This is a genomic window from Nonomuraea sp. JJY05, assembly GCF_043496855.1.
Taxonomy (GTDB): domain Bacteria; phylum Actinomycetota; class Actinomycetes; order Streptosporangiales; family Streptosporangiaceae; genus Nonomuraea.
Genome location: NZ_JBIEIS010000051.1, coordinates 1 through 57,671 on the forward strand (window position 1 = coordinate 1; position 57,671 = coordinate 57,671).

Annotated in this window: 31 protein-coding genes and 2 pseudogenes (1 of these 33 running past the window's edge); 23 read left to right on the forward strand and 10 right to left on the reverse strand. The window is 70.4% G+C overall.

Annotated elements, in window-relative coordinates:
* Positions 1 to 119 precede the first annotated feature (119 nt).
* From ACFKCF_RS50760 to ACFKCF_RS50770, 3 genes are read right to left on the reverse strand one after another with little or no spacing between them, the layout of a single operon-like run.
* Positions 120 to 1,091, reverse strand: a complete 972-nt coding sequence (locus tag ACFKCF_RS50760; protein ID WP_394503157.1) for a zinc-dependent alcohol dehydrogenase family protein — start codon at positions 1,089 to 1,091, stop codon at positions 120 to 122.
* A 4-nt stretch (positions 1,092 to 1,095) separates the two neighbouring features.
* Positions 1,096 to 1,350, reverse strand: a complete 255-nt coding sequence (locus ACFKCF_RS50765; RefSeq protein WP_394503159.1) for a hypothetical protein — start codon at positions 1,348 to 1,350, stop codon at positions 1,096 to 1,098.
* Between the two features lie 16 nt (positions 1,351 to 1,366).
* Positions 1,367 to 1,768, reverse strand: a complete 402-nt coding sequence (locus ACFKCF_RS50770; RefSeq protein WP_394503161.1) for a hypothetical protein — start codon at positions 1,766 to 1,768, stop codon at positions 1,367 to 1,369.
* Positions 1,769 to 2,020: 252 nt separating this feature from the next.
* Here ACFKCF_RS50770 and ACFKCF_RS50775 point away from each other — a divergent pair, with 252 nt between their 5' ends.
* Positions 2,021 to 3,085, forward strand: a complete 1,065-nt coding sequence (locus ACFKCF_RS50775; RefSeq protein ID WP_394503163.1) for an integrase core domain-containing protein — start codon at positions 2,021 to 2,023, stop codon at positions 3,083 to 3,085.
* A gap of 118 nt (positions 3,086 to 3,203) precedes the next feature.
* Here the strand turns inward: ACFKCF_RS50775 and ACFKCF_RS50780 are convergent, their stop codons facing one another.
* Both ACFKCF_RS50780 and ACFKCF_RS50785 read right to left on the reverse strand, forming a co-directional pair.
* On the reverse strand, positions 3,204 to 5,147 hold the full coding sequence (locus ACFKCF_RS50780; RefSeq protein WP_394503165.1) for an NACHT domain-containing protein: 1,944 nt from the start codon (positions 5,145 to 5,147) through the stop codon (positions 3,204 to 3,206).
* A gap of 998 nt (positions 5,148 to 6,145) precedes the next feature.
* Positions 6,146 to 6,412 carry a hypothetical protein gene (locus tag ACFKCF_RS50785; protein ID WP_394503166.1) on the reverse strand — a complete coding sequence of 89 codons (267 nt, stop codon included), beginning with the start codon at positions 6,410 to 6,412 and terminating at the stop codon, positions 6,146 to 6,148.
* A 432-nt stretch (positions 6,413 to 6,844) separates the two neighbouring features.
* Here ACFKCF_RS50785 and ACFKCF_RS50790 point away from each other — a divergent pair.
* From ACFKCF_RS50790 to ACFKCF_RS50835, 10 genes and pseudogenes are all read left to right on the forward strand, one after another.
* Positions 6,845 to 7,006 (forward strand): annotated as a pseudogene (locus ACFKCF_RS50790) (hypothetical protein); the annotation flags it as partial.
* A complete protein-coding gene (locus ACFKCF_RS50795) occupies positions 7,007 to 8,656 on the forward strand; it encodes a thioesterase domain-containing protein (protein ID WP_394503243.1) in 1,650 nt (549 codons plus the stop codon). It begins immediately after the preceding pseudogene.
* Between the two features lie 360 nt (positions 8,657 to 9,016).
* On the forward strand, positions 9,017 to 10,009 hold the full coding sequence (locus tag ACFKCF_RS50800; protein ID WP_394503168.1) for a ParB/RepB/Spo0J family partition protein: 993 nt from the start codon (positions 9,017 to 9,019) through the stop codon (positions 10,007 to 10,009).
* A gap of 445 nt (positions 10,010 to 10,454) precedes the next feature.
* Positions 10,455 to 11,024 (forward strand): DUF1062 domain-containing protein, encoded by a 570-nt coding sequence (locus ACFKCF_RS50805; RefSeq protein ID WP_394503170.1) that lies wholly within the window; start codon positions 10,455 to 10,457, stop codon positions 11,022 to 11,024.
* Positions 11,011 to 11,877: a diiron oxygenase gene (locus ACFKCF_RS50810; protein ID WP_394503172.1), complete on the forward strand. Its 867-nt coding sequence runs from the start codon at positions 11,011 to 11,013 to the stop codon at positions 11,875 to 11,877. Before ACFKCF_RS50805 ends, ACFKCF_RS50810 begins: the two co-directional genes overlap by 14 nt.
* 11 nt (positions 11,878 to 11,888) lie before the next feature.
* Positions 11,889 to 12,713 carry an aminoacyl--tRNA ligase-related protein gene (locus ACFKCF_RS50815; RefSeq protein ID WP_394503174.1) on the forward strand — a complete coding sequence of 275 codons (825 nt, stop codon included), beginning with the start codon at positions 11,889 to 11,891 and terminating at the stop codon, positions 12,711 to 12,713.
* A gap of 11 nt (positions 12,714 to 12,724) precedes the next feature.
* Positions 12,725 to 12,973, forward strand: a complete 249-nt coding sequence (locus ACFKCF_RS50820) for an acyl carrier protein (protein ID WP_394503176.1) — start codon at positions 12,725 to 12,727, stop codon at positions 12,971 to 12,973.
* Between the two features lie 2 nt (positions 12,974 to 12,975).
* Positions 12,976 to 17,925, forward strand: coding sequence for an amino acid adenylation domain-containing protein (locus ACFKCF_RS50825; protein ID WP_394503178.1), 4,950 nt, complete (start codon positions 12,976 to 12,978; stop codon positions 17,923 to 17,925).
* A gap of 4 nt (positions 17,926 to 17,929) precedes the next feature.
* Positions 17,930 to 18,745 carry a hypothetical protein gene (locus ACFKCF_RS50830; RefSeq protein WP_394503180.1) on the forward strand — a complete coding sequence of 272 codons (816 nt, stop codon included), beginning with the start codon at positions 17,930 to 17,932 and terminating at the stop codon, positions 18,743 to 18,745.
* The gene (locus ACFKCF_RS50835) at positions 18,742 to 19,563 is read left to right on the forward strand and encodes a 4'-phosphopantetheinyl transferase family protein (RefSeq protein WP_394503182.1); all 822 of its coding nucleotides are present in this window, start codon (positions 18,742 to 18,744) and stop codon (positions 19,561 to 19,563) included. Before ACFKCF_RS50830 ends, ACFKCF_RS50835 begins: the two co-directional genes overlap by 4 nt.
* Here the strand turns inward: ACFKCF_RS50835 and ACFKCF_RS50840 are convergent.
* From ACFKCF_RS50840 to ACFKCF_RS50860, 5 genes are read right to left on the reverse strand one after another with little or no spacing between them, the layout of a single operon-like run.
* Complete coding sequence (locus ACFKCF_RS50840) at positions 19,545 to 20,930, reverse strand: aspartate aminotransferase family protein (RefSeq protein ID WP_394503183.1); 1,386 nt, start codon at positions 20,928 to 20,930, stop codon at positions 19,545 to 19,547. The genes ACFKCF_RS50835 and ACFKCF_RS50840 overlap by 19 nt on opposite strands.
* Positions 20,927 to 22,342 carry a methylaspartate mutase gene (locus tag ACFKCF_RS50845; protein ID WP_394503185.1) on the reverse strand — a complete coding sequence of 472 codons (1,416 nt, stop codon included), beginning with the start codon at positions 22,340 to 22,342 and terminating at the stop codon, positions 20,927 to 20,929. The genes ACFKCF_RS50840 and ACFKCF_RS50845 overlap by 4 nt, the downstream gene beginning before the upstream one ends.
* Positions 22,323 to 22,778 carry a cobalamin-dependent protein gene (locus tag ACFKCF_RS50850; protein WP_394503187.1) on the reverse strand — a complete coding sequence of 152 codons (456 nt, stop codon included), beginning with the start codon at positions 22,776 to 22,778 and terminating at the stop codon, positions 22,323 to 22,325. Before ACFKCF_RS50850 ends, ACFKCF_RS50845 begins: the two co-directional genes overlap by 20 nt.
* 25 nt (positions 22,779 to 22,803) lie before the next feature.
* Entirely contained in the window at positions 22,804 to 23,997 is a 1,194-nt protein-coding gene (locus ACFKCF_RS50855) for a stearoyl-CoA 9-desaturase (RefSeq protein ID WP_394503189.1), read from the reverse strand.
* 30 nt (positions 23,998 to 24,027) lie between these two features.
* A complete protein-coding gene (locus ACFKCF_RS50860) occupies positions 24,028 to 25,545 on the reverse strand; it encodes a pyridoxal phosphate-dependent decarboxylase family protein (RefSeq protein WP_394503191.1) in 1,518 nt (505 codons plus the stop codon).
* 415 nt (positions 25,546 to 25,960) lie between these two features.
* On the opposite strand from ACFKCF_RS50860, the gene ACFKCF_RS50865 reads away from it, so the two are divergent.
* The 12 genes and pseudogenes from ACFKCF_RS50865 to ACFKCF_RS50920 all read left to right on the forward strand — a co-directional run.
* On the forward strand, positions 25,961 to 27,178 hold the full coding sequence (locus tag ACFKCF_RS50865) for an ACP S-malonyltransferase (protein ID WP_394503193.1): 1,218 nt from the start codon (positions 25,961 to 25,963) through the stop codon (positions 27,176 to 27,178).
* Entirely contained in the window at positions 27,178 to 28,107 is a 930-nt protein-coding gene (locus ACFKCF_RS50870; protein ID WP_394503195.1) for a 3-hydroxyacyl-CoA dehydrogenase family protein, read from the forward strand. The genes ACFKCF_RS50865 and ACFKCF_RS50870 overlap by 1 nt, the downstream gene beginning before the upstream one ends.
* On the forward strand, positions 28,104 to 28,397 hold the full coding sequence (locus ACFKCF_RS50875; protein ID WP_394503197.1) for an acyl carrier protein: 294 nt from the start codon (positions 28,104 to 28,106) through the stop codon (positions 28,395 to 28,397). The genes ACFKCF_RS50870 and ACFKCF_RS50875 overlap by 4 nt, the downstream gene beginning before the upstream one ends.
* A gap of 20 nt (positions 28,398 to 28,417) precedes the next feature.
* Positions 28,418 to 29,596, forward strand: a complete 1,179-nt coding sequence (locus ACFKCF_RS50880; protein ID WP_394503199.1) for an acyl-CoA dehydrogenase family protein — start codon at positions 28,418 to 28,420, stop codon at positions 29,594 to 29,596.
* Between the two features lie 6 nt (positions 29,597 to 29,602).
* Positions 29,603 to 30,286, forward strand: a pseudogene (locus tag ACFKCF_RS50885) (AMP-binding protein); the annotation flags it as partial.
* A 10-nt stretch (positions 30,287 to 30,296) separates the two neighbouring features.
* On the forward strand, positions 30,297 to 31,559 hold the full coding sequence (locus ACFKCF_RS50890; RefSeq protein WP_394503245.1) for an amino acid adenylation domain-containing protein: 1,263 nt from the start codon (positions 30,297 to 30,299) through the stop codon (positions 31,557 to 31,559).
* Positions 31,556 to 37,651, forward strand: a complete 6,096-nt coding sequence (locus tag ACFKCF_RS50895) for an amino acid adenylation domain-containing protein (protein WP_394503201.1) — start codon at positions 31,556 to 31,558, stop codon at positions 37,649 to 37,651. Before ACFKCF_RS50890 ends, ACFKCF_RS50895 begins: the two co-directional genes overlap by 4 nt.
* A 19-nt stretch (positions 37,652 to 37,670) precedes the next feature.
* Positions 37,671 to 41,678 (forward strand): SDR family NAD(P)-dependent oxidoreductase, encoded by a 4,008-nt coding sequence (locus ACFKCF_RS50900; RefSeq protein WP_394503203.1) that lies wholly within the window; start codon positions 37,671 to 37,673, stop codon positions 41,676 to 41,678.
* Entirely contained in the window at positions 41,678 to 53,563 is an 11,886-nt protein-coding gene (locus ACFKCF_RS50905; RefSeq protein ID WP_394503205.1) for an amino acid adenylation domain-containing protein, read from the forward strand. Before ACFKCF_RS50900 ends, ACFKCF_RS50905 begins: the two co-directional genes overlap by 1 nt.
* Entirely contained in the window at positions 53,563 to 55,122 is a 1,560-nt protein-coding gene (locus ACFKCF_RS50910; protein WP_394503206.1) for a condensation domain-containing protein, read from the forward strand. Before ACFKCF_RS50905 ends, ACFKCF_RS50910 begins: the two co-directional genes overlap by 1 nt.
* Positions 55,123 to 55,197: 75 nt before the next feature.
* On the forward strand, positions 55,198 to 56,982 hold the full coding sequence (locus ACFKCF_RS50915) for an amino acid adenylation domain-containing protein (protein WP_394503208.1): 1,785 nt from the start codon (positions 55,198 to 55,200) through the stop codon (positions 56,980 to 56,982).
* Between the two features lie 3 nt (positions 56,983 to 56,985).
* Positions 56,986 to 57,671, forward strand: partial view of a cytochrome P450 gene (locus tag ACFKCF_RS50920; RefSeq protein WP_394503209.1) — the 5' portion only. 541 nt of this gene lie beyond the right edge of the window; only the first 686 of its 1,227 coding nucleotides appear in the window; it begins with the start codon at positions 56,986 to 56,988; its stop codon lies off the right edge, out of view.

A 57,671-nucleotide genomic window follows, 5' to 3' on the forward strand; every position in this document is an offset into this window, starting at 1 on the left:
ACCCGCATCGCCACCGCCCAGCTCAACGCCCAGGCCAAACCCTGGGTCTGGGGACGCCCACCACCGCCACCACGGCAGCTACGCCGACGGTTCACCTACACCCTTTGAGGAACGCAGCACTAGTCGCGCAGCACCAGCAGCGGCTTGCCCCCGTGACCGGGGGCCTCGGCGGCCGCCAGCGCCTCCGCGTAGGCGGCGAGCGGATACGGCCGCGCCTCCGGGATGCACATCACGCTCGAGTCGACCAGCTCGAACGTCCGCGCCAGCGCGGTCAGGATGTCGTCCGGCGTCGAAGTGGTGAACCAGCGGTAGAGCCAGAACCCGCGCACGGTCTTCGTCTCGTAGATCATCGACCGGGCGAACAGCGGGATCGTGAGCCGGTCGGCGTCGGTCTGCCGGTGGGTGGACAGCGCACCGTAGACGACCATCGTGCCGCCGGGCGCCAGCGCCCGCGAGACGTCGGCGCCGAGCTGCCCGCCGACGCAGTCCAGCGCCTTGGCGACGGGCCCGATGGCGGCCAGGCGCTCGCCGAGGTCCTCGTCCTCGGTGCAGATCACCTCCGTGCCCCCCAGGTCCAGGATCTCCTTGACGGCCGAGCGCCGCCGTACCACGTTGACCGTGCGGACGCCCAGGTGCGCGGCGAGCTGCACGACCAGCCGCCCGACGGTGGAGGTGGCGGCCGTCTGGACGATCCACTCGCCGGGCTGGACGTCCAGCTCGCGGCTGAGCAGCAGGTGCGCGGTGAGCGGGTTGGTGAGCAGCTGCGCGGCGGTGGAGTCGCTCAGGTGGCCGGGCACCGGCAGCGCCCGGCCCGCGTCCACGATCACGTAGTCCTGCCAGGTGCCCAGCACCCCGACCGTGATGACCCGCTGGCCCGCGTCGGTCACGCCGACGCACTCCTGACCCAGTACGGCGGGTAGCTCCGGCGCGATGCCGTACCGGCCCCGGATGATGTGCAGGTCGTTGGGGTTGACCGGGGCGGCGTGCACCCGGACCCGCACCTGGCCTGGTCCCGGCGACGGGATCGGGCGTTCCTCCAGCGCGACGACGTCCGACGGTTCGCCGATGGCGCGCGCGACCAGTGCCCGCATGTAGTCACCTCTGAATGAGCCGGGGGAGTGCCGCTATGTGCTCGGCAGGATAGTCGGGCACGGCCTCCGGCACCAGGCGCCGGGTCGTGATCTCCGCCTTCACCAGCGGGAGGTGCTCCACCTCGTACAGGCCGCGTGCCGGGTCGTCCACCTCGGGGCCGTGCCGCAGCGCGGGATCCAGGGCGGTTGAGACGTGCAGGTCCGCCAGCCGCGACGTATCCTCTGCGCCGCTGAAGATCATTACGGGGATACGAGACACGCTCTGATCTTGTTCTTTATCCTCCCGATTGTTGTAGTGCTGCGAGTGTGCGGCCGCGTTTGACGGTTTTGCCGACGTCGTAGCGGGTGGCGGGTCGGCGGTTGGGGATGCCGGGTGGGCGTCCGGGGCCGGGCCTGGAGGGTTTGGGTGCGCCGGCCGGTTGGGCGAGTGCGGGGCGCAGGTTCCGAAACCCGCGCCGGACCCGGGCGGGAGTGAGCTGACCCGGCCAGGCCGGTTTCTCCCACGGATGGCGCAGGTCCTCGGTCAGACGGCGACCCAGGCGCAGCTGGGTGTAAGCGATGAGCAGCAGCCAGGTCCAGTGGTCGGCGGCTCGGGTGGCGCGCAGCTTGGGGCGAGTCCAGCCGAGGGTCTGTTTCCAGAAGCGGTAGGTGTGTTCAAGCAGCTTTCTACAGTGCACCTATATAGCTGTTAGGGCCTGGAGCTGCGATGATTGGCATCGAAGGTTTGCTGGAGTTGGCGGCTGTCGTCCAGCGGCTCAAGGAGCAGAGCGCCCCGCGGGAAGGGGGTGCGGCATCACCGTCAGTCGGCGATCGGAGGGCGAGCCGGGCTCTCCACGACCCGGCCGACGTGTGGGTGCCGAATATTGCGTCACAGGGTTTGATCTGGGGTTTTGCTGTGTTCGATGGTTCGGCTCCGGCAGGATCGCAGGGTGGCTCTGCGGCTGCTGTACTTGATCGTCTTACGAGCATTTGGCTGGTTCGCGCTGCTTGCGCGATCACAGGCGTCCAAGGATGCGGAGATCTTGGTGTTGCGGCATCAGTTGGCTGTGCTCCGGCGCCAGGTGGCGGTTCCCCGGCCGTCGTGGGCGGACCGGGCCATCATTTCCGCGCTCGCGCGACTCCTGTCCCGACGTCGCCGATGTCACCTGTTCGTCACACCGCGGACGCTCTTGCGCTGGCACGCCGACCTGGTGAAGCGACGTTGGACCCACCCTAAGCACGGGCCGGGGCGGCCACCGATCCGACCTACCATCCGAACCCTGGTGCTGCGCCTGGCCGCCGAGAATCCGGACTGGGGATATCGGCGCATTGCCGGACAGATCGCCGGCCTGGGCCGGAAGGTGTCCCCGGCCACCGTGTGGGCGATCTTGAAGAAGGCCGGCTTCGATCCAGCTCCCCGGCGCGGTGGTCCGACCTGGGCGCAGTTCCTCAAGGCTCAGGCGTCCGGGATTCTTGCCTGTGACTTCTTTATCGTGGAGACGGTCATGCTCGCGCGGCTGTACTGCTTCACCGTGGTCGAGCACGCCACCCGGCGGGTGCACGTACTGGGGGTCACGGCGAACCCAACCGCCGGCTGGGTCGCCCAGCAAGCCCGCAACCTGATACTTGACCTGGGCGATCGGATCGGCGACTTCCGATTCCTGATCAGAGACCGGGACAGTAAGTTCACTGCCCTGTTCGATGAGGTGGTCAGGTCCGAGGGCATTCGTGTGGTGCTCACAGCACCTCGGGCTCCTCGGATGAACGCGGTCATGGAGCGGTGGGTGGGCAGCGTACGCCGCGAGTTACTCGACCGGATCCTCATCATGAACGAACGCCACCTGTGCAAAGTCCTCGCCGAGTACGAGACCTACTTCAATGGGCATCGTCCGCACCGGGCCTTGCAGCAGGCCAGCCCGCTACGGGCGCTACCCGACCCGGTCGGCGCCGACATCGAGGTCTCCCGGCGAGACCGGCTCGGCGGTCTCCTGCATGAGTACGCCCAGGTCGCATGAGGAGACACAGTATTCGGCACCCACAGGCATGATTTCGGCACCCACACGGCGGAAAGCCTGCGAAGGCGTGGCTGCTCGGGTCGCCTCATTCGCCAGGTGCTCGCTTTGGTGGAGCTGGTCAGGGGTGGGGGTGTCGGGCGAGGTAGTCCTGGAGTTCGCGGTGGCGAAACTGGTAGGCGATGCCGGCGATGCGGATCAGTCCGGTGTCGGTGTAGCACCAGTGCAGAAAACGGCTCAGCCTCCACGGCAGCAGCCGCGTCATGCTGAGCATTAGGAGCAGGTACCGCAGTCCGGCGTTTCCTGGACCGCCTATTGCCACCATGTAGAGCCCCAAGGCCAGCGCGGTGGGGCCGGCTGTCGCGGCGGCCTCGATCCCGTCTAGGCCGCCCGGGTTGAGCTCACTGGCGATGCCCGCTCCCAGCCCCACGGACAGTCCTAGCAGGAGCAGGAACGCTGATCCGCTGGCAAGGTCGTCGCGGACGATGTCACGGGGGGTGGCGACGGGCTTGTAGCCGGGGATCATCAGCGAGCCTGCCAGGCTCAGGAGTAATCCGATCAGGAGTCCTGCCGCAAGCCCGGTGGCGAGACCGGCCACTCCGTTCCCGGTCGTGGCTCCGCCCCAGAGCCCGAACAGGGGGCAGACCACGTATCCGGCCACGATTGCGGTGGGGGACTTCACCTGGGCCAGGTCGATGTGAGTGAGGCGGGGCCACACTTCCAACCAGGCGATGAGGCTGCTGCCACCCCCTAGGCCTATCGCGGCTATGGCACCGATCGTGATGCCGTCGTGGCCGATCGCCAGTGCGAACGCCGGCACCATGACCGCCGTGATGAGCGCGATGACACCGAGGCCGAGGACGCGTGAGCGGTTCCCCGCCAGCGGCCACAGTTCGTGCAGGACGAGGTCGGTGCTGGACAGGGTGCGGCCGTCCAACGGGGGCCGGGTCATATTGGCGTCCAGATAGCGGGCCAGGACCGCCAGCCAGTTGTGGACGTGGCCTGGCCGGTAGCGGCTCTTCGCGCCTGGCGGGGTGGCGGCCGCGATGGTGGCGGGAATGAACAGACTGAGCAGGTGATCGCGGATCTGATCAGGGTCTGTGGCGGTGTCGGCCTGGTCGGCGAGGTGCGTCAGTTCGGCGGGGTCGCGCAGGTAGGCCCCGGTGTCGGATCGTTGCTGGTAGGCGGTGACGGCCAGGGTGAGTCGCCAGGGTGTGGCCAGTGCCTCCGCCAGCGGGTGTCCGGGCTGGGTGAGCGCGTCCAGCACCGGCTGCCAGCGCGTTCGCTGATGCGTGCCGGCGACTGCCTCGATGAAGGTCCATGTCTGGTCCGCGGTGACAGCCGAGAGGGTGACGCGGGCCGCGTCGTGTGCCCAGGTGTCGCCGGCGATGAGCGCGTCGTAGGGGATTGACCGGCAAGTCAGTACCAGCCGGGCCTTCCCGCGCCCGCGCTGGTAGGCGTTCAGCGCCCGCAGTGCCTTGCCCGCGCGTGAGCCGTAGCCGGGCTCGGGTTCGGGGTCCATCTCGTCCAGGCCGTCGATGACTGGGAGCACCCGATCGGCCCGCAGCAGGGCCCGCGCGGTGGCCTTGGACAGGTCGAAGGTGCGTACCAGGTGCGCTGCCAGCCAGTCGTCCACGCTCGTCTGAGCGTCCCAGGCCGCGGCGGACACGCGGACTGGGATCGGATCGTCGGGTCTGCGGTCGTCGTCGGTGAGCAGGCCCAGTATCAGTTCGATCGCGAGCACCGTCTTGCCGGAGCCGGCGTCTCCGGTGATCACCAACCGCTGCGGCCTCAGCTTCCGGAAGTACCCCGCCACGTTCGCCACCGTCCCCTCGGACGCGGCTTCGCCGACGTTGTGGCCGGGTGCGGGAGTGAGGATGAAAGCCACATCGATCGTGCGGTCCTGCCGGCCTAGCAACTGCATCCGCTGTGCGGTCTCGGAGGTCACGACTGCTCTTTCGAGCCTCTGTGCCCACAGGTCCACATCGGTGTCGGTCACCTGCTTGGCCTGGATCGCCTGCCGTCCCGACCAGATCGACACCGCCAGCGACAGCGCTGACATCATGAAACTGGCAGGGTCGACGTCACCCCACCTCACATCCCTTAAACCCATCCAGGCGAATACGCCGGCCACCATGAACAGCAGCCCGCACGCCCACATCCACACCCGGCCAGACCTGCGATCCTCACCCATAAATGACCATCATCGGCATGGGGGCGCCCTCGCGCATCAAAGTCCGGCCAATCACCATCTGCCGTGCACATCTACGCGGTGCCAGGTCGCGGTCGTGCTCCCTTGGCACGTACGCCGTCAGCGGCGAGGTGGCGATGCCGTCAGGGTGGGGGCACGGTGCACGCCCAGCTCCAGCGGATCGGCAGCGTACACAGTCGGGGGAGGCGTCTGCGCGGGGGAGTGAGCGCCGACGCAATACCACGCTGGCCACGACGCTTCGTCCAGCAGCCCGGGCGACAGCTCCTCCAGGTGGAGAAGCTCTTGCTGGACCCGTTCGTGTGCGACGCCGATCGCCACCCTGACCACGGCCAGCAGCATCGCCCCCGTGGAGGGCTGATGCCGTCCAGCCGCACGCGCCGAGCACAGAGACCGCCATCTATATCAGTGTCAGGGTGCTCTGTGACCGGGGATTCAGTCTGTGGAGCCACGATGCAATGATCGCGTGAGAGGGGGTCGTGCTCGGCGCGTGCTCGTACGCCCCGTCACGCGTCGTCAGCACCAGGCATCGCCTGACACACAAAACGCACTGAGGCGGTACGAAAGATCACCGAACGGCGCGGCGCGACACTAAAAAATCTTGCTTCTAATCCGCCGGTCGCAGGTTCGAATCCTGCAAGGCGCGCTTTGATCATGTCCTGACCTGCGGTTTTGTGGGATCGGATGCGTACTAGAATTTTCGTCTAGCGCCTGCGTGCTCCATGCGTGCTCGCGCGCACCAACCCCGCACAAACCATGATCCATTCACTGTCTCCGACTGCTGCAGGAAGAGCAGCGGCCCCGTCCCGCCGGGGAAAGGCGGCGAGTGCGCGGCCGGATGCTTAATCCGACTGTCAGCTCCTCAGTGAGATGAGCTTCCCGGGCGCGTCCTGGTCTTCCTCGCCGAACAGCAAGGCTGCGGTCTTCTCAGTCGCGGCCGAGGCCACCTGCGGGTAGACGGAGGTGTAGGTGTCGGCGGTGAAGGCGCTGGAGGTATGTCCCAGCGTTTCTCGTGACGCGGAGCGAGAATCTCGACAACCTCGTCCCGATCGCTCATGGGTTGCGATCGCAAACGCGGCGAAGGTGCTGGCGATGGTGAGGTAGGCCAGGCGAAGGAGCACGGCCGACCATCCTGCAGCACTTGGTTCCGTCTCCTGAGCGGCCAGGGCTCGCGCCGCCACGCGAAGCCCTCGCGGAGTCATGACCTGGGCGGATGTAATAATCGGCAGGCGCACTGTTGCGACGGCTTCCTGCAGCCGGGCAGTACGTGCCCATTCGCTCCACCGACCCGCTCAGTGGGCTCGCGCGGCGCCGGCCGCGACCGTGAGGACGGGACAGCAGGATCATCCGATCGTCAGTGCCGCGAGAGCGATCAGGAGGGTGCAAGAGCCGACTTGACGGTGCCCGCTCTCTCGGGGATCAATGGGCAGGCACCATCGGCGAGGTGATGCTGGGGCGGACGGGCAGGACGTGCCCCGCCCCGTCCGGGCGCCCAACGAGCATAGGACACCCCCGATGGCTGGCGAAGCCGAGCACAAGGGAGTTCGTGTCTGATGGATTCGAGGATCGCGGAAGAGGTACGCGAACTGACGTCGAGCCTGCGCAGGCTGGGCGTGCGGCTCCGTGTCGAGGACGGGAGACTTCGGATGGAGGCTCGCCGGGGCGTCGTGGGGCCGGAGCTTCTGGCGCGGGTCGAAAGGCAGAAGGACGCCCTCATGCGAGTTCTGGCCGCTGAGGCCGACCAGGCTCGGACCTCCGGCGGGTCGGCTGGGCCGTGGCGTCTTCAGGACATCCTTGAAGGGGGAGAGTTCCGAAGCGTACGCCTGGAGTTCGGCGGGAACATCGCGTCGGCGGTCCATGAGTACTGCGAGGCGAACTCTCTCACGCCGCCGCTGTTCTACCTCGCCGCTTACGCCCTCGCCCTGCAGGACATCGGTGGCCGTCGCGAATCCGCAGTGGAGTTCACCGTCGGCACGCGGTCGGCTGCCGGATCGTCATGGAGCGACCCGGTGCTGGTCCAGGTGGCTCCTGACGATGAACAGACCATCCGGGACTACCTCGGACAGGTCCGTTCCCAGATCGCCTCCGCTCTGCGGGACGGTGGGTCCATCGGCGATGTGACCGCGCCGAACGCGGCGGGGACAGTGGACGTTCGCGGCGTCGCGGCAGTGGACGGATGCTTACGATACGCGGGCGGCGAAGAGGAGCCAGAGGCCGGCCCGGCGCAGAACCTTCCTGCGCCGGCCCGCCTCAGCAGCCGTGGCGCGATCACGCTGAGCGTGGCGGACGAGACCGGCCGGGTCAGGCTGGAGGTTGAGCGGGGCGGTGACGAGCGGACCGGGAAGCAGTTCTGCCGCGAGCTGGCGGAGCGGGTCAGCACGCTGGTTGTGCGGTTGCTCGGCGATCCCGGACGGACACGCGCGACGCTGACGTATGGGACGCTTGCCTCCGCCGGGAGGGGCGGATCGTCATCCGGGCTCGGCGGTGCCCGCTCCAAGACGCTGTCCGGGCAGGCGGCCGGTGCCCCCGCACGCGATGCGCACGATCTGTTCGGCGTCATCCTCCCGCTGAAAAGGAGCGGCACCGAGCCGCCGCTGTTCTGCGTTCATCCGGCGCTCGGGCTGAGTTGGTGCTATGCCATGTTGCTCGGGCATCTGCCCCAGGACCGCCCCGTGTACGGCCTGCAGACGGCGTCCCTGCGATCCCCCGGATACCTCGCATCGAGCATCGAGGAGATCGCCGACAGCTACCTTCGCGAGATCCGCGTAGTTCAACCGCATGGCCCCTATCACTTCCTGTCCTGGTCGTTCGGCGGCCTCATCGCGCACCGGCTGGCGGTCCTGATCCAGGAGGCGGGGGAGGAGGTGGCCCTTTTGTCCGTCATGGACGCGGCACCACTTCCGGCGCTTGCGGACGTCAGCGAGGAGGAGCTGTTCCGGGAGGCACTCAGCACTCTGCTGGGCAGCGACGAGGCGGCCGACCTGGCGATGGCCGAGCTGCCCGTGAATGCTGCGGCCGAAGACGTGAAGCGCCAGATCAAGGCCCGTAACCCCGGGTTCCCCGATCTCGCTCCCGCGACGATCGCAACCCTGGTGGCGTCCACGGTGAACCACTTCCGCCTGATGCTCGACCATGTGCCGGGCGCCTTCGACGGGAATCTGACATTCTTCGCCAGCGCGCCCAGGGAGGCCGGCCTGATCGCCGCCGATCCACGGCGCTGGGACGGCCACGTGCGAGGCGTCGATCGGATCCAGCTGGACTGCGATCACCTGGACATGGCCGGCCTCGAGGCCATGGCGAGCATCGGTGCGCACCTCAAGACCCGGATGAGGTCCTGGAACAGGGACGGGACCGGCCGGAGCTGATTTCGGCGTTCTCCCGGCCCGGCGGAGCTGGAGGATCTCTGGCCGGGCCGGCGTTTCAGGCCCGGCGCTCCTGTAGCGCCGCGAAGTTGTGCGGCCGATGAGTCACCCCCCGTCATGAACCGTCCGCCATGGGTTGCTCGCGACGTGGTGCCCGAGGCGACGCCGGGGGAGCGACATACCGGCGACATACCCTTCCCCATTACTCTCGACCAAGACCTGGCACATTTGTCGCAGTGCCCTCGGAAAGCGCATTCCGTAGATCGCAGTCGGAGTATCTCGTGAGGATTGCTTCTCGCCTGCCGTGGATCGGCGGCGGCGATGTGCGCATGAAGAAGACGCCATGATCAAACAATTATTTGCTTGACCATTGGGGGAAATCTGATGGGAGAAAGTGTTTCGGAACGGGTGCGGGGCGGTGTGGGTTATGTCGCCGAGAACAGTGTACGCGTGCCGCTCGAGGATTTGCTCGAGGCGGATTCACCGCGCCGCCAGGGCGTCGATCTCGAGCATGCCCGCACGCTCGCCGGGGTGGAGGAACCCTTGCCGCCCATTCTCGTGCATTTCGGCACCATGCGTGTCATCGACGGGATGCATCGCCTGACCGCCGCCCGAATGGTCGGCCGCTCGGACATCGAGGTGAAATTCTTCCACGGCGACCCCGATGAAGCATTCCGGTTCGGGGTCAAGGCCAATGTCTCCCACGGGTTGCCGCTGAGCCTGGCCGATCGGAAGGCGGCCGCGGCGCGGATCATCTTCTCGCATCCGCATCTGTCCGATCGGGCCATCGCGCTGTCGGCCGGCTTGGCGGCGGCGACCGTGGCATCCATGCGGAACCAGAGTGACGGGCCGGGCGGAACCGAGGCCAGGATCGGCGCGGACGGCAGGGTCCGGCCATTGAACGCCGCGAAGGGGCGGCTGGTCGCCAGCGAGGTGCTCGCCGAGCGCCCGGACGCGACGCTCCGCGAGATCGCCCAAGTGGCGGGGATCTCGATCGCGACCGCGCGGGACGTGCGCCGGCGCGTGCTCGCGGGCGACGATCCCGTGCCCGAGCGCCTGCGGTCCACCGAAGATGGCGCGTCTTCGCCCAGGGCGTCGGCTGATGGAGCCGGTAACGCAGGGGAGCGGGTCGACCTCACACGAGTGATCGACACTCTGCGGCGGGACCCGTCGCTCCGCTATTCGGAATCCGGTCGCGCGCTGATCAGGTGGCTGGACTCCAGAGCCGTGACGATCCGGCACTGGATGGAGCTCGCGGAGATCGTTCCGCCGCACTGCACGGTCTCCATCGCCAAGGTGGCGCGAGAGTGTGCTCGGACGTGGGCGGAGATCGCCGAGATGATCGAAGACGCGTGACACCGGCCGCTCCCGTCCCACCCAGCCATGTCTCGCCGGAGACGTGGCAGGCCCGAAGGCGGTGCGGGCCGGTGCGGCCGCGCCCCGGGCGATATTCAACTGCTCAAAGCAGCCGGTTGAACAACCTCGCGGGCGGGGATATTCGTGTGCCCGCCGAGTTCTGGCCCGGGTGAACACCGCCTGGGCATGATAATGGCGCGAGCCGAAATGAATCCGCGATTCCGTGCGCGTTCGACCTTGTGCTTGCCCGGGCTAACACCTTTGGTGCCGGATGTGTCAGTGTGCTGCCGCACGAAAGGAATTGTGCTCCAATCTCGTATCGAGGCCGGCCGCGACCGTCGTTGAATATCGCAGCGCGAAAGTCTCGGTGCGCCGGCCCGCTGGGAACTCCACGGCCGACGGTGGAGCGCACCGGGGATTTCATGACTGCGGATTGCGAGCCGGCGTGGGTCTGGTGGAATGGCTGATACGGGGCACAAGGCTGCCCGAGATGATGAAGCCGTGTGTCGACTGCAGTTCGAAGCTGCATCGCCCGTCGGGGAAGTTCCGGATGAACGCCAACGGCAAACTTCTGGACGTCTGGTTACTCGTGTTGTGCGCCCAGTGCGGCAGGACGTCGAAGGTCGCGATCCACGAACGTGTTCCTGTCGCCGTTCTCGGAAACGAGCGGATACGCCGTTACGAGGAGAACGACTCCGCATCCTTCGAGGCCGCGATGATGGACCAGAACATCGCCCGCCGCAACAATTACCGGCTCGACTGGGAGGGCGTGTGGCGGCTGGAGGCCCGGCCCGTCACGCCGTCCGGGGGGCGCGTCCGCGTGCGATTCGAGGTGCCGGCGCCGATACGGCCCGTGAAGATCCTCATGCGCGGGCTCGCGCTCAGCCGGGGCAAGGTGATCGAGGCCGTCGACGTCGGCCGGATCGCGATGTCGATCGATGTGAACGCCAAGGTGTGCCGGGACTTCGAGTTCCGCGTCGCGCCCGGAACGGGAGGCTCCGATGCCGACGCTTGAGTGGACGCAAGAATTTACCAAGGCCGTCGGTAGGCTCACCGAGGCTTCGGTTGAGGACTACTACAACCCTTATCGCACCTTTCAGTGGCCGCCGGAGATCAAGCCTGAATCGTTGTGGATGAGCAGGGAGCTCCTCTCGGTCCATGGCACCGCGATGGAAGCGGACATCCCACCGGACCAGCTGGTCGAGCTCTCCCGCTGGGAGAGCGTCAACCTCTACAGCCTGATCGCCCATGGGATCCGGGAGCTGCTCATCGAGGTGATGCGCCGCATGCACACCCCCGGCTACGAGATCCCCACGCCCTACTTCCACCACTTCATCGGCGAGGAGAACGAGCACATGTGGTTCTTCGCCGAATTCTGCCTCAGGTACGGGGGGCGCATATATCCGGACCGGCGCATGGTCTTCCCGGCTGCCGAGCGCGCACCGGAAGTGAACAACTTCATCGTCTTCAGCCAGATTCTGATCTTCGAGCAGATCGGTGACTTCTTCAACGCGAGGATGGCCGCGGACGCGAGCCTCCCGGACACCGTCCGTGAGGTGAATCGCATCCACCACCGCGATGAGTCCCGGCACATCGCCTTCGGCGGGCAACTGGTCTCGGCGCTCTTCAACCACGTCAAGGCCGGTCACTCGGCCGAGGCCGTGCGGGAAGTCGCCGGGTATCTGCGTCGCTACATCGACCTCATCATTTCGATGTTGTACAGCGTGGACGCCTACCGCGACGCCGGCTTCGACTCGCCGTCGCGGGTCCGCGCCGCCGTGCTGGCCGACCCCGCCCGGCAAGCCGTGCACGAACGCATCACCGAACGAACAGTCTCCTTCTACCGACGCATCGGCCTGTTCGACTGACAGGAGCACTCATGGCCATCTTCCTCGCGTCCGGGGTCGCGGTGCTCGAGCCCGCCGAGGCCGAGATCTTCGATGCTCTGGACGCCCGGTTCTCACGGATCGCCGGACAACTGGGCGCCCGGCCGGTTGTCAGCCCCGCGCTTCTCCCCGCCGGCCTGCTGGCCGAGCTCGACTTCTTCGCCAACTTCCCCCATCTCGCACTCCCGGTGGCCACGTACACGGAGGAGACGACCACCCGGCTGGCCGGACAGGAGCGCGGTGCGCCCGCGCCCGAGGACGCCTTGAGGCCGACAGACTGCCTCCTGCCGACGGCCACCTGCTACGGAATGCTCATGTCGCTCCGGCGTCAGCAGGCCCAGAGCCCACGGCTGCTCACCGCGATCGGTCGCTGCCATCGCAACGAAGAGATCTACGACGGGCTCCGCCGCCTCAGGACCTTCCACATGCGGGAGGTGCTCTACGTGGGCGACCAGGAGGGTGCGGTGGAGCACTTGCGGAAGGCGGAAGAGCAGGTCCGGGACCTGGCCGCCGGACTCGGGATCGAGCTCGACGCGCAACCTGCTACGGATCCCTTCTACCTGGGCGACGGCTCCCGCTCGCTGCTCAGCCGGCTGGACCCGGTCAAGTTCGAGTTCGTGGCCTCGGACGGCACCGCCATCGCCTCGGTCAACCGCCACCGCAACTTCTTCGGCGAGCGCTTGGGCATCGAGCACGGGGATGCTCCGGCCTACAGCAGTTGCCTCGCTTTCGGGGTGGAGAGGTGGATCCACACCTTGATCCGCACTCACGGCGGGGCCGAGCGTGCCCTCGACGTCGTCCACGGTTCGATCGGATAGGAGAGCAGGGCATGGACCTCAGGAGCGTCAGGGATGCCAGGATGGACGAGATCGTGGCCTGGATCCGAGCGAAGAACCCGGATCTGGAAGGCGCGGTCCTTCCCGACGCTGACCTGATCGAGACCCGGCTCCTCGAGTCGCTGGCGTTCCTCGAGTTCGTCGGCCTGCTGGAAGAGCTCTCCGGCGCGACGATCGACGTCGGCTCGCTGAGCATCGACGACTTCCGCACTCTGGACCGGATCGCGGAAAGGTTCCTGTAGCGATGGAGTCGCGGAGCGCGGCGGGGAGGTTGCTGGCGGCGCGGGTGGCCCGATCCGGCCCGGAGTCGGTCGTCGTGTGCGGCCGGGTGGTCGTATCACACCGGGAGCTACAGGCCAGGGCCGCCGCTGTGGGCGATGCGCTGGCGCGGTCCGGGGCCGGACGGGAGTCGATCGTCGCCGTGCTGGCGCCGCGAGGGATCGGCGCGGTGACCGCGATGCTGGGGGCCTGGCAGGCCGGTGCTGCCTATCTGCCCATCGACCCGGCATACCCGTCCGAGCGGATCGCGTGGATGATCGAGGACGCCCGGCCCTCGGTCGTGGTGCTGGGGGCGGATCCGCATGCGGCGGTTCCCCCAGCCCTGCCGACGGTCCACATCGATGCCGGGGGATCGGTGCTCGGCGGAACAGGCGCATCGGCCGCCGCAGGCGTTCGCGACGCACTTGACACCGTGACACCGGACGACGTCGCGTACGTGATCTACACATCAGGCTCGACCGGGCACCCCAAGGGCGTGATGATCAGCCATGGAGCGCTGGCCACCTTCCTGACCGCCATGGAGCGGTGCTTCCCGCTCACGCCGGCGGACCGGCTGGTGTCGGGCACGACCTTCGGCTTCGACATGTCGGTGCCGGAGTACCTCCTGCCGCTGCTGCGTGGCGCGCGCCTGATTGTCGCGACCGCGGACCAGGCTCTCTACCCGCCCGCTCTCGGCGAGCTGGTGGCCGGTTCCGGCGCCACGATCATGCAGGGGACCCCGACCTTGTGGCGCGAGCTGCTCGCGGCGTGCCCCGACGTGGTCGACGGTCTCGACGTCATCGTCGGCGGCGAAGCCCTTCCGGCCGTGCTCGGTGCCGAACTGGCCGCTCGCGCGCGGCGCGTGACCAATCTGTACGGTCCCACCGAGGTGACGGTGTGGGCCACGTCCGCGTCGGTCGGCCGCACGGGGACCGGCGTCGCGCCGATCGGTGTGCCCTTCCCGGACGTGGACGCGTACGTCTTGGACGAGCACCTGCGCGTGGTTCCCACCGGGACGGTCGGCGAGCTCTACCTGTCCGGTCCGCAGGTGGCGCGAGGCTACCTGAACCGCCCCGAACTGACGGCGCAGCGCTTCGTCACGGACCCGTTCGCCGCCGACGGACGCCGGATGTACCGGACGGGCGACCTGGCGCTCCGCAACGCCGATGGCGTTCTGGACTATCACGGCCGGACCGATGCGCAGGTCAAGATTCGCGGCTTCCGGGTGGAGCCGGGAGAGGTCGAGGCCGCGCTGGAGCGACTGCCCGGCGTGCGCCAGGCGGCGGTGGTGGCCCGGCCGGACGCTGAGGGAGTCCCACACCTGGTGGCTTACGTCGTGGGCGATGACCTGCGGACCTCCGCGCTGGCCAGAGGACTGACGGCCGCGGTCCCGCGGCACCTGGTGCCGGAGGCGTTCCAGATCGTCGATCGGCTGCCGCTGACGCCGAACGGCAAGGTGGATCGCCGGGCACTCCCGGACCTCGACAGCGGCGCGCCGGACGACCGCGGGCGCCGCGAGCCACGGAACTCCCTTGAAGAAGCGGTGTGCGGCCTCCTGGCCGAGGTGCTCGCGACCGGCGGCGTCGGGCTCGACGACGATTTCATCGCTCTCGGCGGCACCTCGCTCCACGCGGCTCGTCTCGTTGCTCGCCTCCGCGCCTCGCTGGGTGTCGACATCCTGGTCCGGCACGTTTTCGAAGCCGCTACCGTCGCGGAGCTCTGCGAGCTGATCGGGGACGCGGACGAAGCCATCGCGCAACGGGACCCGGGCGATCACGGCGGGCACGCGTCGCGCCCTTCGCACGCGCAACGACGTCTGTGGTACCTGAACCGGCTGAACGAGGCCGACCTCGGCTACAACCTCGCCTACGGTGCGCGGTTCACGGGTGCGCTCGACCCGGACGCGCTCCACGCCGCGCTCCTCGATGTCGTGGCTCGTCACGAATCCCTCCGGACGCGTTTCCTCCAGGATGAGGGGATCCTGCGGCGGCAGGTGCTGGACGCGGCGGACTGCCTGCCGTACCCGGTAGCCGAGCAGGTGAGCCCGGAGGACGTGCAGAGCTTGTTCGACGAGACCGCGGCGCACCGTTTCGACCTGGAGAGGGAGAGCCCGGTACGGTGCCGCCTCCTGCGGATGGGGACGCGGGACCACGCCCTGTTCGTGGTGGTCCACCACATCGCCTTCGACGGCTGGTCGCAGACCTTGTTCGTCGACGAGCTCGCCACGGCGTACGAGGCCCGGTGCGGCGGGGTGGAGCCGGGCTGGAAGCCCTTGCCTGCCGGCTACGCGGACTATGTCCGGTGGCAGGAGTCGATGCTCGGCGATCCCGCTGATCCCGACAGCCGATATGCCCGCGAAGTCGCCTACTGGCGCGAAGCCTTGGCGGGAATGCCCGGCGAGCTGGCTCTACCGGCCGACCGGGCACGGCCGGCTCGCCTGAGCGGGCGAGGCGGGAGAGTGCGACGCGAGCTCGACCCGCAGTCGCACCGTGCGCTGGCCGCCCTGGCCCGTGAGCACCGGGCCAGCGTGTTCATGGTCTTGCAGGCGGCCCTCGCCGCGCTGCTCACCAGGCTCGGAGCTGGAACCGCCATCCCCATCGGGTGCCCCGTGGCAGGCCGGACCGAGCACTCGTTCGATGCGGTGATCGGGATGTTCGTCAACACGCTCGTCCTGCCCACCCGGACGGACGGCGACCCGGCGTTCCACGCTCTCCTGAGCCGAGTCCGCACAAGCGGGCTGGAGGCCTACGCTCATCAGGAGCTGCCCTTCGACCTGCTGGTCGAGGCGGTCAATCCGCCGCGCAGCGCGGCACGCAACCCGCTGTTCCAGGTCATGCTGGCGCTGGAGACCGAGTCTGAGCCGCCGCTCAGACTGCCGGGACTGTCCGGCGAGCCGCTGCGCGCGGCCCTCGACTGCAGCCGCTTCGACCTGACGGTCATCGCCACCGAACGGCGTGACCTGGACGGGGAGCCCGCAGGCGTGACCCTGGCGCTTGAATACTCCGCGGACCTTTTCGACCGCGATACGGCGGAGCTGATCCTGCGCCGGTTCGCACGGCTGCTCCGGTCGGCCGTCGAAGCGCCCGGCCGGAGGTTGTCGGAGCTCGACCTCATGGACGAGGCCGAGTTGGGGCAGGTGCTGGGCACCTTCGCCCATGGTGACGAAAGGTCCACGGCGACCGAGGCCTCGGCCCTGGTGCAGTCAGCCGTGACGGCCAACGGGCCTCACCCCGCCGTGGTATGCGGCGAGGTCGTGCTCTCCTACGCGGAGTTCGGCGCGCGTGCCGGAGAGCTGGCGGAGGTCCTGCGGCGGCACGGCGCCGGACCGGAGACGCTCGTGGCGATCGTGATGCCGCGGGTCGCCGGGGCTGTCGTCGCGATGCTGGCAGCCTGGCAGGCGGGAGCCGCCTACGTGCCGGTCGATGCCGGCCATCCGGCCGAGCGCGTCGGATGGATGCTCAGGGACGCCCGGCCCGCCGTCGTGGTGGTGGAGGCGGGCAGCGCCCTCACGGCTCCGGCGGGCGTTCCTGTGGTGCGCGTCGACGAGAAGGGAAGGGTGGCCGAGGACGGTACCGCGTGCGGGCACGCCACTGCCACCGACGCCCGAACCCGATGGGGGCCGGACCGTGCTGCCTACGTGATCTACACCTCCGGGTCCACGGGGCGGCCGAAGGGCGTGATCGTCTCGCAGCGGGCTCTCGCCAATTACCTGCAATGGGCCGCCACCACGTATCCGAGCATGCGCGGCCGGGTGCCCGTCACCTTCTCCCTCGGTTTCGACGGCGCGGTCACCCAGCTCTGGGCACCGCTGACGGCCGGTGGAACCGTCGAACTCGTCGACGCCCCCTGGCTGGCCGAGAAACCCGAGCCGGCTACCGGGCGCCCGACCTTTCTGGAGATGACGCCCAGCCAATTCCCGTTCCTCGGCGATCCGGACGACCCGCGATGGCCGACGCGTGACCTTGTCCTCGGCGGCGAGGCCCTGCACGGCGCCACACTGGCCGGATGGCGGCGGGAGCATCCCCAGGTCGACCTGACCAACCTGTACGGACCGACCGAGGTCACCGTCGCCTGCACGTTTCACCGTATCGCCGCCGGGGAGCCGATCGGCGCCGGCGCGGTGCCGATCGGGCGCCCGGTGTGGAACGTCCGGTTGTACGTGCTTGACGATGCCCTGCGCCCGGTCCCGATCGGCGTCGTAGGAGAGCTGTACGCGGCCGGGGTCCAGCTCGCGCGCGGCTATCTGAACCGGCCCCGGCTGACCGCCGAGCGATTCGTCGCCGACCCCTTCGCCGCCGACGGGAGCAGGATGTACCGGACCGGCGACCTGGCACGGTGGACCACGGCGGGTGTGCTCGAGTACGTCGGCCGGGTGGACGATCAGGTGAAGATCCGCGGCTTCCGGGTGGAGCCAGGAGAGGTCGAGGCGGCGCTGGAGCGACTGCCCGAGGTACGTCAGGCAGCGGTCACGGCCCGGCCCGACGCCCTGGGACACCCGCGGCTGGTGGCGCACCTGGTCGGTGACACCGTGCCGCACACCGTGCTGGCACGAGCGCTCGGCACAACGCTTCCCCGGCACATGGTGCCCGAGGTGTTCGTGTTCACCGACCGCCTGCCACTGACGTCGAACGGCAAGGTGGACCGTCAGGCCTTACCCGGATCGGTCCCCGGGCCCGTGCCGCTGCCCGCACAGGGAGGCAGCTCGGAGCGGGAGCCGCGGTCGGCGGCCGAGAAGGCGGTGTGCGGCCTGTTCGCCGAGATACTCGGGGTGGAGCACGTGGGAATGGACGATGACTTCTTCGCCCTGGGCGGGCATTCGCTGAGTGCCGCGCGCCTGGTCGGTCGGATCAGGGCGCTGCTCGGCGCCCGGATCGCGCTGCAGGACCTGTTCGAGTTCCCTACCGCGGCGATGCTCGCCAAGCGCTGCGAGACCTGATCCCATGAGCGTTCCCACGAGACTCAGCACCGCTTCCGGGCTGCACCTCCAGCGCCTGCGGCCCGCACCCGAGGGCGGCGAGGCGCTCGTGGTCGTCGAGTTCCTCGGCGTGGAGGGTGGCGGCACCCTGGCCGGTGATCTGGCCGCCGGAACGGCGCATCTGGGCGTCTACCGTCTCGATCCGGTGTCCGGCATGGCGGGCTCGGCGGACCGCTCGCTGCCTGGTATCCAGGCCCTGGCCGGAGACTACGCCGCCACGCTGGCCTCGGCCGGCGCGGGCGTGTTCAAAGTCATCGGCTACTGCGGTGGCGCGGCGCTCACCACGGCGATCGTCTCCGAGCTGGCCAGGCTGGGTGCGGACGTCCGGTGGTGTGTCCTGCTCGCTCCCGGATTTCCCGGCGCGGCCGAGGTACAGGCGGAGTTCGACATGATGCTGGCGAACGTCGACGGCACCGAGGGCTTCGTCCTCCCCCTGGAGACCGCTTCCGCCGACGCGGTCCAGGCCGCCGCCATGGCTCGCCTCGACGCCGGCCTGGCCGACCTGGTCGGCGGCCTCGGCCTGGAAGGGGATGAGGCGGAGGTGTTCATGACGGACCTGTCCGACCGCTACCGCGCCTGGCTCGGCTTCCTTCTCATGTCGGCGAGCGCCGACCCGTCCACCGGCTCGCGCTGCCGCACCATCGAGATCTCACCGCCCGGCCATGTCGCCGGCGGGGGGCCCGAGCGGGAGCTCGTGCCGTGGCCGGGTGCCGCGGCGGGGCCGGACCTGCTCACCGACCCGCTGCTGGTCGGCTACCTCGCCCGGATGGCCGCGACATGAGCCACGGGCGGCCGGGGACCCGTCCCCGCATTCTTCCGCGTCTCGGCGAGAAGGGGCCGGTACCGGGCACGGCGAGACCTGACGCGGACTGCGAGGTCTGGTACGTCCGCGCCGCGGCCGTGCCGGAAGGACTGGCGGCGTTACTGGACGAGCGGGAGCTGCTGCGCAGGGGGCGGCTGCGCGGTGCCCGCGACCGGCGGCGCTTCCTCGCCGCGTGGGCGCTGACCCGGCTCGTGCTGGCTCGTCGATGGGACCATGATCCTTCGGGCCTGGCCTTCGACCGTACGTGCCGGCATTGCGGGGGCGATCACGGCAAGCCGAGAGTGGTGGATCCCGCCGAAGCGGACCTCGACTTCTCGGTCTCCCACGCGGGAGAGCTGGCCGTCCTGGCGGTGACCTCGCGGGGCGCCGTCGGCGTCGATGTCGAGGACGCCTCGCTCCGTGACGTCCCCGGTCATCACCTCGAGTCATCGCTGTCCGAGTTCGAGCTGCGGGACTTCCGCGCGCGAGGCGGTGGCTACGCCGACTTCGTGGTCCGGTGGACGAGGAAGGAAGCGGTGCTCAAAGCGGTCGGCAAGGGGCTCGCGGTCCATCCGGCCCACGTTGAGGTGACAGGTTCGAGCTCATCGCCGAGAGTGCTCAACCTCCCTGCCGCGCTCGGGGCACCGGACTCCTACTCGCTCATCGACGCTCCGCTGCCCGGCCCGTACCGAGGCTCGGTGGCGGTCGTCGGCCGGGCCGCGCCCCTGCTGGTCCGCGACGGCGCGGATTTGATCGGCGCCGTCGCGGACTGCGGGGATCATGCGCCTTCGGCGTAACGATCCGCGACCGCGAGTGCCTCGTCGAGCTTGGCCAGGCCCTCCAGGGCCTCGGCCTCGGTCGTGTTGCACGGCGGCACTACGTGGATGCGGTTGTGGCTCGTGACCGGCCACAGCCCGAGCCGGTGGCAGGCCGCCACCACCGCCCCCATGGGCGCTGCCGCGTCCCCCGACGAGGCGTAGGGCACCAGCATCTGACGGGTCTCGCGGTCGCGTACCAGCTCCACCGCCCAGAAGACGCCGAGCCCGCGGACTTCGCCGACAGCGGGATGACGCTCGGCGATCCGGCGCAGCTCCGGGCCGATCACGGCCTCACCGAGCCAGGCGGCGTGGTCGACGACGCCCTCCTCCTTCATCGCAGTGATCGTGGCGACTGCGGCGGCGCAGGCCAGCGGATGGCCGGAGTAGGTCAGCCCGCCCGGGAACGGCCGGGTCCGGAACGTGTCGTAGATCGCGTCCGAGACGACGACCCCGCCCAGCGGCACGTAGCCGGAGTTGACGCCCTTGGCGAAGGTGAGCAGGTCAGGCTCCACTCCCCAGTGGTCGACCGCGAACCATGCGCCAGTCCGCCCGAAGCCGGTCATGACCTCGTCGGCGATGAGCACGATGCCGTGCCGGTCGCACAGCTCCCGCACACCGGCCAGGTAGCCGGATGGCGGCACCAGGATTCCCGCGGTTCCGACGACCGGCTCGACGATGATCGCGGCGATGGTGGACGGCCCCTCGAAGCCGATGACCTCCGCCAGGTGCGCCAGCGCCCGCTCGCACTCCTCGGCCTCCGTCCGTGCGTGGAAGCTGGACCGGTAGAGATAGGGCCCGAAGTAGTGGACGACGTTGGCGTCGGCGTGTCCGGCGTGCTGGTTGGGCCACCTGCGCGGGTCGCCGGTGAGGGCGATCGCCGTGCTGGTCCCGCCGTGGTAGGAGCGGTAGGCCGCGAGGACCTTGGAACGGCCGGTGTGCAGGCGCGCCATCCGCACGGCGTTCTCGTTGGCCTCCGCGCCGCCGTTGGTGAAGAACACCCGGTTCAGGTCGCCCGGTGCCAGCTCGGTGGTGAGCCGCGCGGCCTCGTTGCGCTGATGGTTCGCCAGTGTCGAGGCCAGCATGCAGAGGCTGCCGGCCTGGGCCTGGACGGCCGCGACGACCTTCGGGTGCTGGTGCCCGACATTGAGGTTGATGAACTGCGAGGAGAAGTCGAGGTACCGCTTGCCCTCGTAGTCCCAGAAGTAGCGGCCCTCAGCCCTGGCGACCGCGATGGTGTCGGCTTCTCCCTGTGTCGACCAGGAGTGGATCAGGTACCGCCGGTCGGCATCGGAGACCGCCGCTCCGAAGGCGGGATCGCCCATCCCGGCGGATCCGGAGGCTGTCATGGTTGTGGCCTTTCGTCGGTTGCGGGCAAGACGGTCCTCTCCTTGTCGAGGAAGTAGTTGATGTCCCGGGTGATCTGCTCGATCAGGCCTGTTGCGCGGTGGGTGGCCCCCGTCCGGGCGGAGAGCTGGCGGGCGTGGCGTGACCGGGTGGTGCCCGAGAACGGCAGCGCGCCGAGGTGGGCGTAGCGGACCGCGCCGCCGCGATCCCGCGCGGGCAGCACGTCCGAGTGCGCGTGCACGCTGGCGCTGAACGGGATGTCGAGCCGCCCGGTCTGGAACGCCTCGACGATGCCGCCGAGCAGGTCCCCGGTGGCGAACAGCGGCTCCACGAGCTCGCCGACCTCCTGCAGGATCCAGGACTCCTCCTCGGCTATCCGGTCCTCGTCCACCCGAATGAAGTCGAGGAGGTCGCTGGTGCCCAGGATCGTGTTGAGGATGCCCTCGGCGTTGGCGGCGGCGTCCGGGATCCCGAAGCCCTCCTGGGCCGTCTTGCTGACCACCTTGCTCGCCCGGCCGAGCCGGGCCGTCAGACCGCCGTAGATGATCAGAAAGTTCGCGTACTGCGGGGTGCGTGGAAAGGGACCCATGAACTCGTGCAGGACCGGGAAGACCTCGACGTCCGCCCCGAGATAGCGCCGGCCCAGAACCCTGATGGCGCGCAGCGCGGCGATGTCCTGGTGCATCTCCCCGGACTGCGGATAGGCGGGAGAAACGCACCGGACGCCCTCCCGTGCCGCGGCCGCCGCCTCCAGCAGGGTGATCGCCAAGCTGATCGACGGCGGCATGAGGACGGCACTGAGCGTCCCGAACAGCTCACGGTCGATGAGCACGCCGTCCCCGGCGAGGGCGCCGCACACCGCGTCTATTCGCTGCCAGGAACCGAGCGTCGTCCTGAGCGGGACATCCTTGGAATAGGGCAGGTTGTAGCCGATACCGCCACCCTCGAACGACGTGATGCCGGAGGCCAGGCTGACGGCGAACAGGTCACGGGCGTCCGGTGAGCCGTGGCGTACCTGCAAGGGGTGCGGGACGTGGGCGCGGAGCTCGCGGCCACGCCGCCAGCCGTGCGCGACCAGCGGATAGCCGTTCAAGTCGCCAGGAGAGTCACGCATCAGGCGTCGCGCGGTGGCGTACTGCTGGAGCCGCGTGTGCGCATCCACGGTGACGGTGAGGACGTCGGCGCCTGTGGCAGCCAACTCTCCGAGCAGCCGCAGCATCTCCGGGTGGCCACCGACGCCGCAGCGGGGCTGGACCGCGGGGCGTCCAGTGGCGTCGGCCAGGCGCAGCACGTCGGCGATGTGCGGACCGGGCCTGCGCAGCTCCGCCGTGATCTGCTCCCACCGCGGCAGCGTGGCCGTGAGGAGGGGAGAGAGCCGCAGGTCGCCGAGAGGGCTAGCGGGTTCGCGCGTCATGGGCCGGGGCGGAGGGAGTTTCTCGCATCGAACGCAGCAGGTCCAGGAGCGGCACGATCTGCGAGGCGTCGGTCAGCAGGTGATCGACGCCGAGAGCGATGAGCCGTTCACGTTCCTGGGACGTGGTGTCGTGGCCGACCGACACATTGCCGCCGATGATCACCGGGCAACGCAGCCGCCCCGCCGCCCGCAGCGCCGGAAGTCCGGCGAGATCCTGGTGGGCATGCCCGTTGAGGCTGCCGATGAGGACGGCCTCCACGTGCGGATGCTGGTCGCAGGCGGCGGCGAAGGCGCTCAGCGGGGTGCACACACCCAGGTTGACCACGGTGAAACCCTGCTCGCGCAGGTGCATCGCGATCAACTGGTTCGCTACCGCGTGCGCGTCGCTCTCGGTCACGCCGAGAATGATCAGCCGCTCTCCGGCGTAGGGGGTCATGGATGCTCCCACGGTGGTCGTCGGGTCAGTCGTCGAAGGCGGCGAAGACGTCATGGTGCTCGGCCGCGGCTCGTTCTCGTGAGTACTCCCGCGGATCGGCCGCTCGCAGCGAGTCGAAGACCACGTCGATCGCGGGAACCAGACCCCAGACGTGCAGGTAGGGCGGATCGCCGGGTGCCAGCGCGGCGAGCCGGGCCTCCCGTTCGAAGATGTAGCCCGCCCAGCGCCGATCCATCGGATGCCGGTGGTGGTAGTCGTGGCAGACGGTGTCGCCGGTCAGCACCAGGTAACGAGCGGGGAAGTGGATCACTGCCAGGCGGGCCCACCAGCGCAGCCAGGCCACCGCCCGGCGACCGCCCGGCAGGAGGCGATCCGGAGCCGGCTCGCCGATGAAGATCGCGTTTGTCAGGCCGCTGAAGTAGGCGCGGCCGCGGCGGCCGGTCCGACCGGGCGGAGGGAACGTGTGCTTGACACACAACCGCAGGGTGTTGGACACCTGGAACAGGACGGTCACCGGTACGACCCAGGCGGCCAGCACGTACGGCCACAGCTGGAGCCAGGTCGCCAGAGCGGCGGCGGTGGCGTAGCTGGCGAAGGTCCACAGGCGCTCCTCGCGTGACATCCCATGCACGTGCGCACGGACCCGCGACGCCAGGAACCTGGCGTGGAACACGGGAGATGCCAGCAGCCGCAGCAGGCGGGACCACATCTCCCGGCGGGACATCCCCGGCGCGAGACTCAATCCGATCAGAAAGGCGCGAACCGTGGGGTCTCGGACGGTCATGTGGTGCAGCGCGTGATGGTCGGCGACATGCTCGGCGCGGTAGGTGTCGAAGCGCTGCACGATCAGTAATGCGGCGATCAAGCGCCCGAGCAGGTTGTCTGGGCCCCGGCGGCGCCACATGTTCCGATGCGCGCACTGATGGTAGATCATCATGCGCAGGTTGCGGAGTGCGTGCAGCGTGACTGCCCAGCCCGCCGGCAGTGCGGCCAGAGCCGGGCCGCCGGAGGCCAGCGCCAGGCACGAGATCGCCAGCCCGGCGGCGGCCGAGCAGCTCGCGGCGGCCAGATGACCGGTGGGAGTGAAGCGAAACGCTCGTTGCCCGGCGTGCGGCTTGCCGGTGAGCAGGGTCAGGGGGACGGAGAAGAGACCGGGCAGGCGGCGCATCGACTCGCGCACCTCGTCCACGGGGGTGGAGATGCGCAGACCCGATCCCACTGACCCGCGCGTCGTCGCTGATTCCAAGGTTCAGCCCTCCGCTTCGATCCTCCGGGCGGTCGCGAGGAACATCGCGAGAACCTCGTCGACCTGCTCGGGTGGTGTCTCGGGGTTCAGGAACAGCAGCTTGAGATAGACCCGCCGATCGCCCGCCTCGTCCGTCAGGTGCGTGCGGGCCAGCAGGGCGCGCCCCGTGGCCATCAGCTCGCGGCGGGCAGCCCCGTTGACCTCATCGGCTCGGCCGGGATCGCCGGTGAGGTACCGGAAGAGGACCGCGCCGAGAGGGGGGTGGGCGACGAGCTCCAGGCGCGGCTCTTCACGGATCCGGGCCGCCGCGTGGACGGCCAGGTCATGGCAGGCGTCGACCATCGCGCCCAGGCGCTCACGGCCGAGGCAGCGGAGCGCCACGAGAATCTTGAAGGCGTCCGAACGGCGCGTGGTCTGCAAGGACTCGTCCTGGAGGCCGTGATAGCCCTCCTCCGTGTCGTCCTCGGAGGTCAGGCACGTCGTGGGCGCCAGGCCGAAGGAGTCGCGCAGGTGGGTGCGGGACCTGACCAGGAGCATGGCCGAGGAGCTGGGCAGCCATCCGAACTTGTGCAGGTCCAAGGTGACCGAGTCGGCTTCCGAGAGGCCGTCCAGCAGGGGGCGCAGCCGATCGGAGAACAACGCGCCCGCCCCATAGGCGGCGTCGGCGTGCAGCCAGAGCCCGTGCTCGCGCGCCACCTCGGCAAGCTCGTGCAGCCGGTCGACCACGCCGAGGTCGGTCGAGCCGGCGAGAGCGACCAGGGCCACGGGCAGATCCGTGCCGGGCAGGCCCGACAACACCCGGCGAGCATCGTCCGCGCTGGTGCGGCCGCCGGCGTCGACGGCCACCGGGATCAGCTGCTCCTCACCGATTCCGAGAACGCGCAGGGCCCGGCCGATCGAGAAGTGGATGGCCTCCTGCGCCAGCACCACGGGGCGGCGGCGGAGACCGGCCACCCCTTCCCGGCCGGTGGGATGGCCGAGCCGGTGCGCCAGGACCGAGTCCCTGGCCATGGTCATCGCCATCAGGTTGGAGACGCTGCCGCCTGAGGTGAGGGTGCCGCCGCCGTCGGGGCCGTACCCGATGAGGGCGGCCAGCTCGGTCGTGACGAAGCGCTCGGCCTCGAGCGCGAACGGACCGCTCTCCCAGGCGTGCAGGGACTGGTTGAGGATCGCCACGACCAGCTCGGCCGCCGCCGCGACGGCCAGCGGGGGAGGCTGCATGCGGGCCAGAGCCGCGGGATGGGTGAGGTCGACCGATCCGGTGGCGAAGGCGCGGGTCAGGCCGGCGAGGACGTCGCGGGGCGCTCCGCCGGGCTCCGGGAGGAGCGGACCGGCCATCAGCTCCCGGGCCGACTCGGCCACGGCGCGGTGACCACCTGCCGGACCGGGGCCCGAGCGGCTGTGCCGTACCTCTGAGATCACGTCCAGGGCGAGCACGCACAGGATTCGGAGCTCTTCGAGTCCCTCGGGAGATCCGGCGAACGGGAGTGTCCGTGGCGGGGTTTCAGGTACGGCGGTCACGATGATCCTTCTCCTCCTCGTCCGCTTACCCCTGAGCCGTCCGAGGCTCGCTGCGCAACCTGCTGAATGACGCCCCGGTAAAGAAGCCGGCCGGTACGGGTGCGGGTGGGCCGGAATTAGCGGTGGGCGCAGAATACAGTGGGGCGAGCTTCGTTCTCAATGAACGGCGACGAGGTGAGCTTCGTGCAATTTGCCCGGGCGGCGGCTATCTGATAACGCGACTCGCCGGCCTCGTGGAGCCGGGCAGGGTCGCGACGGGTTCTCAAGGGGATGTGCATTGTGCCAGGTCAGGACCGATAGCCAGTGGCAATCTCCGATGTTCAACTGCTGAGAAGTCCGGTTGAACGCGAGTGCAGCCCATGGTTGACTCCGAACTCGATGATCGACCGAATGAAACTGATTCCGGAGGTGAGGAATGCCGATTCCGCGACCGGGTCTGGCTTTTCTATTCCCCGGAGTGGGCTCTCAGTATCCTGGAATGGCGGCTAAATGGGCGCGGCGTTATAGCATTTTCCGCGAGACTCTGAATGAGGCGTCCGACGAGCTCGGCGTCGACCTGTTCGGGCTGTGCGCGGACCCCGAGGCCGGCGACCGCCTCAACCGGCAGGTGGAATCACAGCTCGCCCTCCTGGCCATGGGCGTCGGGCTGTACCGGGTGTTCCGCGAGGAGATCGGCGTCCCCGCCACCCACCTGGCCGGTCACAGTCTGGGTGAGTACACCGCTCTGTGCTGTGCCGGCGCGATGTCGCTGGCCGACGCGTTACGGCTGGTCCGGCTGCGAGGCGAGGCGGTCAGCAGGATCGCCGAGGAGCTGGACGGCGGGATGATGTGGGTCCTCGACCTGGACGCGGACAGGGTGGAACGAATCTGCCGGCACTGGATCGAGGACGGTTCCGCGGTTTACCCGGCCATCGTCGACGGCCCCCGCCAGGTCGCGATCTCCGCCCCCGGCGCGGACCTGAAACGCGCCGCCGCCGAGTTCGAGGCGCGCGGCGCGCGGGTGTTCCCCCTGCGCGTCAGCGGGCCCTTCCACACTCCGTTGATGCGCGGAGCGGCCGAGGAGCTGAAGGAGGCGCTGGCCGGCGTGACGATCGCCAAGACCGCGGTGCCCGTGCTCTCGGGCGTGAACGCCCTGCCGCACCCCGGTGGCACCGCCGGTGCGGCGCTCCTCACCGACCAGCTCGTCAGCCCGGTGCGCTGGGACAAAGTGCAGAGCCGCCTGATCGCCGACGGTGTCGGCGCCGCTGTGGAGCTCGGCCCCGGCCGGGTCCTCAGCTTCATCGCGGCCAGGAACGGCGGACGGCTGCGAGTGCGGCCGGTCGACGACCACGCTGATTTCGACGCCGTCGGCGCCGCGCTCCGGCTCGGGCCGGACGACGCACCGCAGGTGCTCGACTCCTGCCTGCGCGTCGCCGTCAGCGCACCCGCACGACGCCACGGGCCGGACGTCGTACGACATTTCCGGCGTTTGGCGGACTGGCGGCATGCCTCGCCCGGGGTCCGGCCCGCTGGGGCGGAAGGCGCCCTGGCCTGCCTCGATGTGCTGAACGAGCTGCTGGTGGCCAAGGGGCTCGACGGCGCGGAACGGCGGAGTTCCATCGCCGCGGCCGCGGGTGGGCGGGTGTGGGCCTGATGGCGGGCACGTTGAAGACCGGCGCCGGGGCCGCGGGAGCGGAACGGGCGGACGGGACGTCGCCCGGGGAGACCCCTGACTCCTTCGGCCCGGTCGGCGTCGTCGGCGCGGGGGAGATCGGCGTCGGCGTGGCCGCCGACCTGGCGCTCCACGGGTTCCGCGTGGTGCTCACCGACGAGGACCGCGCCCGGCTCGCCGCGGCCGCCACGAAGGCGGCCGAGATCATCCGGATCGCCCCGATGCTGCGTCCGGGGTTCCCGGCCGCCCCGCCGGCCGCCGCCGAGGCGGTGACCTTCGTGACCGGCTCGGGGGAGCTGGCGGGATGCCGGTTCGTCATCGAGAACGTCACCGAGCGGCGGGAGGCCAAGCGTGCGGCGCACCGCGCGCTGGACGCCGTCCTCCCCGAGGACACCGTCGTCGCCGTGAACACCTCCAGTATCCCGATCGGCGAGATCGCGTCCGAGACCTCGCGCGCCGAACACATGATCGGCATGCACTTCATGAACCCTCCGTACCTGACGTCGGCCGTCGAGGTGATGCGTCCCGCGGCCGCCTCGGCACGGACCCTCGGGCGGGTGGAGACGCTCGCCCGGCTGCTGCGGAAGAAGACGATCGTCGTCGGGGACTTTCCCGGCTTCGTCAGCAACCGGATCTCGCACGTGTTCTTCAACGAGGCCGCCCGCGTCGTCGCCGAGCACGGGGTGCCGCCGGAGATCGTCGACCAGGTGTTCAGGGACTGCTTCGGACACCGTATGGGCCCGTTGCGCACAGCGGACCTGATCGGGCTGGACACGGTGGTCGACACCCTGGACCGGCTGCGCGAGGCCACCGGCGACCCGCGTTTCGACAGCTGCGCGCTGCTGCGGTCGATGGTGGGCGAAGGCCGGCTCGGCCGGAAGACCGCCTCCGGCTTCTACACCTACGAATGAGACTACGGAAGGACATCGAGATGGCGGAGCTCGCGCATGGGGCCGTCCAGCAAGTGGTGGCGGCCTTTCTCCGTAAGCACGATCCCATGGTCCGCCCCGCTCCCCACGACGAGCTGTTCGCGTCCGGGATGGTGAACTCGCTGCTCGCGATGGAGCTGGTGGGCTTCTTGGAGCGCCGGTACGGCATCAAGTTCACCGTGGACGATCTCGACCTGCGCAACTTCGCCTCACTCAGTCGCATCGCCGAAACCGTGCTCGCCAAGCAGGCAGCCTCGGCCGGTGCCGCCTGAGCCCGGTCGTCGTGAAGAGCATGCTCACAGAGGCCGAGGCCAGGCACCACAGCGGAGTGATCGCTTCGGCCGGCGCCGCCTGGGCTGCGGACAGCCCGGCGTGGGAGCGCGACGAGACGCTGCCCGAAGAGGTCGTCGCATGGTGCGCCGCGCAGGGACTGTTCGGGGCGATGATCCCCCGGGAGTACGGCGGGCTCGGCTGGAGCGCGATGGAGCTGGGCCTGTTGTACGAGGCGCTGGGCCGGGTGAGCGCGTCCCTGGCCTCCATGGTCAACGTGCACGGCATGGTGGCGCAGACGCTGGTCCGATGGGGGAGCGGCGGGCAGCGCGAGGAGTTGCTGCCCGAGCTGGCCGCGGGACGTAAGATCGCCGCGGTCTCCATGACCGAGCGGGGCGCGGGAAGTGACCTGAGCCTGATCGAGACGACCCTGACCGCCCGGGGCCCGGGATACGTACTGGACGGGACGAAGCTTTACACCACCTTCGGCCAGCGCGCCGATCTTTACCTGGTGTACGCGCGCACCGGCGCCGGTCCGGTCTGCTGCCTGCTCGACCGTACGAACCCCGGCCTCACGGTCTCACCGATCACCGGGCTGCTCGGGCTGAGGGCGGCCCGGCTGGCCAGGATCGAGATGCGCGGCTGCCTGATCGGGCCGGACGCCGTCGTGGGCCGGCCGGGCTTCGCTCAGTCGGTCCTGCTGCCGCACACCCTGGAGCACGGCCGGCACGCCGTGGCCTGGATGGCCGCCGGCATGCTCTCCTCGGCGCTCGCCTCGTGCTCGGCCGCGGTTCTGGACCGCCGGGCGTTCGGGCACGCGGTCATCGAGTACGGGCAGATCCAGAGCATCGTCACCGCCATGGGAGTCGACCTCGAAGCCGCGCGCGCCCTGTGCGTCCAGGCCTCGCGGGCGCTGGCGGAGGCCGATCCCGCGACCACCCGCAAGGTCCTGATGGCGAAATACTTCGCCTGCCACGCGCTGGAGCGCCACGCCGCCCAGGCCGTGCAGGCCATGGGTGCCCGCGGGGCGCTGGAGGACGACGGCGTGTCCCGCACCTACCGCGACGCCAAGGTGCTGAACATCATCGAGGGCACGCCGCAACTGCTGGAGAGGCTCCTCGCCCCGCACATCGCGCGGGAGGCGGCCGAGTCGTGGGGAGACGGGCGGCCGGGCACCGCCGCTTTCGGTGGGAAGGAGTAGAGGCTCATGGTTCCAGCTGTGCTCAGGGCAGCCGTGCGCGCGGTGGCCGAGCACTATGTCGACCGGACCCGTTCCTGCGTCGTCGACGTCGCGGGCCGATCGGTCGAGATCGGCATCGACCCTGACGAGACCTTCGACGCGCTGGTCGCCCGCCTTGCCGGCGGACCGCGGTCGCGTGTCCGGCCACCGAGCGGGAACAGGTCGCCGGGTGACCCGGCGGGCACCGACAGGGACGCGGTGCTGGGGAGGGTCGTCGCGGCGCTCCTGCACCAGGTCGCCGCCGACGGGTCGCGGCCCATCCGCACGTACGCGCTGCTCGGCGACGCCGAGCGCGACAGGATCCGCGACGAGTTCAACGCGACGGAGACGCCGTTCCCCGACGACCTGACGGTCTGTGATCTGCTGAGGGCCCGCGCGGAGGACTCCGCGGACCGCGTCGCCGTCAGCACGGACGCCGGGACGCTCACCTACAGGCGGCTCGCCGACAGATCGGAGCGCCTCAGCACGTTCCTGGCCCGTCGCGGCCACGGGGAGCACGGCCTCGTGGCCGTCCTGGCCCGCAGATCGCTGGATCTTCCCGTCGCGCTGTTCGGGATCCTGGGCGCCGGCCTGGCCTACCTGCCCCTGGACCCGGGCTCGCCTCCCGAACGGCTCCGAAGGATGATCGGCACGTGCGGGGTCACGACCGTCCTGGCAGACCCTGACTGCCCGGTCGCCGCCCGCCTGGCCTCGGGCGCGGGCACGCCGAGGATCTTCCCGCTCACCGCCCCGGAGCTCTACGCCGACACCGGCGGGGGGGGGGGGGGGGGGGGGCGGGGCCTGGCCGGCCGGGCCCGGCGACCTGTGCTACGTGATCCATACCTCGGGCTCCACGGGCGAGCCGAAGGGCGTGATGGTCGAGCACCGCTCGGTGATGAACCGCTTGGCGTGGATGCAACGGCGCTTCCCCCTGACGGGACAGGACGTCGTCCTCCAGAAGACGCCGACCATCTTCGACGTCTCGGTCTGGGAGCTGTTCTGGTGGTTGTTCGCCGGAGCGCGCATGCACCTGATGCGCCCGGGCGCGGAGCGGTTCCCCCTCGCCATCCAGGAGACCATCGCGAGGCAGGGGGTGACGGTCGTGCACTTCGTGCCCTCGATGCTCGACGTCTTCCTCGGCCACCTCCGGGCCGAGGACTCGCCGCACCGGCTCGCCGGGCTGCGCCTGCTCTTCTCGAGCGGGGAGGCGCTCCTGCCACCGACCGCGGCGGCCTTCGACCAGCTGGTCGGGCGCTACGGAACACGGCTGATCAACCTGTACGGACCCACGGAGACCACGGTGGACGTCACCGCGTTCGAATGCCCGCCAGGGCCGCCGCCGGATCGGATCCCGATCGGAAGGCCGATCGACAACACCCGGCTCCACGTGCTGCGCCACGGCCAGCCGGTCCCGATCGGGGTGTACGGAACGTTGTTCGTCGCCGGGGCCGGGGTGGCCCGCGGCTACCTCGGTGACCCGGTCAGGACCGCGCAGCGGTTCCTGCCAGAGCCGGGCCGCCCCGGACAGACCATGTACGACACCGGCGACATCTGCCGCTGGACGGCTGACGGTCAGGTCGAGTATCTCGGTCGCGACGACCTCCAGATCAAGATCCGCGGCATCAGGGTGGAGCTCGGTGAGGTCGAGCACGCGCTGCTCGACGTGCCCGAGGTGGCAGGGTGCGCGGTGTTCGCGGACGGCGCCGATCCCGTACGGGTCGTGCTGAGGGCGGTGGTCATCGAGGCCAGGGGAGAGACCGGGATCGGCCACCAGCCGCTGACGGGGGACCGGCTTCGCGCCGAAGCGGCGGCGCGATTGCCCGGCCATCTGATCCCCGCGACCTTCGACCTCGTCGAGACCTTGCCTCGCACCGCGAGTGGCAAGGTCGACCGGACGCTGCTGGCCCGTCCGGAATACCTCCAGACCCACGGGACACGGCTGTGAACTCCGTTCGTCATTCCTTTTCCGACCGATCCGTTGCCGTCGTCGGCATGGCGGGGCGTTTCCCCGGAGCGGCCGACCTCGGCGAGTTCTGGCAGAACATCGCCGACGGCCGCGACTGCCTGACCCGCCTTACCCGCGAACACCTTCACCGCTCCGGAGTCCCGGACACGTGGCTGGACGATCCGGCCTACGTGCCGGTCGCGTCCGTGCTCGAGGACGCCGACTGTTTCGACGCCGGCCTGTTCGGTTTCTCGCCGCGTGAGGCCGGGCTGCTCGACCCGCAGCATCGGCTGTTCCTTGAGCTCGCCTGGGCCGCGCTGGAGCACGCAGGAAGGCTGGGCCCACGCGGCGGGCAGGACAGGGTCGGCGTGTTCGGTGGGTCCGGCGGAACGTTGTCCGGCTACGGCCCGGTGATCATGTCCGGGAGTACACCGCGATATCCGGCTGTGACACAGGAGCATCTCGGCAATGAGAAGGACTTCCTGGCGAGCCGGATCTCGTACCAGCTCAACCTCACCGGGCCGAGCCTGACCGTCCAAGCCTCGTGCTCCACGGCGCTGACAGCGCTCCACCTCGCCTGCCGCAGTCTGATGGACGCCGAGTGCGACACGGCGCTCGTCGGCGCGGCGCAGATCCGGTGGCCGCAGCACGTGGGCTACTTCCACCGGGAAGGCGGCATGCAGTCGCTCACCGGCCGCGTCCGGCCGTTCGACGCCGCGAGCGACGGGACGGTCATCGGCAACGGCGGCGGGGTCGTGGTGCTCAGGCCGCTCGCCGATGCACTGCGTGACGGCGACACGGTCTACGCGGTCATCCGTGGCACCGCGATCAACAATGACGGCGCGGACAAGGTGGGCTACGCGACGCCGTCGATGTCAGGCATCCTCGGCGCGGCGCGGCGGGCCATGACGGTCGCCGGCGTCGCCCCGGAGAGCCTCGGCTACGTGGAAGCGCAGGGCTCCGCGACGGTCCTCAGCGACGCCACGGAAATCGCAGCGCTGCATCGGGCGCTCGGCGGCACACGCTGCGCGGTCGGCTCGGTCAAGGCCCTTGTCGGCAACCTGGACGTCGCGGCGGGCATGGCCGGCCTGATCAAGTCCGTGCTGGCCGTCCACCATGGGCTGATCCCGCCGAGCCCCTACTTCACGGCACCACATCCGCGCGTCAGCCTCGGCGAGGGCGGGCTGTTCGTGAATCGCCGGCCGCTGCCGTGGACGGACGCCGTCCGCCGGGCGGGCGTCACCTCCTTCTCGATCGGAGGTGCGAACGCCTTCGCCGTCGTCGAGTCGGCCCCGGAGCCGAGCCGGCGTTCCCAGCCGCTGCCCCATGAGGTGATCTCGCTCTCGGCGCGGACGGCGGGCGCCCTGCGGGAGCTGGCATCTCGCTGGCGCGACCGGCTGACAGCCGCCGAGCCCGACGAGTTCCCCGACCTCGCGTACACCGCCGCGGTCGGGCGCCGCCGACTCGCACATCGCCTTTCCGTGGTGGCCGCCTCCCCGGCCGAAGCGGGGGAACGGCTCAGCGAGTGGCTCGACAGCGGGACGCCCCGGGGCGAGACCGGTGCGGCCGCGATCGGGCCGCCCAAGCTCGCCCTGGCCTTCCCCGGAAGGGCCGACCGGCTCGGCGGCATGGCCGCGGAGCTCGCGGGCACGTTCCCGGCGTTCCAGGGCTACCTGGATCGCATGGCGCCGCTCTTCGCTGAGCTCACCGGGCTCTCGCCAGAGGAAGGGCTGGCCGCATCGGACCTGGGCGAACGCCCGGAGCTCCGGGAACCGGCACTCCTGCTGACCGAGCTGGGCCTGGCCGAGATGTGGGCGTCGTGGGGAGTGTGGCCGAGCGCGGTCATCGGCGACGGCCTCGGCGAGTACGCGGCCGCGGTGGTGGCCAGGGTCCTGACACCCGAAGACGCCCTGCGCCTGGTGGCGGCCCGCGGGCGGATCGTCAGCCGGTCGCCGCGCCTCGCGGAGGCGGCGGGGCCCCTGGCCGAGGCGGCCCGCGCGGTCGAGCACCACCCGCCCGGCCTGGCCATCGCCTCCACCGTCACCGGGACACTCGCCCGTCCGGACACCATCGAGCCCGGCCACTGGGCCCGGCACCTGACGGCTCCGGCGCGTCGCGGCGAAGGGATCTCGGCCCTCGCCGAGGCGGGTGTGACCGTGCTCGTCGAGTGCGGCCCTGGAACGACGCTCGGTGACGCGGCCGCCGTGGGAGCCCATGCCGGGCGGCTGACCTGGATCGCGGCCCTGCCCCGGAGCGTCCCGGCCTCAGCGGCGATCCAGGAGGCCCTCGCCCGCCTGGATCGGCTCGGGGCGGACGTCTGCTGGGAAGCGTTCTACGCCCCCCTCACCCGGCGAAGGATCGCCGCTCCTCTCTACCCCTTCGACAGGGCTCCCCATTGGTACGCCGAAGGCACGGTGCCATCACCTCGCGCGGCGACGCCCGGAGCGGATGACGAAGCCGCCGTCCGGACGCTCCCGGCACCGCAGGCCCGGGAGCGGGTACGGGACTTGCTGGCCGCCCGCCTGGCCCGCGAGGCCGAGCCCGGCGCGCGCCTGGTGTCGCTCGGACTGAGCTCGATGGCGGCGATCGAACTGCGCGCGACGCTCCAGGCCGAGCTGGGCGTCGACGTCTCGCTGGCCGGCCTGCTGAACGATCTCACTCCAGCGGCGCTGGAGAATCTGGTGGCGGACCAGTGCGCCGGCGTCACTTCCCGCGCCGTTGCCAGACGCGGGGACGGGGACGGGGGCGAGGAACTGCCCACCGGCGCGGAAGGACCGCTGAGCCCCGGCCAGCACGCGCTGTGGATCACCGCCCAGACCCATCCGGACGCTGCCGCCTACAACATCGCGTTCGCGGCACGCTATACCGGAGCCCTCGACCCCGCCGCGCTGCGTCGCGCGCTCGCTCTCCTGGTGGACCGGCATCCGTCGTTACGCACCACCTTCCACGACAGGGACGGTGAGGCCTTCCACCGGACGCACGCCAGGCTGGAACCGGAGGTTCACGAGATCGAGGCCGCGGGCTGGGACGAGGCACGGCTGTCGTCCGAGGCCGATGGGTGCTGCGCCCGGCCCTTCGACCTGGAGACCGGGCCGCTGGTCCGCATGATGCTCCTGACGACCGGACCGGACACCGGAGTGCTGCTGCTCGTCGTCCACCACCTCGTGGCCGACATGTGGTCCCTCGAAGTGATGATCGACGAGCTGAAGGCGCTCTACCTCGCCGGGACGGGCGGGCCACCGGCGCGCTTCGGCGACCGCTCCTGCACGTACGCGACCTACGTCCGCCGTCAGCACGCGTACCTCGGCAGCGATGAGGGGCGCAGGGCCCGCGCGTACTGGCACGGAAAACTGGCCGGTGCTCCCATGACGACGCGGTGGCCGGTCTTCGGCAGGCAGGCAGGTGAGGCCGCCGGCGGTGCCTCGTCGATCGCCTTCGCCCTGGGGCCCGAGCTGGCCGCGAGGATCAGGGGCCTGGCATGCGACGGGCACGCGACTCCGTTCACGGTCTGTCTCACCGGCTTCCAGGAGCTGCTGCGGCGCTACACCGGGCAGGACGATGTCCTGGTCGGCGTCCCGGTCTCCGGGCGCACGGACCCGGACCTGCGGGACTGCGTCGGCTACTTCGCCGATCCGGTGGTCCTCCGGGCAGACCTGCGCGGCCGGCCGAGCGTCCGCGACGTCGTGGCCCGCAACCAGCGCGCCGTCGCCGAAGCGCTGGAGCACCAGGATTACCCGTTCGAGGAGCTCGTCCGGGAGCTGGCACCCTCCAGGGAAGCGGGCAGGAACCCGATCTTCCAGAGCATGTTCGTGTACCACAAGGCCCGGCTCGCGCCGGAACTCGCGGCCATCCACGCCGGAGGCGACGGAGCGGCGCGTCGGCCGGTGCCCTGGGCCGGGCTGGAGCTCAGGCCCTTCCGCGTGGCACAGCAGGAAGATCAGCACGACCTCACCCTCGTGCTCGCCGAGGACGGCCAGGACGTCCTCGGCACTCTGCGGTACCGGCGTTCGGTCCTTCCCGACTCGGCCGCGCGCCGAGCGGCCGAGGACTTCCTGGCCCTCCTGCGGGCCACCACCGCCGAGCCGGACGCGGCCCTCGATGACCTCGTCACGGAGCCGGTCTCCGCCGGGCGGGAGAACGAGGCGGCCGGCATCGCCGACGACGACAGCATCGTGACCCGCTTCGCCCTCGCGGTGACCACCCACGCTTCCCGGCCGGCGGTCCGCTGCGACGGTGTGGAGATCGACTACGCGACGTTGGACGAACTGTCGTCGCGATGGGCGGCACAGCTCCGGAGCCTCGGCGCGCGGCCTGGCCGGCGGGTCGCGCTGCTCCTGCCGCCGAGCGTGGACACCGTCGTCGCCGTGCTCGCCGTGCTGAAGAGCGGGGCCGCCTACGTTCCGCTCGACCCCATGAACCCGCCCCGGCGCGTGCGCAAGATGATCGCGGACTGCGGTGCGGTCGCCGTCCTGACCCACAGGGCCGCGGCCCGCGGCCTCGACGAGGCGGGGCTCAACGTGGTGGTGATGGACGGCACCGTGCCACCCTCGCCCGGCGACACCGGACCTGGTCCCCGCGCAGGCGACCTGGCCTACACCGTCTACACGTCCGGCTCGACCGGCGAGCCGAAGGGCATCGACGTCGAGCACCGCCAGGTGCTCGGGCTACTCGACGCGATGCGCCGGCACGTCACGCCCGATCCGGAAGCGGTGTGGACGCTCTTCCACTCCACCGCCTTCGACGTCTCGGTGTGGGAACTGTGGGGCGCCCTGCTGTCCGGTGCCCGCCTCGTCGTGATCCCGGGCCCGATCGCCCGGGACCCCGAACGCTTCCTCGGCCTCCTGGTCGCCGAGCGCGTCACGCATCTGAACCAAACCCCTTCGGCCCTCCACGGGCTCGACGCGGCCGTCGAGCGCGCCGGCTCCGCCGGGCTGGCGATCCGCCACACCTTCTCGTGCGGGGAACTGCTTCCAGGGCCGCTCGCGCTGCGCTCGCTCGCGTGGTGCGGAACGCTGTGGAACCTCTACGGCCCCGCGGAGGCGACGGTGTGCGTGACCGCGCGCCGCGTCAGCCCCTCGGACTGCACGGGAAACGGAGTTCCGGTGGGACACGCCCTCAGCAACGCGACCTTGAGCGTTCGCGACGCGCAGGGCCACGAGTTGCCGAAGGGCATCGTCGGCGAGCTGTACATCGGCGGATCCGCGGTGGCACGCGGTTACGCCGGGCGTCCGGAGCTGACCGCCGCCCGCTTCGTGGCCGCTCCTGACGACCCGGGCGGCCGCAGGTACCGAACCGGGGATCTGGCCTGGGTCCGGGCCGACGGCCAGCTCGAGATTCTCGGCCGCGTCGACAACCAGGTGAAGGTCAACGGTTACCGGATCGAGCTGGAAGAGATCGAGGCCTGCCTGGAGCGCGATCCCGCGATCGCCCAGGCGGCGGTCTTCGTGGACGGGTCCGGCGCCGACGACAGGCGGATCACGGCATGCGTCGTCCCGGCCGGCGGCAGGTCTGTCGACGAGAGGGCGTTGCGCTCGTCGCTGCGGACCAACCTTCCCGAGTACATGGTGCCCGCCACGATCGAGTTCGTGCCGAGCCTGCCCTTGACGATCAACCAGAAGATGGACCGCAGGCTGCTCGCCGAGCAGGTGGGCCGTGCATGCTCCGCCGCGTCCCGCGTAGCGACGGTGGCCGGCCGGGGACGGGACGAGATGGAGCGGCTGGTCGCCGGCGTCTGGGCCGAGGTGCTGCGGCGCGACACGGTCCGCGACGGCGACAACTTCTTCGATCTCGGCGGGAACTCCCTGCTGCTGCTCCAGGTCCATCGGCGGCTGGTCCGCGCAGGGGCAGGGCGCGCGCTGACGGTCGCGGACCTCTTCCGGCATCCGACCGTGTCCGCGCTGGCCGCGCGCCTGTCCAAGGGGGCCGGGGACGTCCTGACCGAAGGGGGCGACGAGTTCGGCGCGGGCCGTGCCGAGGCCCGCCAGGGAGCGGCGTCCCAGGACAGGCGGCGTACCGCCGCGCGGATGGCGGCCCGCAAGACGGCCACCAAGGATCGCGTGGAGCGGCCTCTCGACGGGGGGATGGGCACTTGAGGCGGATGGGGAGCTGGGAATGAACGAGATGGATGGTGTCGCCGTCATCGGCATGCGGGGCAGGTTCCCCGGCGCGCGCGACATCGATGAGTTGTGGGCCCGCCTGCGCTGCGGCGATGACCTGATCACCGACTATTCCCCTGCGGAGCTGCGGAAGGCCGGTACCCCCGAGCACCTGGTGAGGGATCCCGCGTTCGTTCCCGCCGGGGCGCCGCTGCCCGACGCCTACGACTTCGATGCCCGGTTCTTCGGCTACAGCCGCCGCGAGGGTGAGCTCCTGGACCCCCAGCACCGGCTGGCCCTGGAGACCGCGTGGCAGCTCCTCGAGACGATCGGCTACGCGGGCCAGGCCGGGACCGCGACCGGCGTCTTCGCCGGAGCAGCGATGAACACCTACCTGAACAACGTCCTGGCCCGGGACATCGACCTGCTCACGGCAGACGGCACCGAGCTGATGCTGACCAACGACAAGGACTACCTGGCACCGCGTCTGTCGTACAAGCTCGGCCTCACCGGTCCGAGCGTCACCGTCCAGACGGCGTGCTCGTCGTCACTGAGCGCCATTCATCTGGCGGTCCAGAGCCTGCTCGCGGGGGAGTGCGACCTGGCGCTGGCGGGCGGGGTCTCGGTGCTCGCCAACCCGCATCCCGGCTATCTCCACAAGGAGGCGATGATCCTCTCCCCGGACGGCAGGACCCGGGCGTTCGACGCGGACGCGGGCGGAACATTGTTCGGCGACGGTGTCGCCTTCGTGGCACTCAAACGCCTGACCGACGCCGTCCGCGACGGCGACACCGTCTTCGCGGTGGTGAAGGGCTCCGCCGTCAACAACGACGGGGCGGCCAAGGTCGGCTTCGCCGCCCCGAGCGTCGACGGCCAGCGCGCCGTGATCGCCGAAGCTCTGGCGGTCGCCGGATTCGACGCGGCGTCGGTGTCCTATGTCGAGGCCCATGGCACCGCCACCGCGCTGGGTGACCAGGTAGAGCTGGCGGCGCTGAGCGAGGTGTTCGGCGCGGTGCCACGCGAGGCGCCGTGCCTGCTGGGCACGGTCAAGGCGAACCTCGGGCACCTCGCAGCGGCCGCGGGGGTGGCCGGCTTCATCAAGGCGGTGCTGGCGCTGCACCACGGCGAGATTCCGCCCCACCCGCATTTCCGCCACCCCGGCGAAGGTCTCGCGCACGACCTGTTCCAGGTCAACACCGAGCTGGTGCCGTGGCGGCCGGCCGGGGCGCCGCGCCGCGCCGGCGTCAGCTCGTTCGGCATGGGCGGGACGAACGCGCACGTGGTGCTGGAAGAGGCGCCGGCAGCGCCGCCGGCACGGCCGGGACGCGCCCAGTGGGAGCTGCTCACCGTCAGCGCCCGGGACGAGGCGGCGCTCGCGGAGCTGTGCGAGAGCCTTGCCCAGCGCCTCGATACCGGTGGCACCGGGCAGAGCCTTGGGGCCGGCCTCGCGCCCGATCTCTCCGACGTCGCGTTCACCCTCGCGGCCGGCCGCCGCGCGTACCCCTTCAGGTACGCGATCGCGGCGCCCGATGCGCAGGGCGCCGCGGCGGCTCTGCGCGGGGTGACCCGCCGGCAGATCACCGGCCCTGTCCACACGGCGGGACGGACAGCGCTGATCATCGGTGACGGGCCGTTGGGCGGACTCGGCGATGCGGTGGACCTCGGTCCGATCCGTGAGACTCTCCACCGGTGCGCCGACATCCTGACCGGGCTCGGCGTCGAGCTCGACGGCGTGCTGCCGGCCGAGGCGTGGCTGGCCGATCTCGTGTCCCGGCTCGCGATCGGTTCGCTGCTGACCGGCTCCGGCTGGGTGCCGGACGACATCCTCGGCGAGGAGAACATCGCGGCACACCTGCGTGCACGCGTCGGCCTGGCCGAGACGGTGCGCCGGATGAGCGCAGGCCCGGCCACCGCGACGGCAGGTCCGGACGGCATGGCGGCCGATGCGGTGGTGGTCATCGGCGACACGTCCGCACCCGTTCCCGGCGCCGTCGTCATCGGCTCCCACACCGAGCAGGGCACCCCCCGGTCGGCGCAACTGCTACGCGCGGCCGGGCGGCTCTGGACGGCGGGCGTCCCGCTCACGTGGACCTCCTGGCGCCCCGGGGCTCCCCGGCGTGTCCCATTGCCGGCACATCCCTTGAGGCGCGAGCGCCTCGCCATCGCCGCGCCGGAACGGAGGAGCCGGCAGGTACGCGAGGTCGATCCGGCGAGCTGGCTTCACACCGAAGCCTGGCAACGGCTGACGCCGGCGCCGCCGAATCCCGGGCCTGCGGCCCGTTGGCTGCTGTTCGACGACTCCGGCGGGACAGGCTCCAGCGTCGCGACCGAACTGACCCGGCTCGGCCACGAGGTGACGAGGGTCCGGGTCGGCCCTGCCTTCGCGCGAACGGCGCCGGACTCGTTCACGATGGATCCGGACACGCCGGACAGCGCGGGCACCTTGTTCACCGCCTTGGCCGCCGAAGGCCGGCTCCCCCACCACATCGTGCACTTCTGGACGCTGGACGATGACGCCGGCGCGCCGTCCACTGATGCGGACTCCGGCACAGGCGGGGCTCCCGGCTTCCACCAGGTGCTCGACCTGGTGGAGCAGGCGTCGCGGCACGCCGCTCCGCACACACGTACCGCGATCACCGTCGTCACGGCAGGGGCCCACCAGGTCCTCGGGAACGAACCGGTCAACACGGCGGCGAGCATGGTGGACGTCGCGGCCCTGGTGGCTCGCCAGGAACACCCCCTGCTGGATACCCGGACGATCGACATCGAGCAGCCGGCCCAGGCGGCAGTCCTCGTCGACGAGCTGCTTGGCCGCGCCGCCCACGGGGCCGTCGCCCTGCGCGGCGGCAGCCGCTGGGTCAAACGCTACGTTCCCATGGCCGGAACCGCGCCGCCGCCACCGGCGAGTACGGGCGGTGTCTACCTCATCTCTGGCGGCCTCGGGCGGGTCGGGCTGGCGCTGGCCGAGAAGCTGGCCGCGAACGGGGACACCCGTTTGATCCTCACCCGGCGATCAGCGTTCCCCGAGCCCCGGGAGTACGACGGCTGGCTCCGTAACCATGGCCCCGGCGATCACGTCAGCAGGATCATCGAACGGATCAGGCGGATGGAACGCCTCGGCGCGCAGGTGTACGCCGTGACCGCCGATGTCGCCGACGAGCGAGCGATGCGTGCGGTCGTCGCACAGGCCGAGGATCGCTTCGGCCCGATCAGCGCCTGGATACACGCCGCGAGCATCCGCCCCGCCGCGGCCTCGTACCTGATCAGCAGGGGGCAGCGGGCCGACTGGCAACGGATCTTCACGCCCAAGGTGCGGGGCGCGCTCGTCCTGCGACGGATCTTCGCGGGCCGGGCCCCCGGCGTTCTGATCTCCTCGCTCTCGTCGGTGCTCGGTGGTATCGGATACGCCGGTTACGGTGCGGCGAACGCCTTTCTGGACGCGCTGGCCCGGGCCGACAGCACTCTGACGAGCATCGCCTGGGAAGCCTGGGCCTTCGACGACGACCCGACCCCTCTGTCCGCTGCCCAGAGAGAGCTTCGACATCTCGCCCTCACCCCGGACGAGGGTGCCCAGGCATTCGAGCGGATCCTGCGCCAAGCGGGCGCCCCTTCGGTGGTCCTCGTGTCGGCCGAGGACCTGGACGCACGCGTCCGGCGCTGGTCCCCTCCGTGGCGCGATCCGGCCGGAAGAACCGCCGCGCCCGCTGTACGGCGGGAGGGCGATGCCCTCAAGCGGGCCCTGGCGCGGCTGTGGAGCGAGCAGTTGCGCAGCGAGGTCGATGACTACAACGCCAACCTGTTCGACCTGGGCGGCGACTCGCTGCTCGCGGTCGAGCTGGCCGAGAGGATCAGGGAGGAACTCGGCGAAGAGCTGACCGTCGAAGACCTGCTCGGCGCGCCGAGCATCGAGCAGCTCTCGGCGTTCCTGCGCGCCGGCGCCTCCAGCGCGCCGGCTGATGCGGCGGACGAGCGGGCGCGCCTGCGCACCCGCGGCAGGAGCGGCCTTCGCGGGAGAAGGATGTGATGGGCGCTCAGGGCGACGGACGGATCGCCGTCATCGGCATGGCGGGCCGCTTCCCCGGCGCGAACAGCGTCGAGGCGCTGTGGCGGATCCTCGACGAGGGCCGGGACGCGGTCACCGACTACTCGGACGCCGAGCTGCTCGCCGCCGGCGTCACACCGGAGCTCGTGGCGCACCCCGACTATGTCAAGAGCGGCGCTCACCTCCTCGGTGCAGGCCTGTTCGACGCCACGTTCTTCGGCTACACCGGCCGTGAGGCGGAGCTGATGGATCCGCAGCAGCGGATCTTCCTCGAAGTCTGTCACGAGGCACTGGAGGAGTCCGGGCATGGGCCGAGGACCTTTCCCGGTCCTGTCGGAATCTACGCCGGGCCACGCAACTCCGACTACACCAAGCTGCTGACCGGGACCGAGTACCGCGATGTCGCGGCGGAGTTCGCCAAGGCCGCGAACGCCCCTGACGGCCTCGCGACCAAGGTCGCTTACAAACTCGACCTCACCGGCCCGGCCCTGACCGTCCAGACCGCCTGCTCGACCTCGCTGGTCGCCGTGCACCTCGCGTGCCAGCAGCTCCTCGGCGGCGAATGCGACCTGGCGCTGGCCGGCGGGGTTTCGCTGCGGCTGCCGCAGCACGCCGGCTACCTCTACCGGGAGGGTGGGACACTGTCACGCACCGGTCGCTGCCGGTCGTTCGACGCCGCGGCCGATGGTCTGATCTTCGGGGACGGCGCTGCCGTGGTCGTCCTTCGCCGGCTGTCCGACGCGCTTGCCGACGGGGACAGAATCCTCGCCGTCATCCGGGGCTCCGCGGTCAACAACGACGGTGCGCGCCGCGCGGGATACGCCGCCCCGGGACTGCTGGGGCAGGCGAAGGCGATCCGCGAGGCGATCGTGGTCGCCGGGCTCGAACCCACCGACGTGAGCTATGTCGAGGCGCACGGCGCGGGCACCCCCCTGGGCGACCGGGTGGAGTTCAGCGCCCTGACCAGAGCCTTCGAAACCGACGAGCGCGGTTTCTGCGCTCTCGGGTCGGTCAAGGCGAACGTCGGCCACCTGGACTGCGCCTCGGGAGTCACCGGCTTGATCAAGACCGTGCTGTCGATCCGGCACGGCCGTATCCCGGGCAACCCGCAGCTACGCGTGCCCAACCCCGAGCTGAATTTGATCGAGTCGCCGTTCTACCTCGCCGCCGAAGGCATGGAGTGGAATCCTCCGTCCGGACATCGGATCGCGGGGGTCAGTTCCCTGGGCATCGGAGGCACCAACGTCCACGTCGTCGTCGAGGAAGCACCCATGGCGCCGCCTGCACCCCGGTCGCCGGCGCGGCAACACCTGATCGTGCTCTCGGCCCGCAGCCCAGAGGCGTTGGAACAGGCGAGCGACGACCTGCGCCGGCACCTGGAGGAACACACGGACGCCGACCTCGCCGACATCGCTTTCACCCTGCGGAACGGCCGCCAGGCGCATCGGCACCGCAGGGCCGTCCTGGCGGACACCTGCGCCTCCGCGGCACGGGCGATTCGGGACGGTGACTTCGTGACGGAGAGCACCACGGTTCCCCGCCACCTGTCCGGTCTCGTGGACGGCTGGTTGCACGGCCGCGAGGTCGCCTGGCAGCCGCTGGACGCCGGGCAGCCCGGACGGCGGCTCTCCTTGCCCACGCACCCGATGTTCCGCGAGCACCACTGGCCGGTCACGCCGGCTGAACAGTCCGAATTGTCTGCCCCCGCCGGGCTCCCCGAGGAAGAGACCGAGACCATGGACTCCTTTCTGGCCGAGCTGACGGCCCTCATCGCCGCCCGGTTCAAGGTCGATCCCGCCCTGCTGGATCCCGACGTGCCCTTCCTGGAGATCGGCGCCGACTCCCTGGCGCTGCTCAACGTCCTGGCGCCCATCGAGGACCGGTACGGGGTCCGGCTGTCCATCCGCCAGTTCTTCGACGAGGTGGGAACCCTGTCGGAGCTCGCCGACTACCTGAGGAAGAAGTCGACGAGACCGGAGGCTCCCGAGGCTGCTCGCCCACCGGTGCCGCTCACCACACCGGTGGGCGAGCCGGAAGGCTCTGGCGTCCCGCTGCCCTCCTCTTCGACCTCCGAGGTGGAACGGCTGCTCGCCGACCAGATGCGCCTGATGCACCACCAGCTACAGGTCATCAGCGGCATGGCCACCGGCCCCCATCAGATCGGGCCGAGCCCGGCCGTCACCGCTGTTCCTGTCGTGCCCGGCACGACAGCTCCGACAGCTCCGACGGTCCCGGCCGTCCCGCTCGCTCCGGGCAAGCGCCGCGAGCCCGGGCGCGGCGTCGCGGACTCTGCCCGCCGCGACGCATACCTGCAGAGCCTGGCAGCTCGTTACACGGCCAGGACCGCCGCGTCCAAGGCGTACGCCGAGAGGTTCCGCCGGATCGTCGCCGACAGCCGCTCCACCATCGGTTTCCGGATGTCGACCAAAGAGATGCTCTACCCGATCGTCGCCGACCGCGGGCAGGGCGCACGCCTGTGGGACATCGACGGAAACGAGTACATCGATCTGACCCTGGGGTTCGGAGTCCACCTGTTCGGCCACAATCCCGCTCTGGTGACGCGCGCGATCGCGGAGCGGATGGAGACCGGCTTCAGCCTCGGCCCGCGCAGCGAGCTGGTCAACGACGTCGCCGAGAGCATCCTCGCCCTGACCGGCATGGATCGGCTGGCCTTCCTGAACAGCGGCAGCGAGGCGGTGGTCACCGCGTTGAAGCTGGCGCGCGCGGCGACCGGCAGAGAGAAGATCGTCATTTTCGAGACGGGTTACCATGGCCACTCGGAAGGGGTTCTGGCCGCGCCGAACAGGGTCGGCGGCGAACTACGCGCCAAGCCGCTCGCGATCGGTGTCACCCAGGGTGCGATCGACAGCGTCTACGTCCTCGACTTCGGCACCGAACAGGCGCTGGAGTTCATCGACCGGCACGGCTCCGAACTGGCCGCGGTCCTCACCGAACCGATCACCACCCGCCACCCCGGCGTGCAGGAGCCGGACTTCCTGCGGCGCCTGCGCGAGCTGACCTGGAAGCACGGCGCAAAGCTGATCTTCGACGAGATGGTCACCGGATTCCGCTGCCACCCGGGCGGCGTCCAGGGGCTGTACGGGATCGAGGCCGATCTGGCCACCTACGGGAAGATCATCGGTGGCGGCCTGCCCCTCGGCGTGGTGGCCGGGCGGCACGGGGCGATGGACGCGATCGACGGCGGCGTCTGGCGGTTCGGCGATGGCTCCCACCCCACCGTGGAGTCGACCTTCTTCGGCGGGACCTTCAACCAGCACCCCCTGACCATGGCGGTGGCGAAGGCGTCGCTGGACGAGCTGCTGCGGCAGGGCCCCGGCCTTCAGCAGCGCCTGGACACCAAGACCAAGCGCTTCGTCGACGCCATGAACGCGGACTTCCAGGCGCTCGAAGCCCCCATCGGGGTCAACCGGTTCTCGTCGTTCTACCGCTTCACGCACGACGCGAACATGGACCTCTTCTACTACAACATGCTCGATCGCGGGATCTTCATCTGGGAATGGCGCAACTGCTTCCTGTCGACCGCGCATGAGGACGAAGATCTGGACCTCGTCCGCGAGGCCGCCCGCGAGAGCATCGCGGAGCTCCGGGACAACGGCCTGATCCCGCCACCGTCCAGGCCCGTGACGCCGGTCGCGCCCCCGCTCGCGGCGACGGCACCGAGCGGGGGCGGTGCGGTGCCGCCCGCTGTGTCCGCTCCCGCCCCGCTGACGGCCGCCTCGCGAGCACAACAACAGCTGTGGGCGCTGGCGAACGTCTCCGCCGAGGGCTCACTCGCCTACACGCTCTTCGCCGGATTCTGGCTGGACGGACAACTGGATCGGGGCGCGTTGCGCTCCGCGGTGTACGGGGTCATCGAACGGCACCACGCGCTGCGCACTGTCTTCACCGAGGACGGGGCCTCCACGCGTCTGCTGAGCATGGAAGAGCTTGCTCGGCGGGAGGTGTTCTCCGAGGCGGAGTGCGCCGAGTCAGAAGTGGGCTCCTTCCTCGACGCCCAGGCCCGGCGCCCGCTCGACGTGCTCGGCGGCCCGTTGCTGCGGATCTGCCTGGTACGCGTCGGCGCCGACAAGCACCTTCTGCACCTCGCGGTTCACCATGCGATCGCCGACGGCTGGTCCCTGCTTCCCTGGATCGAGGACCTGGCGGCTCTCTACAACGATGAGCTCGGCTCCCCTCCTGCACGTGGGTTGCCCGCGCCGGTGCAGTTCGCGGAGTTTCTCGCCTGGCAGGCCGGTCAGGCCGGCTCGGCGCGCTCGCGTGAGGATCGGATCTATTGGAGCACCCTGCTCGACGGTGCGCCGGCGCCGGAGCTCCTCGGCGGTCGCGGTGCCAGGCTGCCTTCCTTCCGGACCCAACGACACCGCTTCGAGCTGGACAGGGAAAGCGCCGGCAGATTGCGTGCGGCGGCCCGTGCGAACCGCGTGACGCTGTTCGCCTTCCTGGTGGCCGGCTGGGGGGTGCTCCAGCACCGATTGACCGGCCAGGACGACGTGGTCGTCTTCGCGCCGTCCTCGGCCCGGCCGGACAGGTTCGAGCGGACGGTCGGCTATTGCGCCAACCAGATGGCTCTGCGTCTGAGGACGAAGAGCGACACCGAGGTCAGCGCCTGTCTCAGGACCGCGCAGGACCAGCTCCTCGATGCCCTGGAGCACGCCGACTTCCCGTTCGCCGAGGTCGTCGCCGATCTGGACGCCCGTGAGCCGGGGCTGGCGCGCCGGCTGTTCCGCTCCTCCATCGTGCTGGATCGCAGGGTGGACTGCCCGGAACTTGTGGGTCTGCGGATGAGCGAGGTCGAGCACATGCCGCTGCACTGCTCGCCGTACGCACTCAGTCTGCAGGTGGTGGACACCGCCGAGGGCGGTCTGCGCTTCGAGCTCGACGTGGACGCCGAGGCGCTGCCACCCGGCCTGGCCGAAGACCTGGTGGGACACCTGACCCGGGTGCTGGACCACATGGCGGCGGACGGCGGGCGCAGCCTCCAGGCTCTCGACCTCCTCGACGACACCGCGCGGGAGAAGGTGCTGGAGCTCGGGCGAGGACCGGCGGCGGAGCTCGGGTCGCAGAGGATCCCGGAGCTCTTTGACGAGATCGCGGCCGCCGATCCCGGGCGCGTCGCGGTCACCTGCGAGGGCAGGGAGCTCACCTACGAAGCGCTGAGCTCGGCCTCGAACCGGCTGGCCAGGGTGCTCAAGCGAAAACTGCCGCAGGACGGCGGCGAGGCGTTCGTCGGCCTGCGCCTGCCGCGTTCCGAGCAGTACCTGGTGGCGCTCCTGGCCGTGTGGAAGGCCGGCGCGGCGTATGTGCCGATGGAGCCGAAACACCCGATCGAGCGCCACGTCCGGATGCTGGAGCTGGCCGGGGTGGAGTTCGTGCTCTGCGATGAGCCCGCCGGCGCGGCCCCCGGAGTCCGCTGGCTGCGACTCGCCGACGCGCTGGCCGAGGCAGAGGGACAGGACGCGGCTGCCGTCGGTGTGCCGACCGGGCTGGACGCGGCCGCCTATGTCATGTTCACTTCCGGCTCGACCGGCGAGCCGAAGGGCATCGTGATCGAGCACCGCTCGATGCTCAACCACGTCCGCGCGATGGTCGAGGCCTTCGGCATCGCCACGGATTCCGTCGTCGCGCAGAACGCTCTCAGCTCGTTCGACGTGTCGGTCTGGCAGTGGACGGCGGCCCTGACGGCCGGCGGCTCGGTGGCGGTCTGCACCGACGCCGAGGTCGCCGAACCCCGGCGCATGCTGCGTCAGCTGGCGGAGGCTCGGGTCACGGACCTGGGGCTGGTGCCGAGCTATCTCACCATGCTCCTGGACGAGGCGGACCTGCGGGAACCCGAGGAGGGGCCGCTCCTTCCGGATCTTCGTCACGTGGTGCTGAACGCGGAGCCGCTCAAGCCGGTCCTGGTCGAGCGGTGGTATGACCGCTTTCCCGGGGTGCCGCTGTCGAACGCCTACGGCGCGACCGAGACCGCCGACGACGTGATGATTCCCGTCACCGGGGTGCCGGACGGGCTGGTGACGCCGACCGGTGGCCCGATCGCGAACACGTCGGTGTACGTGGTCGACGATGCTCTGCGGCCGGTGCCCGTGGGGGTGAAGGGCGAGATCCTGGTGGCCGGGGTCGCGGTGGGCCGTGGGTATCTGAACGCGGTGGGTGCGGCGGCTGGGGCGTTCCTGGACGTCAACCCGGTGGAGCCGGGGCGTCCTGGCCGGGTCTACCGGACGGGTGACTTGGGGCGGTGGCGTCCGGACGGTCAGCTGGAGGTTCTGGGGCGCCGGGACCATCAGGTGAAGGTCCGCGGTCAGCGGGTCGAGTTCGGCGAGATCGAGCGCGTCCTGCACCGCGTGCCCGGAGTGGCCAACGCGGTCGTCAAGGCGTTCCACGACGCCGCGACCGATGGCCCCTATCTGGCGGGCTACGTGGTGCCCGCCCCCGGAGCCGCTCTGGACATGACGGCGATCCGGGCCGCGCTGCAGGCGAAGCTGCCCGACTACATGGTTCCCGCCAGATTGGTCGTCCAGGACGCGCTGGCGCTCAACGCGACCGGCAAGGTCGACCGGATGGCTCTGGCCGAGCCCGCCGCGGACGACGAGCGTCCGGTCACGCGGGCCCGGCACTCCCTCGACGAGAAGGTGATCCACGCGGTCGCCTCGCTGTTCGGGCTGGACCGGGTCGGCATCGACGACGACTTCTTCGCCCTGGGCGGCAACTCGATCGCCGCGGTCAGGCTGTCGCAGCGGCTGCGCACCGCGATCGGCGCCGACGTCCCGGTGATGACGATCTTCGACCATCCCGTCCTGCGCGACCTCGCCGACGTGCTGGAGGCGGGCACCGGTCAGCAGACTGCGGGCCCCGCGGAGCCGGACGCCGACCGGGACCGTGTCCTGCGATGGGGCCGCGGCGCGGACAGGGACCTCGGCTCAGCGACCGTCGCGGAGTTGTTCGCGGCACGGGCCGCCAGGGAGCCCGACCGCCCGGCGTTGATCGTCGAGGGGCGGGAGCTGACGTACGGGGAGCTGGACGCCCAGGCGAACCGGCTGGCACGAGCGCTGCGGCGCTCCCTGCCGGCGCATCCCGGCCGCGAGACCTTCGTCGGTGTGCGGCTGCCTCGCTCCGATCGTTTCCTGGTGGCGCTCCTGGCCGTGTGGAAGGCCGGCGCGGCCTACGTGCCGCTGGAGCCGGACCACCCGATCGAGCGCCAGGCCCGGATGCTGGAGCTGGCCGGGGTGGAGGTCGTGCTCTGCGACGAGCTCGCGGACCAGGTGCCCGGCCACCGGTGGCTCGGGTTCGCCGATCTGCTGGCCGAGGCCGGGGAGGAGGACCCGGCTGCCGCCGGTTTGCCCGCCGGGCTGGACGCGGCCGCGTACGTCATGTTCACTTCCGGCTCGACCGGCGAGCCGAAGGGCATCGTGATCGAGCACCGCTCGATGCTCAACCACGTGCTCGCCAAGACGGACTCCTACGAGGTCGACTCCGGCACCCTGCTGGTGCAGAACGCTCCGGTGTCCGTCGACGTGGCGATCTGGCAGTTCTTCGCGCCGCTGCTGGCCGGTGGCCGGGTCCTGGTGCCGTCCGATGCCGAGATCAGCGATCCGAAGGCCTTCCTGCGGGTGCTCGATGATCGGCCCGCGACCGTGGTCGAGCTCGTCCCGAGCTTCCTGGCGGTCCTCCTGGACGAGCTGGACCTGCAGGATCGGGCATCAGGTACGGTCCTGCCGAAGCTGCGCCACATGGTGCTGAACGCGGAGCCGCTCAAGCCGGTCCTGGTCGAGCGGTGGTATGACCGCTTTCCCGGGGTGCCGCTGTCGAACGCCTACGGCGCGACCGAGACCGCCGACGACATCATGCACCCCAGGACGGAGATCCCGGACGGGCTGGTGACGCCGACCGGTGGCCCGATCGCGAACACGTCGGTGTACGTGGTCGACGATGCTCTGCGGCCGGTGCCCGTGGGGGTGAAGGGCGAGATCCTGGTGGCCGGGGTCGCGGTGGGCCGTGGGTATCTGAACGCGGTGGGTGCGGCGGCTGGGGCGTTCCTGGACGTCAACCCGGTGGAGCCGGGGCGTCCTGGCCGGGTCTACCGGACGGGTGACTTGGGGCGGTGGCGTCCGGACGGTCAGCTGGAGGTTCTGGGGCGCCGGGACCATCAGGTGAAGGTCCGCGGTCAGCGGGTCGAGTTCGGCGAGATCGAGCGCGTCCTGCACCGCGTGCCCGGAGTGGCCGACGCCGTGGTCAAGGCGTTCCCCCAGGTGAGCGGCGATCATTCGCTCGTCGCGTACCTGCTGCCGTCGCCCGGGACGGCGCCGGACGTCGAGGAGATCCGGGCCGTCCTGCGGGCGAAGCTGCCCGGCTACATGGTTCCGGCGCGGTTCGTGATCTCCGAGACGTTCGCGTTGACCACGACCGGCAAGGTCGACCGGATGGCTCTGGCCGAGCCCGCCGCGGACGACGAGCGTCCGGTCACGCGGGCCCGGCACTCCCTCGACGAGAAGGTGATCCACGCGGTCGCCTCGCTGTTCGGGCTGGACCGGGTCGGCATCGACGACGACTTCTTCGCCCTGGGCGGCAACTCGATCGCCGCGGTCAGGCTGTCGCAGCGGCTGCGCACCGCGATCGGCGCCGACGTCCCGGTGATGACGATCTTCGACCACCCCGTCCTGCGCGACCTCGCCGATGCGCTCACCGCGGAGGCGGGCGCCCTGGAAGGGATGATCACACAGGCTGGGGAGCGCACGTTCTACCGGGCTTCGGCGTCCGAGGAGCGGATGTTCTTTCTCTGGACCATGGAGCCCCGAAGCTGCCTGTACAACCTGCCGCTGGCTCTCGTCGTCGACGGCAGGCTCGACCGCGACCGGCTCACGCGCGCCGTGAACGCCGTCGTGGCCAAGCACGACATCCTGCGCACCGTCTTCGACGTCCGCGAGGGCGCCCTGGTGCAGCGGGTCCTCCCCGGCGTCGCTCTCACCGTGGCCGATCTGGGCGAATCGGAGGAGGCTCTGGAGGACCTGGTGGCCCGCTGGATCGAACCGCACGACCTGAGGACGGGACCGCCGATCCGGCTGGGACTCGCGCTCCGTCCTGGCGGCCGAGCCTCGATTCTCGTCCTCGACACACCGCACATCGTCCTCGACGAGGGCTCGATACCGGTGCTGTTCCGTGATCTGGCCGCGGCGTACCGGGGCGAAGCCCTGGACAGGACGGCGCTGACCTACAAGGACTTCGCCGAATGGGAGCACCTCTACCGCACCACGGACGCCTACCGGGAGGACCGTCGCTACTGGCTCGAACGGCTCGCCTCGCCGCCGGCCCCGCTGGACTTCCCGATGAGGGCGCGCCCGCCGGTGCTGACCACCCAGGGCAGGCGGCAATCGTTCTTCCTGTCCGCCGAGCTGGCCGGGAAACTGAAGGAGTACTGCCGGGAGAACCGCGTCACGCCTTACATGGTGCTGCTGTCGGTCTACAAGCTGATGCTGGCCAAGTACGCCGGGCGTGCGGACATCGTGGTCGGCACGCCGGTCGACGGCCGCTACCACCCCGCGTGCGCCGACGTGGTCGGGATGTTCGGCAACTCCCTGCCGATCCGCTCCGCGCCCGTGGGGTCGAAGCGGTTCGGCGCCTTCGTCGCCGAGGTCAGAAGCGCGGTCGTGGAAGGGCTTCAGCGGCAGTCGTACCCGTTCGAGGAGCTGGTCAGGGAGCTGGAGCTGCCCCGCGATCCGAGCCGCAACCCGTTGTTCGACTTCATGTTCGTCTACACGGATCTGGAGAACTACCGCTTCGACATGGGTGGCAGTGTGGGCGCCGCGATACCTGTCACCATCGGCGTCGCCAAACTGGATCTCACGCTGTCGGCCTTCGAGCGCGACTCAGGGATCGAGCTCGTCCAGGAGTACTCCACCGGAGTCTTCGACCGGCTGACCATCGAGCGCATGGGGGCGCACTACACGAACCTGGTCGAGCAGGTGCTGGACCACCCCGAGCAGACGCTGGACGAGTTCGTCCTGGACCCTGGTGAGCAGTCGATCGTCGGCCGTCGCGACCGGTCCGAGGAGCCCCCGGCAGGAGCCGGGCTCGGCCTCCACCAGGTCTTCGAGGCCGTGGCCGACCGGATGCCCGACCATACCGCCGTGGTCAGCGGCTCGGTGCGGCTGACCTATCGGGAGCTGGACGAGCGTGCCAACCGGCTCGCGCACCGGCTCCGGGGGGCAGGCGTCGGTGCCGGCACCCCCGTCGGGCTGCTCGTCCAGAACCCGCACGACACGATCACCGGCATGCTGGGCGTGCTGAAGGCGGGCGGCTGCTACGTCCCGTTCGATGAGACGACGCCCGCGGCCCGGGCCTTCACCCTGCTGGCCGAGTGCGGAGCGCCCTGCGTCGTCGGCGATGAGGGAGCGGGCCACGATCTTCCTGACGGGCTCGAATTGCTCGACCTCCGCGAGGAGGGGAGCGATCCGTCGCGACCGGAGCCGCTCGGATCGGATCGGGACCTCGCCTACATCATGTTCACCTCGGGTTCCACCGGACGCCCCAAGGGGGTGCTGGTCGAACACGCCTCGGTGCGTCGCCTGACCCATCGACCGCAGTACCTTCCCGTCTCGGGCGGGGAACGGGTGCTGCAGGCCACGAGCTGGGGCTTCGACGTCTCGGCGGCGGCCCTCTACACCGCGCTGCTCAACGGCGGGACCGTCGTGTGCCCGCGACGCGATGAGCTTCTGGACGTGCACGCCCTGCGTGCCCTCGTCGAGGGCGAGGACGTCGACCTGGCGTTCCTCAGCACCGGGTTCTTCCATCTGCTCGTCGATCGCGCCCCCGAATGCCTCGACCCGATCGGCACCGTCGTCGTGGCCGGCGAGCGGCTCTCCGCCGGCCACGCCCGTCGAACGGTGGCACGCCTGGGTGCCGGTCGGCTGGTCAACGCCTACGGCCCGACCGAGGGGACGATCTACGCGACCGCCCACGCGGTGGACCACATGGACGGCGTGGATTCCGTGCCGATCGGGAGGCCGGTGGACGAGACCGAGGTCTACATCCTCCTGCCAGGCGACGTGCCGGCGCCGATCGGGATCGCGGGTGAGCTGTGCATCGGCGGGCGCGCCGTGGCCCGCGGCTACCTGCGCCCCAGCGACCGTGATCCCTTCCAGGCCGACCCGTTCATCGAGGGCGGCCGGATCTACCGGACAGGTGACCTGGCCCGATGGCTGCCCGACGGCACGATCGAGTACCTGGGACGTCGTGACGACCAGGTGAAGATCCGCGGGTTCCGGGTCGAGCTCGCCGAGGTCGAGACGGAGCTCCGACGCTGCGACGGGGTCGTTGACGCGGCAGCGACGGTGCTGACCGACGCGCAGGGCATGGCGGTGCTCTGGGCGTACCTCGTGGGACCGGACGAGGCGCAGGTGCCCTCGATCACCACCGCGCTGCGATCCGCTCTCCCGGACTACATGGTCCCGGCCCGATTCGTCGTTCTCGACCGCCTCCCTCTCAACGCGAACGGCAAGGTGGATCGGCCGGCCCTGGACGAGCGAGCCCGGAACGCGGCCGAAGGCGGTCAGATCGCCACCCGGCGCACCGAGACCGAAGAGGTGCTGATGGGCATCTACCGCGACAAGCTCGGGCTGGCCGGCGCCGGCCCGGATGACGACTTCTTCGGTATCGGCGGCCACTCGCTCAAGGCCGTGGTGCTGATCGCGGAGATCCGGGAGGCGCTTGGGGTCGAGGTGCGGCTCATGGACTTCCTGCCGACGCCGACGATCCGTGCCCTGGCCGAGCACGTGGACAACCTCCGCTGGCTGACGACGGGCGGCGCGCCTCAGGACGGATCCGACGAAGACCTCGAGGAGTTCGTGCTCTGATGACTTCAGCGACCGCGATCGAGGTTCGCGAACTGACGGCGAGCCTGCGGCTCCTCGGCGTCCGGCTGCGCGCCGAGGGCGGGAATCTCCGCGTGGAGGCTCCTTCGGGGGTGGTCGGACCCGAGCTGCTGGCCCTGGTGAAGAAGCACAAGGACGCGCTCGTGCGGGTCCTCGCCGACGGCGAGGCGGACCGGGTCGGCACGCAGCTCCGCCGGCTCACCGAGGTGCCGCGTGACTCCTGGCCGCTCTCCGAAGTTCAGGAACGGCTGTTCTACCCGCAGTTCGCGGACCCTGAAACGGTCGACTACCACATCACCGGCCTCTACCGGATCGACGGGGTTCTCCACGTGGAGCGGCTGGAGAACGCCTTCCGCGCGGTGATCGGCCGTCATGAGGGATTCAGGACCGGCTTCGGATGGGCCGGTGGCGATCCGGTCCAGTCCGTTCACCCAGAGGTCGCGTTCGAGCTGGAACGGGCCGGCCCCGCCCCGTTCGACCCCCGGGAGCTCGGGGACTTCGTGCGCCCCTTCGATCTGGCGCGGCCACCGCTGCTCAGGGGGCGGCTCCACACCGTGGGCCCGGCCCGGCACGTCCTACTCGTGGACAGCCACCATCTGGTGTTCGACGCGGTGTCGTGGCCGGTGTTCCTGGCCGATCTTCGCAGGGCCTATGACGGGCAGGAATTGAGGCCGCTGAGCCCGGCTGCCAAGGAGTACGCGGCCTGGCAGCGTGATCTCGCCACACCGCACATGGCCCGCCTCGGCCGCTACTGGGAGGAACTGCTCACGCCCGACCCGGCGTCGAAGGGGACCGCCGTGCCGACCCATCCGGGCCTGGCGCTCGGGGAGGAAGAGGTGCGCAGCGTGCGAAGGGCGCTCGAAGGCAGCACGGCCGCGTCGATCCGCCGGTTCTGCCGGCAGCACGTCCTCACGCCGTCGATGGTGTACCTCGCCGCCTACACCCTCGCTCTCCAGGACCTCGGCGGCCGCTCCGAGGCGGTCGTCGGATTCCCCGTGGACGTGCGTGCGGACGCGGGGCTGTCCTCCGTGATCGGCCCGCTGGTCAACACCGTGCTCGTCCGGGCGGCGGCGACGGGGTCCGCTGGGCGGCCCTGTACGGTCCGGGAGTACCTGGAGCGGATCCGGTCCCAGGTCACATCGGCCATCGAGCACAGTCACTACCCCTACGACGCGATGATCGAAGCCGCTGCCGCGCGCCGGAACGTGCGAGAGGACCCGGTGGTGGACGGCTTCTTCAACTACACCGGTATCGACGCGCCCCAGGCGCCCGATGACCTTTTTGCGCCGGTGGCGAGGGAATCGGCGGCTCTCCCATTGCTGCCCTGCCTCAGCAGCAGGTACGCGGCGACGCTGATCGTGGCCGAGGAACCCGGCCTCGTACGGCTCGAGGTCGAGCGCGACAGCACGCAGATCTCCGAGCAGACCTGCCGCCGCCTCGTCGACACGGTGACGTTCCTGGTCACGGAGCTGATCGCCGACGTGGACCGGCCGCTCGGCAGGCTGTCGAACGGCCTCGCCGCCGTGACCGGGTGCGGCTGATCCGATGCCCGTCATCGCAGCACACAGGACGAAGCCCTGCAATCGAAGGTGGATGAACCACAGGAGGGAGGGAAGATGAGGGTGCAGGAATCGGGAAGCCTGAGCCGGGCTGAGGCAGGCCCGGCATCGGGCCGGAGCCTGATCGACCTGTTCGCCGGGACGGTGTCCCGGTACGGGTCGCTGCCCGCCGTGACCGATCGCTCGGCGACCCTGACGTTCGACGAGCTCGACGCCTGGTCGAACGCGGTCGCGGCGCGGCTGTCCGCCCACGGCGTCGGTCCAGGGGACGTCGTGGCGTTCCAACTCGACCGCGGGAACCGGCTCTTCGCGGTGCTGCTCGGCATTCTCAAGGCCGGCGCCGCATACGTCGCTGTCGATCCGCGCCATCCGCGGGCCCGGCGTACCGCGATGATCGCGCGTGCCCGGGCCAAGGTCCTTGTCATCGAGGAGCCGGCCGACGATCCGGGAGAGCCGGGGACGACGGTGGTGCGGCTCGGCCAGGAGCCGGTGCCGAAGCACGCAGGGGAGACCCCCGCGCGTGGGCCCGGCGCTCAGGACATGGCGTGTGTCCTGTTCACCTCGGGCTCGTCCGGCGAGCCGAAGGCCGTCGCCCTGGGGCACGGGAACCTCGTCTTCTTCGCCGAGAACCCGTCCCTGCCTGCGATCGGGCCGCACGACCGCATGGGGCATATCTCGAATGTCTCGTTCGACGCGTTCCACTACGAGACCTGGTGCGCGTTCGCGGCCGGCGCGGAGATCGTGGTGCTGGAGCCGCTGCCCGTCCTTCTCGGCCAGGATGTCCGCCGCGCCCTGCGCCGGCACCGGATCACGGTGATGCTGGTACCGAGCATGGCTCTCAACCACGTCGTACGGGAGGACCGGGAGGCGTTCAACGACCTTCGGGTGCTGTGCACGGGCGGCGACGTGGTCTTGCCCGAGACGTGCGCGCAGCTCATCGAGGGTGGCTTCCAGGGTGAGCTGTGGAATCTCTACGGGCCCACCGAGGCGACCACGGCCTGCGTGGGCCACCGGGTCACCGAGGAGGACGGCCGGTCCGCCTCGGTCCCGATCGGCAAGCCGTTCGAGGGCGTGAGCGTGCGGATTCTCGACGAGTCAGGAGCCGAGCTTCCTCCCGGTGAGATCGGAGTCCTCCACGTGGGCGGGCCCGGGGTCGCTCGCGGCTACCTGGAATCGGTCCCGGCGGATCCGTTCACCTCGGAGGGCGCGGTCCGCTGCTACGCGACCGGAGACCGGGTGCGCCAGCGTGAGGGCGGAGTCCTCGAGTTTCATGGCCGCGCCGACAGCCAGGTCAAGATCCGTGGTCATCGGGTCGAGCCCGCCGAGATCGAGCGGACGCTGACCGGCTGCGATGGGGTCCATGCCGCCGTGGTCGTGCCGGTCGGCGCGGGCCAGGACCGGCTGCTCGCCGCCGTGGTGGTCGCGGACGCGACAGTCCGGCCACAGGCGCTGCGCGCATACACGGCCGGTGAACTTCCGGAGTTCATGGTGCCGGCGGTGGTCGTCCGCGTCGACGCGCTGCCGATCAGCGAACACGGCAAACAGGACAGGGACGCCATCGCGGCGCTGGCGGCCACGGCGGCCCGGCGCAGCGTCGCTCGCGTGGCTCCACGTGACGAGGTCGAGCGATACCTGGCCGAGATCTGGGAGGAGCTGCTGCTGGTTGAGGGGCCAGGAGTGGAGGACGACTTCTTCGCCCTGGGCGGCAACTCGCTGCTGGCGTTCCGGATGGCGCGGCGGCTCGAGGAGCGCTTCGGTGCCGCGATCGGCGCCCGGGCGATGCTGGGGCAGACCACGCTGGGCGAGCTGGCCGCGCTGGTCCGCGAGGCAATGGCGGCTTGAGCTGTGGACCTGACACTCGACCTCAACGACACCCGGCTGTTCACGGAGCAGCGGCACCACGAGATCTTCTCCCTGCTCCGTGAGAACGACCCCGTCCACTGGAACGCGCCTTCCTCCGGCATGCCCGGCTACTGGGTGGTGTCCCGCTATGGCGACGTCGCGGCCGCGTACTCCGACACCGCCATGTTCAGTTCGGTCGGCGGCTCGGTGCACGGAGATTCCTACCGGCACGAAGGCGACAGCGCCGCGGGGCGGATGCTCAGTGCGTCGGACCCCCCGTACCACCGCCTGCTCCGCAGGCAACTGCGCGAGCTGTTCGGAGCCGACATGACGGCGCGGGTCGCTGTGCGCGCCGCCGAGCGGATCGGGGCAGCCTTCGATCGCGCGCTGGCCGACGGCGGCTGCGACTTCGCCGCGGACATCGCCCCCGAACTCCCGGCCGCGACCATCGCGGAGCTGCTCGGCGTCTCCCGCTCGGCGGCCTGCGACCTGGCCGCGCTGACCAGACGGATCATCGGGTTCCGCGACCCGTCATTCGGCGGCGGGGACGACGATCGCCTCGGGTTGGCGGTCGCCCAGGCCGAGGTGTTCGAGTTCTTCGCCACGCTCATCGCCGATCGCCGCGTTCGCCCGGGCGAGGACCTCGTCAGCGCGCTGCTGGCGGCGAGGGTCAACGGACGCCCCCTTCC

Excerpts from the sequence above, each read along its gene's own strand:
- ACFKCF_RS50760 (WP_394503157.1), bottom strand. The coding sequence starts at position 1,091 with ATGCGGGCACTGGTCGCGCGCGCCATCGGCGAACCGTCGGACGTCGTC.
- ACFKCF_RS50780 (WP_394503165.1), bottom strand. The coding sequence starts at position 5,147 with ATGATGTCAGCGCTGTCGCTGGCGGTGTCGATCTGGTCGGGACGGCAG.
- ACFKCF_RS50795 (WP_394503243.1), top strand. The coding sequence starts at position 7,007 with ATGCGAGTTCTGGCCGCTGAGGCCGACCAGGCTCGGACCTCCGGCGGG.
- ACFKCF_RS50810 (WP_394503172.1), top strand. The coding sequence starts at position 11,011 with ATGCCGACGCTTGAGTGGACGCAAGAATTTACCAAGGCCGTCGGTAGG.
- ACFKCF_RS50815 (WP_394503174.1), top strand. The coding sequence starts at position 11,889 with ATGGCCATCTTCCTCGCGTCCGGGGTCGCGGTGCTCGAGCCCGCCGAG.
- ACFKCF_RS50820 (WP_394503176.1), top strand. The coding sequence starts at position 12,725 with ATGGACCTCAGGAGCGTCAGGGATGCCAGGATGGACGAGATCGTGGCC.
- ACFKCF_RS50825 (WP_394503178.1), top strand. The coding sequence starts at position 12,976 with ATGGAGTCGCGGAGCGCGGCGGGGAGGTTGCTGGCGGCGCGGGTGGCC.
- ACFKCF_RS50830 (WP_394503180.1), top strand. The coding sequence starts at position 17,930 with ATGAGCGTTCCCACGAGACTCAGCACCGCTTCCGGGCTGCACCTCCAG.
- ACFKCF_RS50835 (WP_394503182.1), top strand. The coding sequence starts at position 18,742 with ATGAGCCACGGGCGGCCGGGGACCCGTCCCCGCATTCTTCCGCGTCTC.
- ACFKCF_RS50840 (WP_394503183.1), bottom strand. The coding sequence starts at position 20,930 with ATGACAGCCTCCGGATCCGCCGGGATGGGCGATCCCGCCTTCGGAGCG.
- ACFKCF_RS50845 (WP_394503185.1), bottom strand. The coding sequence starts at position 22,342 with ATGACGCGCGAACCCGCTAGCCCTCTCGGCGACCTGCGGCTCTCTCCC.
- ACFKCF_RS50850 (WP_394503187.1), bottom strand. The coding sequence starts at position 22,778 with ATGACCCCCTACGCCGGAGAGCGGCTGATCATTCTCGGCGTGACCGAG.
- ACFKCF_RS50865 (WP_394503193.1), top strand. The coding sequence starts at position 25,961 with ATGCCGATTCCGCGACCGGGTCTGGCTTTTCTATTCCCCGGAGTGGGC.
- ACFKCF_RS50870 (WP_394503195.1), top strand. The coding sequence starts at position 27,178 with ATGGCGGGCACGTTGAAGACCGGCGCCGGGGCCGCGGGAGCGGAACGG.
- ACFKCF_RS50875 (WP_394503197.1), top strand. The coding sequence starts at position 28,104 with ATGAGACTACGGAAGGACATCGAGATGGCGGAGCTCGCGCATGGGGCC.
- ACFKCF_RS50880 (WP_394503199.1), top strand. The coding sequence starts at position 28,418 with ATGCTCACAGAGGCCGAGGCCAGGCACCACAGCGGAGTGATCGCTTCG.
- ACFKCF_RS50900 (WP_394503203.1), top strand. The coding sequence starts at position 37,671 with ATGAACGAGATGGATGGTGTCGCCGTCATCGGCATGCGGGGCAGGTTC.
- ACFKCF_RS50905 (WP_394503205.1), top strand. The coding sequence starts at position 41,678 with ATGGGCGCTCAGGGCGACGGACGGATCGCCGTCATCGGCATGGCGGGC.
- ACFKCF_RS50910 (WP_394503206.1), top strand. The coding sequence starts at position 53,563 with ATGACTTCAGCGACCGCGATCGAGGTTCGCGAACTGACGGCGAGCCTG.
- ACFKCF_RS50915 (WP_394503208.1), top strand. The coding sequence starts at position 55,198 with ATGAGGGTGCAGGAATCGGGAAGCCTGAGCCGGGCTGAGGCAGGCCCG.